Annotated in this window: 55 protein-coding genes (2 of these 55 cut by a window edge); 11 read left to right on the top strand and 44 right to left on the bottom strand. The window is 47.4% G+C overall.

Annotation, left to right across the window (positions count from 1 at the left end):
• Together RUW00_RS11255 and RUW00_RS11250 are read left to right on the top strand one after the other, a co-directional pair.
• A protein-coding gene (locus RUW00_RS11255; RefSeq protein WP_012118532.1) for a 2-hydroxyacid dehydrogenase crosses the window boundary here: on the top strand, positions 1–773 show its 3' portion. The gene continues 193 nt to the left of window position 1, outside the view; only the last 773 of its 966 coding nucleotides appear in the window; its start codon lies off the left edge, out of view; it ends in the stop codon at positions 771–773.
• 204 nt (positions 774–977) lie between these two features.
• Entirely contained in the window at positions 978–1,367 is a 390-nt protein-coding gene (locus tag RUW00_RS11250) for a ribonuclease (protein ID WP_223204413.1), read from the top strand.
• Between the two features lie 60 nt (positions 1,368–1,427).
• On the opposite strand, the gene RUW00_RS11245 is transcribed toward RUW00_RS11250, so the two are convergent.
• From RUW00_RS11245 to RUW00_RS11150, 20 genes are all read right to left on the bottom strand, one after another.
• The gene (locus tag RUW00_RS11245) at positions 1,428–2,174 is read right to left on the bottom strand and encodes an arylamine N-acetyltransferase family protein (protein ID WP_007407420.1); all 747 of its coding nucleotides are present in this window, start codon (positions 2,172–2,174) and stop codon (positions 1,428–1,430) included.
• Positions 2,175–2,198: 24 nt separating this feature from the next.
• Complete coding sequence (locus RUW00_RS11240; protein ID WP_012118534.1) at positions 2,199–2,456, bottom strand: HPr family phosphocarrier protein; 258 nt, start codon at positions 2,454–2,456, stop codon at positions 2,199–2,201.
• Positions 2,457–2,479: 23 nt separating this feature from the next.
• The gene (whiA, locus tag RUW00_RS11235; protein WP_007407421.1) at positions 2,480–3,430 is read right to left on the bottom strand and encodes a DNA-binding protein WhiA; all 951 of its coding nucleotides are present in this window, start codon (positions 3,428–3,430) and stop codon (positions 2,480–2,482) included.
• A gap of 26 nt (positions 3,431–3,456) precedes the next feature.
• A complete protein-coding gene (locus RUW00_RS11230) occupies positions 3,457–4,410 on the bottom strand; it encodes a gluconeogenesis factor YvcK family protein (RefSeq protein ID WP_014418964.1) in 954 nt (317 codons plus the stop codon).
• Positions 4,407–5,294: an RNase adapter RapZ gene (gene rapZ / locus RUW00_RS11225; RefSeq protein WP_021495252.1), complete on the bottom strand. Its 888-nt coding sequence runs from the start codon at positions 5,292–5,294 to the stop codon at positions 4,407–4,409. The genes RUW00_RS11230 and rapZ overlap by 4 nt, the downstream gene beginning before the upstream one ends.
• 25 nt (positions 5,295–5,319) lie before the next feature.
• Positions 5,320–5,787 (bottom strand): 8-oxo-dGTP diphosphatase, encoded by a 468-nt coding sequence (locus RUW00_RS11220; RefSeq protein WP_003151491.1) that lies wholly within the window; start codon positions 5,785–5,787, stop codon positions 5,320–5,322.
• A 273-nt stretch (positions 5,788–6,060) separates the two neighbouring features.
• Positions 6,061–7,011: a thioredoxin-disulfide reductase gene (trxB, locus tag RUW00_RS11215; protein ID WP_103527225.1), complete on the bottom strand. Its 951-nt coding sequence runs from the start codon at positions 7,009–7,011 to the stop codon at positions 6,061–6,063.
• Between the two features lie 206 nt (positions 7,012–7,217).
• A complete protein-coding gene (gene cwlO, locus RUW00_RS11210; protein ID WP_007407424.1) occupies positions 7,218–8,630 on the bottom strand; it encodes a peptidoglycan DL-endopeptidase CwlO in 1,413 nt (470 codons plus the stop codon).
• A 397-nt stretch (positions 8,631–9,027) separates the two neighbouring features.
• On the bottom strand, positions 9,028–10,482 hold the full coding sequence (locus RUW00_RS11205; RefSeq protein ID WP_103526604.1) for a tetratricopeptide repeat protein: 1,455 nt from the start codon (positions 10,480–10,482) through the stop codon (positions 9,028–9,030).
• 115 nt (positions 10,483–10,597) lie between these two features.
• Complete coding sequence (locus RUW00_RS11200; RefSeq protein ID WP_280144653.1) at positions 10,598–11,659, bottom strand: sensor histidine kinase; 1,062 nt, start codon at positions 11,657–11,659, stop codon at positions 10,598–10,600.
• Positions 11,656–12,333 (bottom strand): response regulator transcription factor, encoded by a 678-nt coding sequence (locus RUW00_RS11195; RefSeq protein ID WP_012118540.1) that lies wholly within the window; start codon positions 12,331–12,333, stop codon positions 11,656–11,658. Before RUW00_RS11195 ends, RUW00_RS11200 begins: the two co-directional genes overlap by 4 nt.
• A gap of 201 nt (positions 12,334–12,534) precedes the next feature.
• Positions 12,535–14,304: an ABC transporter ATP-binding protein gene (locus RUW00_RS11190; RefSeq protein WP_014418969.1), complete on the bottom strand. Its 1,770-nt coding sequence runs from the start codon at positions 14,302–14,304 to the stop codon at positions 12,535–12,537.
• A 211-nt stretch (positions 14,305–14,515) separates the two neighbouring features.
• Positions 14,516–15,136, bottom strand: coding sequence for a bifunctional phosphoribosyl-AMP cyclohydrolase/phosphoribosyl-ATP diphosphatase HisIE (gene hisIE, locus RUW00_RS11185; RefSeq protein ID WP_280144654.1), 621 nt, complete (start codon positions 15,134–15,136; stop codon positions 14,516–14,518).
• On the bottom strand, positions 15,133–15,891 hold the full coding sequence (gene hisF, locus RUW00_RS11180; protein WP_014418971.1) for an imidazole glycerol phosphate synthase subunit HisF: 759 nt from the start codon (positions 15,889–15,891) through the stop codon (positions 15,133–15,135). The genes hisIE and hisF overlap by 4 nt, the downstream gene beginning before the upstream one ends.
• Positions 15,888–16,625, bottom strand: a complete 738-nt coding sequence (hisA, locus tag RUW00_RS11175) for a 1-(5-phosphoribosyl)-5-[(5-phosphoribosylamino)methylideneamino]imidazole-4-carboxamide isomerase (RefSeq protein ID WP_025649334.1) — start codon at positions 16,623–16,625, stop codon at positions 15,888–15,890. Before hisA ends, hisF begins: the two co-directional genes overlap by 4 nt.
• Positions 16,622–17,260: an imidazole glycerol phosphate synthase subunit HisH gene (hisH, locus tag RUW00_RS11170; protein ID WP_017418839.1), complete on the bottom strand. Its 639-nt coding sequence runs from the start codon at positions 17,258–17,260 to the stop codon at positions 16,622–16,624. Before hisH ends, hisA begins: the two co-directional genes overlap by 4 nt.
• Complete coding sequence (gene hisB, locus RUW00_RS11165) at positions 17,261–17,845, bottom strand: imidazoleglycerol-phosphate dehydratase HisB (protein ID WP_115941091.1); 585 nt, start codon at positions 17,843–17,845, stop codon at positions 17,261–17,263.
• The gene (hisD, locus tag RUW00_RS11160; protein ID WP_280144655.1) at positions 17,811–19,124 is read right to left on the bottom strand and encodes a histidinol dehydrogenase; all 1,314 of its coding nucleotides are present in this window, start codon (positions 19,122–19,124) and stop codon (positions 17,811–17,813) included. The genes hisB and hisD overlap by 35 nt, the downstream gene beginning before the upstream one ends.
• Entirely contained in the window at positions 19,121–19,762 is a 642-nt protein-coding gene (hisG, locus tag RUW00_RS11155; protein ID WP_021495260.1) for an ATP phosphoribosyltransferase, read from the bottom strand. The genes hisD and hisG overlap by 4 nt, the downstream gene beginning before the upstream one ends.
• Entirely contained in the window at positions 19,755–20,927 is a 1,173-nt protein-coding gene (locus RUW00_RS11150; RefSeq protein WP_007407436.1) for an ATP phosphoribosyltransferase regulatory subunit, read from the bottom strand. The genes hisG and RUW00_RS11150 overlap by 8 nt, the downstream gene beginning before the upstream one ends.
• A 237-nt stretch (positions 20,928–21,164) precedes the next feature.
• On the opposite strand from RUW00_RS11150, the gene RUW00_RS11145 reads away from it, so the two are divergent.
• Complete coding sequence (locus RUW00_RS11145) at positions 21,165–21,890, top strand: C39 family peptidase (protein ID WP_007614029.1); 726 nt, start codon at positions 21,165–21,167, stop codon at positions 21,888–21,890.
• Positions 21,891–21,910: 20 nt separating this feature from the next.
• Here the strand turns inward: RUW00_RS11145 and RUW00_RS11140 are convergent, their stop codons facing one another.
• Genes RUW00_RS11140 through hprK form a run of 4 tightly spaced genes read right to left on the bottom strand, consistent with a single transcriptional unit; the run spans position 21,911 to position 24,868 of the window.
• Positions 21,911–22,426 carry an acyltransferase gene (locus tag RUW00_RS11140; RefSeq protein ID WP_280144656.1) on the bottom strand — a complete coding sequence of 172 codons (516 nt, stop codon included), beginning with the start codon at positions 22,424–22,426 and terminating at the stop codon, positions 21,911–21,913.
• A gap of 3 nt (positions 22,427–22,429) precedes the next feature.
• The gene (ppaX, locus tag RUW00_RS11135) at positions 22,430–23,080 is read right to left on the bottom strand and encodes a pyrophosphatase PpaX (RefSeq protein WP_280144657.1); all 651 of its coding nucleotides are present in this window, start codon (positions 23,078–23,080) and stop codon (positions 22,430–22,432) included.
• A 25-nt stretch (positions 23,081–23,105) separates the two neighbouring features.
• Complete coding sequence (gene lgt / locus RUW00_RS11130) at positions 23,106–23,921, bottom strand: prolipoprotein diacylglyceryl transferase (protein WP_280144658.1); 816 nt, start codon at positions 23,919–23,921, stop codon at positions 23,106–23,108.
• A gap of 14 nt (positions 23,922–23,935) precedes the next feature.
• Positions 23,936–24,868 carry an HPr(Ser) kinase/phosphatase gene (gene hprK / locus RUW00_RS11125; protein WP_003151456.1) on the bottom strand — a complete coding sequence of 311 codons (933 nt, stop codon included), beginning with the start codon at positions 24,866–24,868 and terminating at the stop codon, positions 23,936–23,938.
• Positions 24,869–25,037: 169 nt separating this feature from the next.
• On the opposite strand from hprK, the gene nagA reads away from it, so the two are divergent.
• Genes nagA through RUW00_RS11110 form a run of 3 tightly spaced genes read left to right on the top strand, consistent with a single transcriptional unit; the run spans position 25,038 to position 27,695 of the window.
• Entirely contained in the window at positions 25,038–26,228 is a 1,191-nt protein-coding gene (gene nagA, locus RUW00_RS11120; protein WP_280144659.1) for an N-acetylglucosamine-6-phosphate deacetylase, read from the top strand.
• Positions 26,225–26,950, top strand: coding sequence for a glucosamine-6-phosphate deaminase (gene nagB / locus RUW00_RS11115; RefSeq protein ID WP_014418981.1), 726 nt, complete (start codon positions 26,225–26,227; stop codon positions 26,948–26,950). Before nagA ends, nagB begins: the two co-directional genes overlap by 4 nt.
• A 13-nt stretch (positions 26,951–26,963) precedes the next feature.
• Positions 26,964–27,695, top strand: a complete 732-nt coding sequence (locus RUW00_RS11110; RefSeq protein ID WP_280144660.1) for a GntR family transcriptional regulator — start codon at positions 26,964–26,966, stop codon at positions 27,693–27,695.
• Positions 27,696–27,839: 144 nt separating this feature from the next.
• On the opposite strand, the gene RUW00_RS11105 is transcribed toward RUW00_RS11110, so the two are convergent.
• The 6 genes from RUW00_RS11105 to RUW00_RS11080 all read right to left on the bottom strand — a co-directional run bounded on the left by RUW00_RS11105 (position 27,840) and on the right by RUW00_RS11080 (position 34,525).
• On the bottom strand, positions 27,840–28,415 hold the full coding sequence (locus tag RUW00_RS11105; protein WP_280144661.1) for a TetR/AcrR family transcriptional regulator: 576 nt from the start codon (positions 28,413–28,415) through the stop codon (positions 27,840–27,842).
• Between the two features lie 139 nt (positions 28,416–28,554).
• On the bottom strand, positions 28,555–32,424 hold the full coding sequence (locus RUW00_RS11100) for a metallophosphoesterase (RefSeq protein WP_280144662.1): 3,870 nt from the start codon (positions 32,422–32,424) through the stop codon (positions 28,555–28,557).
• Between the two features lie 93 nt (positions 32,425–32,517).
• Positions 32,518–32,877 carry a phage holin family protein gene (locus RUW00_RS11095; protein ID WP_014418984.1) on the bottom strand — a complete coding sequence of 120 codons (360 nt, stop codon included), beginning with the start codon at positions 32,875–32,877 and terminating at the stop codon, positions 32,518–32,520.
• Positions 32,878–33,072: a PspC domain-containing protein gene (locus RUW00_RS11090; protein WP_014418985.1), complete on the bottom strand. Its 195-nt coding sequence runs from the start codon at positions 33,070–33,072 to the stop codon at positions 32,878–32,880.
• 4 nt (positions 33,073–33,076) lie between these two features.
• Entirely contained in the window at positions 33,077–34,174 is a 1,098-nt protein-coding gene (locus RUW00_RS11085; protein ID WP_007407448.1) for a DUF4097 family beta strand repeat-containing protein, read from the bottom strand.
• Between the two features lie 24 nt (positions 34,175–34,198).
• Complete coding sequence (locus RUW00_RS11080; RefSeq protein ID WP_003151444.1) at positions 34,199–34,525, bottom strand: hypothetical protein; 327 nt, start codon at positions 34,523–34,525, stop codon at positions 34,199–34,201.
• A gap of 197 nt (positions 34,526–34,722) precedes the next feature.
• Between RUW00_RS11080 and RUW00_RS11075 the strand changes: the two genes are divergently transcribed.
• Entirely contained in the window at positions 34,723–34,962 is a 240-nt protein-coding gene (locus RUW00_RS11075; RefSeq protein ID WP_003151443.1) for a hypothetical protein, read from the top strand.
• Positions 34,963–35,010: 48 nt separating this feature from the next.
• On the opposite strand, the gene uvrA is transcribed toward RUW00_RS11075, so the two are convergent.
• The 3 genes from uvrA to RUW00_RS11060 all read right to left on the bottom strand — a co-directional run bounded on the left by uvrA (position 35,011) and on the right by RUW00_RS11060 (position 40,289).
• Entirely contained in the window at positions 35,011–37,884 is a 2,874-nt protein-coding gene (gene uvrA / locus RUW00_RS11070) for an excinuclease ABC subunit UvrA (protein ID WP_315956618.1), read from the bottom strand.
• Positions 37,885–37,891: 7 nt separating this feature from the next.
• The gene (gene uvrB / locus RUW00_RS11065; RefSeq protein WP_003151439.1) at positions 37,892–39,877 is read right to left on the bottom strand and encodes an excinuclease ABC subunit UvrB; all 1,986 of its coding nucleotides are present in this window, start codon (positions 39,875–39,877) and stop codon (positions 37,892–37,894) included.
• 175 nt (positions 39,878–40,052) lie between these two features.
• Positions 40,053–40,289 (bottom strand): CsbA family protein, encoded by a 237-nt coding sequence (locus RUW00_RS11060; protein ID WP_003151438.1) that lies wholly within the window; start codon positions 40,287–40,289, stop codon positions 40,053–40,055.
• 301 nt (positions 40,290–40,590) lie between these two features.
• Between RUW00_RS11060 and RUW00_RS11055 the strand changes: the two genes are divergently transcribed.
• The 3 genes from RUW00_RS11055 (at position 40,591) to RUW00_RS11045 (ending at position 45,097) form a co-directional block, all read left to right on the top strand.
• Complete coding sequence (locus RUW00_RS11055; RefSeq protein ID WP_280144665.1) at positions 40,591–43,092, top strand: PEP/pyruvate-binding domain-containing protein; 2,502 nt, start codon at positions 40,591–40,593, stop codon at positions 43,090–43,092.
• A 71-nt stretch (positions 43,093–43,163) separates the two neighbouring features.
• On the top strand, positions 43,164–43,787 hold the full coding sequence (locus RUW00_RS11050; protein ID WP_015240677.1) for a TetR/AcrR family transcriptional regulator: 624 nt from the start codon (positions 43,164–43,166) through the stop codon (positions 43,785–43,787).
• Positions 43,760–45,097 carry an MFS transporter gene (locus tag RUW00_RS11045; protein WP_280144666.1) on the top strand — a complete coding sequence of 446 codons (1,338 nt, stop codon included), beginning with the start codon at positions 43,760–43,762 and terminating at the stop codon, positions 45,095–45,097. Before RUW00_RS11050 ends, RUW00_RS11045 begins: the two co-directional genes overlap by 28 nt.
• A 611-nt stretch (positions 45,098–45,708) precedes the next feature.
• On the opposite strand, the gene RUW00_RS11040 is transcribed toward RUW00_RS11045, so the two are convergent.
• The 5 genes from RUW00_RS11040 to ctpB all read right to left on the bottom strand — a co-directional run bounded on the left by RUW00_RS11040 (position 45,709) and on the right by ctpB (position 51,326).
• On the bottom strand, positions 45,709–46,446 hold the full coding sequence (locus tag RUW00_RS11040) for a thioesterase II family protein (protein ID WP_014418991.1): 738 nt from the start codon (positions 46,444–46,446) through the stop codon (positions 45,709–45,711).
• 50 nt (positions 46,447–46,496) lie between these two features.
• On the bottom strand, positions 46,497–47,564 hold the full coding sequence (locus RUW00_RS11035) for a DUF3810 domain-containing protein (RefSeq protein WP_315956617.1): 1,068 nt from the start codon (positions 47,562–47,564) through the stop codon (positions 46,497–46,499).
• 413 nt (positions 47,565–47,977) lie between these two features.
• Entirely contained in the window at positions 47,978–49,168 is a 1,191-nt protein-coding gene (gene minJ / locus RUW00_RS11030; RefSeq protein ID WP_095270806.1) for a cell division topological determinant MinJ, read from the bottom strand.
• Positions 49,169–49,242: 74 nt separating this feature from the next.
• Entirely contained in the window at positions 49,243–49,596 is a 354-nt protein-coding gene (swrA, locus tag RUW00_RS11025; protein WP_014305920.1) for a swarming motility protein SwrAA, read from the bottom strand.
• Between the two features lie 371 nt (positions 49,597–49,967).
• Positions 49,968–51,326 (bottom strand): carboxy-terminal processing protease CtpB, encoded by a 1,359-nt coding sequence (ctpB, locus tag RUW00_RS11020; RefSeq protein ID WP_370531144.1) that lies wholly within the window; start codon positions 51,324–51,326, stop codon positions 49,968–49,970.
• Positions 51,327–51,535: 209 nt separating this feature from the next.
• On the opposite strand from ctpB, the gene RUW00_RS11015 reads away from it, so the two are divergent.
• Positions 51,536–52,942 carry a right-handed parallel beta-helix repeat-containing protein gene (locus RUW00_RS11015; protein ID WP_128496912.1) on the top strand — a complete coding sequence of 469 codons (1,407 nt, stop codon included), beginning with the start codon at positions 51,536–51,538 and terminating at the stop codon, positions 52,940–52,942.
• Between the two features lie 44 nt (positions 52,943–52,986).
• On the opposite strand, the gene ftsX is transcribed toward RUW00_RS11015, so the two are convergent.
• From ftsX to secA, 6 genes are all read right to left on the bottom strand, one after another.
• Positions 52,987–53,877, bottom strand: coding sequence for a permease-like cell division protein FtsX (ftsX, locus tag RUW00_RS11010; RefSeq protein WP_007407464.1), 891 nt, complete (start codon positions 53,875–53,877; stop codon positions 52,987–52,989).
• Complete coding sequence (gene ftsE, locus RUW00_RS11005; protein ID WP_007407465.1) at positions 53,870–54,556, bottom strand: cell division ATP-binding protein FtsE; 687 nt, start codon at positions 54,554–54,556, stop codon at positions 53,870–53,872. The genes ftsX and ftsE overlap by 8 nt, the downstream gene beginning before the upstream one ends.
• A 218-nt stretch (positions 54,557–54,774) precedes the next feature.
• Positions 54,775–55,116 (bottom strand): cytochrome c551, encoded by a 342-nt coding sequence (cccB, locus tag RUW00_RS11000; RefSeq protein WP_003151417.1) that lies wholly within the window; start codon positions 55,114–55,116, stop codon positions 54,775–54,777.
• A 35-nt stretch (positions 55,117–55,151) separates the two neighbouring features.
• Positions 55,152–56,000, bottom strand: a complete 849-nt coding sequence (locus RUW00_RS10995; protein WP_007614078.1) for a YitT family protein — start codon at positions 55,998–56,000, stop codon at positions 55,152–55,154.
• A 169-nt stretch (positions 56,001–56,169) separates the two neighbouring features.
• Positions 56,170–57,271, bottom strand: a protein-coding gene (gene prfB / locus RUW00_RS10990; protein ID WP_096034905.1) for a peptide chain release factor 2 whose coding sequence is annotated in 2 segments (ribosomal slippage) — positions 56,170–57,198 and positions 57,200–57,271 — 1,101 coding nt in all. Because the reading frame shifts where the segments join, the coding sequence is not laid out codon by codon here.
• 74 nt (positions 57,272–57,345) lie between these two features.
• Positions 57,346–57,671 carry the final stretch of a preprotein translocase subunit SecA gene (secA, locus tag RUW00_RS10985; RefSeq protein WP_007407469.1) on the bottom strand. The gene runs 2,200 nt beyond the window's last position, so 326 of the gene's 2,526 nt are visible here — the last part of the coding sequence; its start codon lies beyond the right edge, outside the window — the gene reads right to left on this strand; it ends in the stop codon at positions 57,346–57,348.

Below are 57,671 nucleotides of genomic sequence, written 5' to 3'. Positions count from 1 at the left end.
AGCTGAAGGTCGTCAGCAATAATTCAGTCGGCTATGATAATTTTAATATTGAAGAAATGAAAAGACGCGGGGTTGTCGGCACTCATACACCGTACACGTTAGATGACACTGTCGCTGATCTGGCTTTTTCATTAATTCTGTCTTCCGCCAGACGGGTTGCCGAATTGGATCGATTCGTCCGCGCCGGCAAATGGGGAACCGTTGAGGAAGAATCTCTTTTCGGTATGGATGTCCACCATCAGACATTAGGAATTATCGGCATGGGCAGAATCGGTGAACAAGCTGCCAAACGGGCAAAATTCGGCTTCGACATGGACGTGCTGTATTATAACCGCAGCAGAAAACCGGACGCTGAGAAGGAACTCGGGGTTACATATGCCGACTTAGATACACTGCTGAAAACATCAGACTTTGTGCTGTTAATTACGCCGCTTACTGACGAAACGTATCATATGATGGGAGAGCGGGAATTTAAATTGATGAAAGATACGGCATGTTTCGTCAATATTTCCCGGGGAAAGACGGTTGATGAGAAAGCGCTCATCCGCGCATTGCAGGAGGGCTGGATAAAAGGCGCCGGTTTAGATGTGTTTGAAAAAGAGCCGATCGCCGAAGACAATCCGCTCCTGCAGCTGGAAAACGTCACATTGCTTCCGCATATCGGGTCAGCAACGGCAAAAATCCGCTTGAATATGTTCAAGCAAGCCGCACAAAACATGATTGACGCCGTATACGGAAAAACGCCGAAAAACCTCACGAAGGAATTTCAATGAGATGAAAAATCCCGGCCGTTCAGCCGGGGTTTATTTTTTTGCTAGATCAAAAGTACTATTTTTAAATTCTTTCTATTCCTTTCTCTCGATGCTGATACAATGAAAAGGAATCAGCTTCACATGATAAAAATGGGAGGTATTGCTTTGAAAAAACGATTATCGTGGATTTCCGTTTGTTTGCTGGTGCTGTTCTCCGCGGCGGGGATGCTGTTTTCCACGGCTGCCAAGACGGATACATCTTCTCACAAGGCGCACACTGAAGCACAGGTTATCAACACGTTTGACGGGGTTGCGGATTATCTTCAGACCTATCATAAGCTTCCTGATAATTACATTACAAAGTCAGAAGCACAGGCCCTCGGCTGGGTTGCATCAAAGGGGAATCTGGCAGACGTCGCTCCGGGGAAAAGCATCGGCGGAGACATCTTCTCAAACAGGGAAGGCAAACTCCCTGCCAAAAGCGGACGGACGTGGCGTGAAGCGGATATTAACTATACATCAGGCTTCAGAAATTCAGACCGGATTCTTTACTCAAGCGACTGGCTGATTTATAAGACGACAGATCATTATAAAACCTTTACAAAAATGAGATAAACACATACAAAAAACGGCTTCCCTGCGGAGGCCGTTTTTTTTGCAGAGAACCTGCGAGCTTCATATAAAATGAGCAGTAAATTTTTCTTCAAACTCTGACCGGTCTATTCTGCTGTTTTCCGCCGTGCCATCGTGTTTTTTTATTGTTATATTGCGTTCAGACAGAACCATGTGCCCTTCCGGTGTCCGCTTAGAAGCAAGCAGGCGTTTGTTGAAAGGAGAGCGTTCATGTTCAAAGATTGTTTGTTTCATAGACTTGAGGTCCTTTTCATCGATTTCTTCAAGCGAAAATGCGTAACCTGTCTGCCAGCCGTCCCCTTTGTTCATTTCAAGCAGGTATGTCCCGAATTCCGTCTCTTCTATCCTCACGCGGAACGCTCCGGCCGCTGATACCGTCTCGTCTCCCGACATCGGCACAGGCTGCATGGCGAGATTGAGGCCGAAGCCTGCATCAGCGATGTACTCATTCCCTCCGGCGGAAAGAAGTACGGCCGCATGTGTGCCGGGCAGCGCCCAGCCGTTTTTCCAGACCGTTCCGCGGATCAATTTGACATCAAATCCGGCATCTTTCAGGATGAAATAAAGCAGTCCGTTCAAGTCATAACAAAGGCCGCCATGAGGTTCCTTCACCATGTGCCGCCACAGTCCTTCTTTCGTGACGTCATATTCTTTTTTGGACAAAACCGCGCGATTTTCAAACGGAAACCGATACGCGAGCGCCTTTAAAAACTCTGGCAGGTTGCTGAAATCGAGGGAATCCTTTTCCCAGCCTATCGTTTGATAACAATCTTTCAGAAACTCATTCATCGTTCCGTCCCCCTTACAAAGTGTTTACACTTCTTCCTGCACATAAGCGGACAACTTTTCCAGCGCTTCCTTTTCATCGTCGCCTTCAGCGATCAGAGTGACTTCCGTCCCTGTGCTGACCGCCAGACTCATTAATCCCATAATGCTTTTGGCATTCACTTTCTTGCCGTTTTTCTCAAGAAACACATCTGATGCAAAGCGATTTGCCTCCTGTACAAACAATGCAGCGGGACGCGCCTGCAAACCCGTCTTTAAACGCACTTCCACTTTCTCCTGAACCATAAGATCTCCCCTTTTCTGTACGGTTATTTCAAAGTGATGCTTTGTCCTGTACGCAGCTGTTCTGCGATTTCATCGAGCTTTCTCAGCCTGTGATTGATGCCGGATTTGCTGATTTTCCCGCTTGCAACCATTTCCCCCAGTTCTTTCAGCGTGACCTCCTGATAATCAATCCGCAGCTGCGCAATTTCGCGAAGCTTTTCCGGCAGCGCTTCAAGACCGATCCGTTCATCAATGTATTTAATATTTTCCACCTGTCTGAGCGAAGCACCGATGGTTTTGTTTAAGTTTGCTGTTTCACAATTGACGAGGCGGTTCACTGAGTTTCTCATATCTCTGACAATCCGCACATCTTCAAAGCGCAGCAGTGAATTGTGAGCGCCGATGACATTCAGAAATTCAGTGATTTTTTCCGCCTCTTTTAAATACGTAATATAGCCTTTTTTCCGTTCAAGCGTTTTGCTGTTCAGATGAAATTCATTCAGCAGCGCGCATAATGAATCGTTATGTTCCTTATAAAGCGAGAAGATTTCCAAGTGGTACGACGATGTTTCGGGATTATTCACAGATCCCCCCGCCAAAAACGCCCCTCTCATATAAGAACGTTTGCAGCACCGTTTCGCCACCAGTTCCTCAGAAATATTCCGTTCAAATACAAAGTTCTCTCCGAGGATTTTCAATTCCTCTAAAATCAGCTTTGCATTTTCAGAAAAGCGCACAATATAAACATTATTTTTTTTCAGCCGCATTTTTTTTCTGACTAACAGTTCGACCGATACATCATATTGTTTCTTCAGCAATGTATAAATGCGGCGGGCAATCGCCGCATTTTCGGTTTGAACGTCAAGCACGAGATGGCGGTTTGAAAATGACAGGGAACCGTTCATCCGAATCAGCGCGGACAGCTCCGCCTTGGCGCAGCAGTCCTTCACTTCCAGATTCGTCAGTTCTTTTTTTGTTTCCGATGCAAATGACATATTAGCCACCTCATTTCAAAAGGCCTCTAGTCCCTTAATAAATCGACAAGAAGAGAAGCCACTTTATGTGTATCGTGACGGATTACGCCATTTTTATACGTGATAATCTGATCCCTGATGACCTCAAGCCCCATGGATTTCAGCTTTTCAATATTGAAGTCGACGGGCCGGGCCAGCTCTTTCGCATATTTGCTTTTGATTTCGTCAGGGATCTCCTCATTGTTGATTAAGATCGTGTCGATAAACGGCTGCTCCATATGATCGTTCAGCGCCTTGACATGGTCGGCCGCGCTGTATTGCAGCGTCTCGCCGGGCTGTGTCATGACGTTGCATATATATACTTTTTTGGCCGCAGCCTTGACGACTTCTTCTCCGATTTTCGGCACGAGCAGATTCGGAAGAATACTTGTGTACAGGCTTCCCGGACCGATAATGATTAAATCGGCCTGACGGATGACGTCAATCGTTTCCGGGAGCGGATCAATTTTTTCAGGCGTAAGAAACACCCGTTTAATCCGCTGGCCGTAAGAAGGGATTGTCGATTCTCCGGAGACGACCTGCCCGTCCTCCATTTCAGCGTGAAGAACGACACTGGTGTTGGCAGCCGGCAGCACTCTGCCGCGCACATTCAGCACCTTGCTCATTTCGGTGACAGCGTGAAAGAAATCACCGGTTATATTTGTCATCGCTGCCAAAATCAAATTGCCGAGCGAATGTCCGGTTAAGTCGCTTCCTTTGTTGAAACGGTGCTGAAACAGATTTTCAACGAGCGGCTCAACATCTGACAAAGCGGCCAGTACGTTACGGATGTCACCCGGCGGCGGAATTTGAAGTTCATCCCGCAGACGGCCTGAACTTCCGCCGTCATCAGCAACTGTCACAATCGCCGTAATATCAACGGGCTTATGCTTTAACCCCCGAAGCAGCACGGACAGACCCGTTCCGCCGCCGAAGATTGCGATTTTCGGCTTCTTATTCATTTCCGGCTTCTCTTTTCAATGTCCCGGTGAGTGACATGAGTATAGAAATCTTTTTTAAAATAGTCAGCCAAATACTCAACGAGCGTGACGGAGCGGTGCTGGCCGCCCGTACAGCCGATCGCGATGACAAGCTGGCTTTTACCTTCCCGCTTATAAGACGGAAGCATAAAGCCGAGCAGATCAACAAGCTTTTCAATAAACTTTTGTGTTTCGTTCCACTTCATCACATAGGACGACACTTCCTCATCTTTCCCCGTAAGCGGCCTCATGCTTTCAATGTAGAACGGATTCGGCAGAAACCTTACATCAAACACGAGGTCGGCATCTATCGGAAGCCCGTATTTGAACCCGAATGACATTACGTTCACTGTAAATGTTTCACCTTGGTTCGTGGCGAAATGCGCCACGATTTTTTCACGCAGATCACGCGGTTTCATATCCGATGTGTCATAGATCAGCTGAGAGCGCCCTTTCAATTCTTCAAGCAGCTGGCGTTCCAGCGCGATTCCTTCGAGAGGAAGCCCGGTAGCGGCCAGCGGGTGAGAACGCCTCGTTTCTTTGTATCTCGTCACAAGAATGGAATCCTTAGCGTCTAAAAAGAGAATACGCGGTGTAATCCACGGATTTTCCGCCATTTCATCCAGCGCCTCAATCAGCCTGTCAAAAAATTCACGTCCCCGCAGATCCATGACAAGCGCGACCTTGCTCATTTTTGAACTTGATTCTTTCATCAGCTCCAAAAATTTCGGCAGCAAGGAAGGCGGCAGATTGTCGACGCAAAAATAGCCGAGATCCTCAAAGCTTTGAATGGCGACGGTTTTCCCCGCTCCAGACATTCCCGTAATGATGACGAGCTGAATATCATGGTTTTCATTCATACTCATCTTTCTCCCCCCTGCGGTCTTACTTTTATTTGATAAGCTGCGGATCTAAACGATAGCTGAGCAGCTCGAAGTCCGGCGTATACGTAAAGGTGCCGTGCAAAAGCCCTTGGCCCTTGATCATAAAATCAAGGATATGCCCGTCTCCGGGGGCCATCGGAAGGCTGTGGATATCTTTTACGTCATGCCACTTCAGAACGCCTTCCTCTGATTCAGCGACATTCCGCCCCGTGTAGGAATCGGCGACGAAAGTAAACATCATCCACTCTGACACGATTTGTTCCTGTTCCTTAATAATAAAGGTAAACACGCCTTTTAACTGCGGATTTAGTATATAAATGCCCGTCTCTTCTCTGTACTCTCTGATGACGGAATCTCTGACGGATTCGCCGCTTTCCATCTTCCCGCCGGGCGCGACCCACCAGCCCCGTCTCGGCTTTTGGAGAAGGAGAACCTGATCATCTGTCTGCAGCACACAATTTGTCACTCTTTGCACAAGTACGTCACCTAACCTTCTCAACAAATCATCGTCTCTTCATTATACCGTTTCGGCATGTCTCTCACAATGCAGAGACACCGACATCCTTTTCTTTTATTTGACAGAAAACAGAAAATCGCAAAAAAAGGGCACGGATACTGGAATCCGTGCCAAAGTGTATTCATTAAAAAGGGGGTCAATTACTACATTCATCTTAAAACATCAGTATTTCACCCGTGTTACAGCGTAATTAAAACACAGTAACGATTCAAAAACTGAACATTACAGTGATTATTTAACGGTTTTGAGCGTTTCCTCAAGCTCTTCCACATAATGCTGAACGCTTTGAGCCGCAATACTTCCGTCGCCTGTCGCCGTTACGATCTGGCGGAGCGTTTTTTCACGGATGTCTCCCGCGGCGAAAATGCCTGGAACTTTTGTCTCCATTTGAGCATTTGTTTCAATGTAGCCTTCTTCATTTGTGATGCCCAAGTTTTCGAACGGTTTAGAAAGCGGAAGCATACCGATATAAATAAAGACGCCGTCAGCTTTGAATTCTTCCTCTTCTCCCGTCACGGTATCCACAAGAGTAAGTCTGCCGACTTTTCCGTTTTCCTCATGGATTTCTTTTACGGTTTTGTTCCATTTGAAGTCAATTTTCTCATTGTCAAAAGCACGCGCCTGAAGAATGCTTTGCGCCCGCAATTTGTCACGTCTGTGAACGATGGTGACTTTTGAAGCGAAGCGTGTCAGATAGACGCCTTCTTCAACGGCGGAGTCTCCGCCGCCGACAACGACAAGCTCTTTATTCTTAAAGAACGCGCCGTCACAAACCGCGCAGTACGATACGCCGCGGCCGCCCAGTTCTTTTTCGCCGGGAACGCCGATCTTTTTGTATTCCGCTCCGGCAGAAATGACGATGGCGCGCGCTTTATATTCTTTTGAACCGGCTTTGAGCGTTTTATATTCTTTGCCGTCAACGATTTCTTTAATATCGCCGTACGCATATTCCGCACCGAATTTTTTCGCATGTTCAAACATTTTATTAGAAAGTTCAGGGCCGAGAATGCTTTCAAAACCCGGATAGTTTTCAACATCCTCCGTGTTGGCCATCTGGCCGCCCGGAATTCCTCTTTCGATCATTAATGTGGATAAGTTCGCTCGTGATGTGTAAACAGCAGCGGTCATCCCCGCCGGACCCGCGCCGATAATGATCACATCATAAATTTTTTCTTCTGACACCATGATTCACTCCTTTTCGAAATGGGGCGCACCCTATATGGATAAGAATCCCCATCAATCGTATTCCTTACCCATATCCTATTAAATCTGAGGGCAATTCGCTATTTTTTTGCTCATTTTTCTGAGAAACCATGATTAGTCGGCTCCTGAGCGGGTATACAAATAAAGAAAGAGCCTTCCGGGATAGAAGGCCCTTGTCTTATTCATTATTGCACGACACGTCTTACATTGCCGTTGAATGCTTTCTTCCAGTAAGGGTTGCTCATAGAATCAATGGATACACCGTGTGATGTATTATCGTTCAGGAACGTTCCGTTACCTAAGTAGATGCCGACGTGGCCGTTTGTTTTATACGTATTGAAGAATACTAAGTCTCCGCGTTTCATGTCAGACGCGCTTACTGCTTTACCTCTTCCGATTAATGTATCTGTGTTTGTGCCGCTTGCAGGTCCGAGGTTAACGCCTGCGTTAGCATAAGCCCAGCGTACGAATGAAGAGCAGTCAAAAATACGGTTGTTAATATCAGATTGAGTGCGTCCGCCGCCGAATTTGTACGGGGATTGACCCACAAGGCTTGAACCTACGCTGATCGCGCCTTCAATACCGCCTGAATTTGAAATAACAGATCCGCCGTCAGAATCATCTGAACCGCCGCTGTTATGAGATGATCCGCCTGAAGTGCTCTTCGGTTTGCTTGAGCTGTCAGATGAATCAGATGATGTTGAAACAGCCGCTTTTTTCACAGTTTTAACCGCCGGTGCCGGCTGGCTGTCATCTTTTTGGTTTTGGTCTTCAGAAGCTTTTTGCGCTTCTTCCTGTTTTTTGATCAGGGCAGCCGCTGCAGCCTGCTCAGCTTTAATGCGCTTCTGTTCTTTTTCAGTGTCAGCTTTTTCGTTTGCAAGCTTTGATGCTTCTTTTTTCAGATCAGAGATAGCGGAAGCCGCTTTTTTCTGACCGTTTTTCGCTTCGTCGAAAAGCTTGTCTTTCTGATCAAGCTGTTTATTCAGGTCTTTTTGCATAGACTCGAGTTTCGCAAGATCATCTTGAACTTTTTTCAGCTTCACGTTAAGTTCAGCTTCTGCGTCTTCGAGTTTCGCTTTATCCTGCTCCTGCTGTTTGATCAGCTCTTTATCCGCATCAACGATAGAAGATACCGCAGTCGCACGGGAAATGAAGTCTCCGAAGCTTGTCGCCCCTAAAAGAACATCTATGTATCCTTGAGAACCGCCGTTTTCCTGTAAAGAACGAACGCGTTTTTTCAGGATTTCATTGCGTTTTTCAATACGCGCTTCTGTTTCTTTGATTTCTTTTTTCAAATCAGCGATCTGCTTTTTCGTTTTTTCGTTTTCAGCTTTTTTATCTTCGATTTTATTGCTTGTATCCAACGCTTTAGCGTTAATGTCTTTCAGTTCTTTTTCAATCTTAGCCTGCTTGTCCTGAAGCTTAGACAATTCTCTTTCTTTTGCTTCAAGGCTTGAAGCCACCTCAGATTGCTTGCTTTCAATTTTCGCTTTTTTGCTGTCTAATGTTTCCGCCGATGCAGTTTTTGTAAACGGGATCAAAAAACTGCTTGTCCCGATGACGGAAGCCAAACCAAGTGTTAATAAACTCTTTTTCACTTTTTCTTTCCTCCCTTTTACTTTAAACCTGTTCTCATTTGGAATTCTATTATGAACATCAAAGTTACGCTCCCTCACATACCCGTGAGGCTGATGATTTTTATGTATGAATCTTTAAATCTTTTAAATTGGTATAGATTATACAGCACATGTAAAATAAACTAATCTCTTATGTACGAAACTCATTATACCATCATGTTTCGACAATTTTTATTACAGTTATATTTCAATGTGATTGCAAATCTCATATTTTGCAAAATAAACGGTGATTACAGCCCGATTTCGATTCAAAAAGCAAAAAAATACGTATGAATACCTCTTTTTTCGGCGGTAAAGTTCTGTTTTGCCCCTTTCTGATAAAAAAAAGAACCGACTCTTTATATAGAAAGAATCGGTTTTATTCTAATATATCATCTATTTGTCTGATGTATTTCGAAAGTGTTGCCGGCGTTATACCGTAAACGGCGGCCGTTTCTTTTTTCGTCGTTTTTTCGCCGTTTGCTTCTTTCCATACATATGCGATGGCTGCGGCCCATGCCCGCTCATTCTGTACGGCAGCGGCGGCGCGGATGTGCTGAATGACGTGAAAAACCCAGCAGCTCATGACGTCAGTTTTTAAACTGTCGGCTTCCGCTTTCTCCAGAAGCTTGACCGTCCGATACGTGAACAGCGCATCACCGGAAACGCCTGAAGCGCCTTTTTCACCGGAAAGCAGCAGTCTGACGAAATCTTGTTCAAACGGTGAAACGGCGCGTTTTGCCGTCAGAACTTTTTCAAGCTGGTCCCGCTCTCCTTCAGCGCTGCTGATATAATAGGCGGCAAGCCGCTGTTCAAGTGAAGCAGGCAGCGGTTCCTGCCGCTCCGCCCAAGGCGCGGGCCGGTCTGATTCGGGAAATTCGGCTTCTGCCTTTTTCCAAATGGTTTCCGCAAATTCTGTGCGGCCTGTCCCGTAGGCTGAGGCGGCAAGCCAGTAATAAAACGTGTCGTCGCCTTCGAACCCGCTTTTGTAAAGAGAACGGAGCCATTTATAACCGAGATCATGTCTGCCGACAAGCGCAAGCGTCGCCCCCAGCTTATAGCGCTGTTCGAATAAAATCGGATACACATTAGCGAGCCTTTCGCTCAATTCTCCGACTTTTTCATCTTCCCTCTCGTAATAGCAGAATACAAGGAGGTTGCACAGGGCATGGAGATTGCCTTCATTTTTCTCAAGCACTTCGAATACCGTTTGTTTCGCTTTTGTGACATTGCCTGAGTAAAAGTAAGCGAGCGCCAGGTTGTTGTATGCAGACCAAAGCTCGGGATAATCGGCCGTAATCTCTTCAAGCATGACAACCGCTTCATGAAGCTGGCCGCTCTCAAGAAGCGTTTTTGCCCGGTCCTGCCTGATCAGCAGCTCATCCTGGTCATAGAGCGATTCGTTTTCACCCGCTTCGCCGAAATCCAAAAGCTCCATCAGATTTTCAATCTCTTCGCTGAATTCCCCGTCCGGATCGGCATCTGAATAAGCCGCCGCTTCTTTGTATGCTTCCTGAAAGAGCCCCAAATGCGCGAAATTATTCGCTTTAAAGTAATGACACTCGGGCATTTCTTCTTTCAGGTTCACCAAAATAAAGTCGAACAGCTCATTTGACTGCTGGTAGTGGCCCATTTCAGAATAAATGACGGCCAGCCGGGACAGCATTTCGGAATCATTCGGCTCGAGGTGGACGGCCCGCTGAATCAGTTTGCTGGCCCGTTTTAAATTCCGCTCTTTATATGCTTTTAAGCCTTTATGAAAAAAATATTGTCCATCCTGAAGCAGCTGGACAATTTGCGCGTGCTTTTTCTGTTCAGAAGTGTGTTTTCCCACAAATATCCTCCGTTTTATACGTATTACCGTCAGTAGTATACCATAAAACGGTTCCGCCTCAATAGTTCAAAAGACAGGATCGGCTTCGTTTTTTACTGGCTGGTTCGACCAGATTTTAGCTGTTTTTTTCACGAGGCTCGGCTGGAAGAATGACGCGGAAAAGGGTTCCTTCGCCGCGCTTGCTCTCAACCTCTATCGAACCGCCGTGCAGATCTGCGATTTTTTGGGCGATGGACAGACCGAGCCCGCTTCCCCCTGCGTTTCTCGCCTTGTCCGCTTTATAAAACCGTTCAAATACACGCTCCGTCTGTTCAGGCTCCATTCCGATTCCGTCGTCGGCGATTTCGACAGCCGCCGCTCCCGGCAGATCTGTAATTTTAACGGAAATGCGGCCGCCCTCACCGGTAAATTTCACGGCATTGTGAATCAGATTCATCCACACTTGGCTGAGCAGCGCCTCATCTCCGTACACATACGACTCCTGTAAATCAATGAGAAACTCAATCTGTTTGGCGGACCACTCAGGCTCACAGGTCAATATGGTGCGCCGCAGCTGTTTGTCAATGCGGAACGGTTTTTTTTGTATCGGTTCGGTTTGGCGTTCGAGCGCAGTGAGCTTCAGCAGATTTTCACTGATTTTTGATAATCGTTCTGTTTCTGTTTCGATGATGTGTAAGTAGCGCCCCCGCTCCTCATATGATAAATCCGGTTTTTTCAGAAGATGCGCGTAGCCCTTTAATGAAGTGAGCGGGGTTTGGATTTCATGGGAAACGTTCGAAATAAATTCTTGTTTCAGTTTTTCCATTTCACTCAGTTCCGCGGCGAGTGTCGACAGTTCATCAGCCAATTTCGTCACGGGGTGGTTCCGCTCAATCTTCTCCATTTTCCGGGAAGCGGCCGCTGTGAAGTTGCCGCTCGACATTTGCTTGATCGTGGCGGTCAGCGAATCCCAGATCGCATGATGTCTTTCACGTGCTGACTTTGAAAAAATAAACATCGTTACAAACAGCAGGCCGAAAACAAGCCAAAGCGTCAGAATCTGCTCGGCGTACGGCACAAGCAAAATCGGCCATATGAGACCGAATCCCTGAACGATCAGGTGAGCCGCCAGCCATAAGAATGCGGTGACGGTGAGAAGGATGATGATTTTCCCAGCCGTTCTGAAGATCCGTTTCATCCTGTCACCACAAACCGATACCCGAGCCCCCGCACCGTATGGATGGCAAACGGATAGTCTTTTTCCGGAAACCGTTCTCTCAGCCTTTTAATATGCACATCAACGGTCCGTTCGTCACCTTCATAATCAAAGCCCCAAATATCTTCTATTAATTGTTCTCTTGAAAACGTCTTATTCGGATAACCGGCGAGCTTAAATAAAAGCTCAAATTCACGCCGGGGCAGTGTCAATCCCGCTCCGCCGCCGCGCGTTACGGTGCGGGATTGCTTATCTAATGTGACCGTTCCGATGGTCAGCAGTTTTTCAGCGGTGATGCGGTACCGTTTCAGCAATGCTTTGACCCTTGCTTCCAGCTCAAGCGGCTCAAACGGTTTGACGAGATAATCATCCGCTCCGGAAGTAAAACCTTGCACTTTGTCCAGCGTTTCGCCTTTTGCCGTCAGCATCAAAATCGGAATGTCCGTAAAGCTGCGGACGGCTTCACTGACTTCAAACCCGTCCATTTTCGGCATCATCACATCCAGTATGATGAGATCTATAGGTGCTGATTCGATCAGCCGCACCGCCGCTTCCCCGTCTTCCGCTTCTGCGACGTCAAAACCGCTCTGCTCCATCATAAGGCGGACAAGCTCACGGATATGGCGGTCGTCATCCGCAACCAATATGACAGCCATGAAAATCCCTCCTTCTGCTTTTTTCTTTTCATGAATCGACATGATGTCTATAAACGAAATTTTTTCATTGTCTCCTGTACCGGCATACACGCTTATGGCTTGGCTCTTCATCGTTACCGACCGTACACCCGTATGAACAGGACTCCGGCTGCAAAATAAAAAGCAGCTTTTTCAGCTGCTTTTTATTCATAAAGTCTTGCTTTACACAGCTTTGTTTTCTAAGTCGGCATTCAGCTTCAGCTGCTGCTCCGCAAAATCGCGGTACAGCGAATGGGATGCCATTAATTCATGGTGTGTGCCCCGTCCGGTGATTTCACCCTGTTCGACAAAGAGAAGCTGATCTGCATCCACAACCGTGGATAAACGGTGGGCGATCACAATCGTGGTGCGCCCTTCCATTAAGACTTCCAGCGCCTGCTGCACCCATTTTTCAGATTGGCTGTCCAGACTTGATGTCGCTTCATCAAGCATCAGAATGCTCGGGTTGCGAAGGAGCGCTCTGGCAATAGCTATGCGCTGGCGCTGTCCGCCTGACAGCATAATTCCCCGTTCACCGACCTCGGTTTCAAATTTCTTCGGTAAGTCTTCAATAAATTGCAGGGCGTAGGCCATGTCAGCCGCTTGCCTCAGTTCCTCATCAGTCACCTCGCGTTTTAATCCGTAGCAGATATTGTCGCGGATGGTGCCTGACATTAACGGGCTTTCTTGCGACACGTAGCCGATATGCTCCCGCCATGACTCAAGGGAATACGTATCAATCGGTTCATTTCCGAGCAGGATGCTGCCCGCAGTCGGATTGTAGAATCGTTCAAGCAGCTTAAATAACGTTGTTTTTCCGCCGCCGCTCGGTCCGACGATCGCGGTGACTTTGCCGGCCTCAATCGTAGCCGTAATGTCTTTTAAGATGGTTTGATCTGTTTTGTAGCCGAATGAGACTTGTTCAAGCTTAATCGGCTGATCCGCGTTTTCAATGGCTTTTCCGGTTTGGATATCTTCTTCTTTTTCTGCAAGAATATGAATCATCCGTTCCGTTGCGCCGACGGATTTTTGAAGCTGTGTGAAAAATGAAGTGATCTGGCCCATCGGCATAATGATCTGAAACAAATACAGGATAAAGGCAACGAGTGCGCCGGCTGTCAATTCACCGGATGACACCTGCATCCCGCCGTATCCGATGACAGCGACCAGCGCCGCCATTAATACAAGTGTAATAAGCGGGCCTACGAGCGACTGCACCTTCGCTTCACGCAGCCCGAGTTTAAAGAGCGCCATGATGCCTGCTTTTCCGCGTCCGTATTCCGCTTCTTCAGCGTTTGACGCTTTTACAAGCCTGATTTCCGGGAGGATGTGGTTTAATAATCCGGTGAATCTCGCCGTTTCATCCTGTGTTTCCCGAGAAATTTTAAACATTTTCCGGCCGATCGGCACTAAAATCACCGCAGCCAGCGGCACGACGATCAGCACGAGCAATGTGAGCTTCCAGTTCATGAAAAATAAGATCGTCAGTGACCCGATAACGGAAATGATTCCGGTAATAAATCCGCTGATATTGTTTGTGATCAGCTCTTTTACCACCATTGTGTCATTGGTGACACGGCTGATCGTTTCTCCCGTGGCGTTTTTGTCAAAATAAGAGACGGGCAGTTTAATTAATTTCTGCCACAACAAATCACGCAGTCCCGAGATGATTTTCTGGCCGCTGTAGTTCAGGGCGTAGGTGGCGTAGGCGCTTAATGCGGCCTGTACGATAAACACGGCTGCGATGATTCCGATTTGCACGCCTGACAGCGACGACATGGAAAAGCCGTCAACGAGCTGCTTTGTCAATAGCGGAATCAGCAGGCTGACGAGCGTTGTCACAATACTGAGAGACAGCGCGAAGGCCAGCATACCGTATGATGGTTTTGTTTTTTTGACTAATGAAAAAAATGAGCTGAATTTCCCTTTAGGTTTTGGTTGTTTATTCGGCATATGTTTTCCTCCTATATCACTGTTTATACTATAACGGATGTGCATGAACGGAATATGAACAAAACGTACATTTTTGATAAAAACCAAAATAAACTCTATTAGTCAATATTATCAAATTCATCAGCCTCCGGTTGCGGAAATAAGGAATATTTAATTGAATGTTTAAGTTTGACAGATTAAAAACCTCACGGATCTCTCCGTGAGGTTTGTTTTACTCAGATGCTGAATGGCGTTTCGCAAGGACGTCAAGCACGTCGTCCAAAGGAAGCGACTGCTCACGCAGAAGAACGAGCAAATGATACAGCAAATCCGCCGCTTCCCATTTTAATTCTTCATGGTCGCGGTTTTTCGCGGCGATAATAACCTCTGCGGCTTCTTCTCCGACTTTTTTGAGGATTTTATCGACGCCTTCCCGAAACAGATACGTTGTGTAGGCTCCGTCAGGCATCTCCGCCTGCCGTTTGGCGATTACGCTTTCCAGTTCGTTTAAGATGCCGAAACGATCCTGCACGTCCGCTTTTTCCGGAGAAAAGCAGCTGTAACTTCCCTTATGGCATGCGGGTCCTGAGGGCTCCGCAAGCACGATGAGGGTATCTTGATCGCAGTCATAACGAATGGCTTTCACCTTTTGGGTATTCCCCGACGTCGCTCCTTTATGCCACAGCTCCTGCCGTGAACGGCTGTAAAACCAGGTTTCTTTCGTTTCTATCGTTTTTTCATAGGATTCACGATTCATATAAGCCAGTGTCAGCACTTCTTTGCTTGCCGCATCCTGTACGATGGCGGGAATCAGTCCGGCCTCGTCAAACCGCAGTTCATCTGCCCGTTTCATCTCACATTCACCCCGTGTTTCTTCATATAATCTTTCACTTCTTTTATAGATGTCTCTTTGTAATGGAAAATGGAAGCTGCAAGCGCGGCGTCCGCTTCACCGATCGTGAAGGCTTCAAGCATATGGCGCGCGCTGCCGGCTCCCCCTGACGCAATGACGGGCACCGGGACGGCACGTGTGACAAGCTGTGTGAGCGTATGATTAAAGCCTGTTTTCTCACCGTCTGCGTCCATGCTTGTCAGCAGGATTTCGCCCGCTCCCCGGCTGACGGCTTCTTTTGCCCAGGCCGTGACTTCCCAGTCGGTTTTCTGTCTTCCGCCGTGTGTGTACACTTTATAGCAATCCGAATCTTCATCATACTTTGCGTCAATCGCCGCTACGATGCATTGCGAGCCGAAAAAATCCGCTCCTTCCGTAATCAGCTCGGGGCGGAGGACGGCCGCTGTATTAACGGATACTTTATCAGCGCCGGCGCGAAGCATTCGTTTCATATCGCTTAATTGATTAATTCCGCCGCCGACCGTAAACGGAATCGCCAGTTTTGCCGCAACCTGTTCTACGACGTCTGTCATCGTCTTGCGGCCTTCGTGAGAGGCGGAAATGTCGAGAAAAACAAGTTCGTCAGCGCCCTCCCTGTCGTAAGCTTCGGCCAGCTCGACAGGATCGCCCGCATCTTTCAGCCCGAGAAATTGAATGCCTTTGACGACGCGTCCTTCTTTCACATCGAGACACGGAATGATTCGTTTCGTGATCATGCGTCCTTCACCCCGCTGAGCGCTTCAGCCAATGTAAATTGTTTTGTATACAGCGCTTTTCCGATAATCGCTCCCGATACGCCGGCGTCTTTGAAGCGGGCCAGTGCTTTGAGGTCGGCGACTGAGCTGACTCCGCCTGAAGCGATGACGGTTTTTCCCGTTGCTTTTGCGAGCTGAACGGTGCTTTCGATGTTCGGTCCTGACAGCATGCCGTCAGTTGCAATATCCGTAAAAATGAAGGTTTCCGCTCCTTCGGCCGCCAATTCACGGCCCAGATCGGCCGCTCTTACCGAGGATGTTTCCAGCCAGCCTTCCGTCGAGACATATCCGTTCCTTGCATCAAGGCCGATCGCGATTTTGCCGCCGTATTGTTTCAGCATGCTCTTCACAAATGCCGGATCGGAAACGGCCGCGCTGCCGAGAATGACGCGATCAACGCCTTGTGATAAATAACCGTACACATCCGCTTCAGAACGGATCCCGCCGCCGATCTCGACTTTGACATCAAGCTGCCGCGCAATGTCAAGAACATGCCTGTCGTTTACTTTCCTGCCTGCTTTCGCGCCGTCAAGATCCACGAGATGAATCCATTCGGCACCTTCTTGTGCAAATTGCGCCGCCATATCTAAAGGAGAGTCACCGTATATCGTTTCCTTGCCGTAATCGCCTTGGATGAGACGGACGCATTTGCCGTTTCTCATATCGATTGCCGGATATAATGTAAAAGCGTTCATTTCTTCACCTTCTGTTCCGCTGCCATTTTTGTAAATTGCGTTAAGATCGCCATTCCGGCCGTACCGCTTTTTTCCGGGTGAAACTGGGCACCGAAGACATTGCGTTTCCCGACGATGGCCGGAACACGAACGCCGTACTCAGCGCTTGCCAGAAGATCGCCGTCTTCCATCCCGTCTATATAATAGGAATGGACAAAGTAAACGAAGCCTTCTTCCGCTTCCGAAAGCAAAGGAGACGTTTGGTGAAACGTCAGCCGGTTCCAGCCCATATGCGGCACCTTCAGCTTTTTTCCTTCGGCATCTCTGTCTTTGAGTCTCACAGCTTTTCCGGCTAATAAACCAAGTCCTTTTGCAGAGCCGTTTTCGGTGCTTTCTTCGAAAATGAGCTGCATGCCGAGGCAGATGCCGAGGAGCAGCTTCCCCTCGTCAACCATACGGTGTATGAATTGATCAAGCTTCGTGCTGCGTAAATTGTCCATGGCGTCACTGAATGATCCGACACCTGGAAGAATAAAAGCATCCGCTTTTTCAAGCTCTTCCGGCCGGTCTGATACGACATACGGGACGCCGACTCGTTCCAGCGCCTTCGACACGCTGAATAAATTGCCCATACCGTAATCAATTACACCGATCATTTACAGCATTCCTTTCGTAGACGGCACACCCTTGACGCGCGGATCAATGGATGACGCTTCATCAAGCGCTCTGCCAAGCGCCTTAAACACGGCTTCTATCATATGATGGGTATTCGTGCCGTAATGAACGATGACGTGCAGATTCATTCTCGCTTCCAGCGCCAGTTTCCATAGGAATTCATGTACCAGCTCGGTATCAAACGTTCCGACTTTCGCTTGCGGAAATGCAGCGCGCATCTCAAGGTGCGGCCGGTTGCTCAGGTCTACGGCGACTTGGGCGAGCGCTTCGTCCATCGGCACAAGCGCTGATCCGTACCGTTTGATCCCTTTTTTATCACCGAGCGCCTCCAAAAAAGCCTGCCCTAAACAGATGCCGATATCTTCAGTCGTATGGTGATCATCTATCTCCGTATCGCCTTTTGCGTCAACAGTTAAATCGAATTGCCCGTGCTTTGTGAACAAATCAAGCATATGAGTCATAAACGGCACATCCGTGCTGATGTCGGCGTTTCCTTCTCCGTCTATTTCGAAAGCCAGCTTAATATCGGTCTCATTTGTTGTTCTGGCGCGTTCCGCTTTTCTCATCGGTCATTCCTCCGTTTCTCGCTTCAATCGATCTTGCGTGCGCTTCAAGCCCTTCCAGTCTCGCGAAGGCGGAAATGCTGTCTGCGTGCGTTTCAAATGCCTTCCGGCTGTAAGAGATGATGCTCGATTTCTTTTGAAAATCTGTTACATTCAACGGGCTTGAAAACCGCGCCGTTCCGTTTGTCGGCAAAACGTGATTCGGTCCGGCAAAATAATCGCCGACCGGTTCAGCGCTGTATCGTCCTAAGAAAATCGCTCCCGCGTGTCTGATGCTTCCAAGCAAAGCCTCCGGCGAATGCGTCATAATTTCTAAATGCTCGGGCGCCAGCGCATTCACCGTGTCCACCGCATCTTCCATCGATTCCGTAATATAAATGCAGCCGTGATCCTTGATCGACCCTTCGGCGATTTCTTTACGCGGCAGTGTCTGAAGCTGTTTATTCACCTCATCTGATACGGCTTCGGCAAGCTTCCGTGAGTCGGTGACAAGCACGCTTGAGCTGAGCGTATCGTGTTCGGCCTGTGAAAGCAGGTCAGCAGCGACTTCTTTGGGCACCGCCGTATCGTCTGCCAGAACCACGATTTCACTGGGTCCGGCAATCATGTCAATATCCACAACGCCGAAGACTTCGCGCTTTGCGAGCGCCACAAATATATTTCCGGGGCCCGTGATCTTATCAACAGGCTGTATCGTTTCGGTTCCGTAAGCGAGCGCGGCAATCGCCTGCGCGCCTCCCGCTTTGTAAATTTCCTTTATGCCGAGCTCAGACGCCGCCGCCAGAACGCCCGGCGAAAGGCGGCCGTCTTTTCCCGGAGGACTGACGAGAACGATCCGTTCCACTCCCGCAGCGAGAGCGGGGATGACATTCATTAAAACGGAAGACGGATAAGCGGCCGTCCCGCCCGGCACGTATACGCCCGCGGAATCGAGCGCCGTTATTTTCTGCCCGAGCATCGTGCCGTCATTGCGATGGTAAAACCAAGAAGATTGCAGCTGGCGTTCGTGATATTCTTTCATATTGGCAATCGCCTGTCTGATCACTTCCAGCAGCTGATCATCAAGCAGACGGTACGCCTCGGTGATTTCCTCTGCGCTCACGGCCATTTGGTTCAGGCTGATGCCGTCAAATATTTTTGTATAGGCCAAAACGGCTTTGTCACCGTTTTGTCTGATGTCTTCAATAATCCCCCTGACGGTTTTCCGCTGCTCTTCGGTTCCGCTGTCGATGGAACGCTTCAGTGAGAACCGCTCGCTTCTTTTTACTGCGGTTATTTTCATTGTGCCGTTTCTCCTTCCACAACCCTGGCCAGCCTGGCCGCCATTTCGTCGATTACATCATCCTTCATGCGGTAGCTGACCGGATTGACGATAAAACGCGATGTGATGTCACAAATATGTTCTGATTCAACGAGACCGTTTTCCTTTAATGTCCGCCCGGTTGATACGATATCTACGATTCTGTCAGCAAGGCCGATTAAAGGCGCCAATTCAATCGAACCGTTCAGCTTAATGATTTCCACCTGCTCGCCCTGCTCTCTGAAATAACTTGACGCAACATTCGGATATTTCGTCGCAATCCTCGGGGCGACCCCGTTCCAATCCACTCCGGGAAGCCCCGCAACGGCGAGATGGCATTTGCTGATTTTCAGATCGAGCACCTCATACACGTCACGCTCTTCCTCAAGCATGACATCCTTTCCGGCAATACCGGCATCAGCGACCCCATGCTCGACATAAGTCGTAACATCGGTCGGCTTTGCCAGAATAAAGCGGAGATTTTCTTCAGGAACGTCAATGATCAGCTTTCTCGATTCTTCAAACTCCTCGGGCAGCCTGTATCCGGCCTGCCGCAGCAACCCGGCCGCTTCTTCGAATATCCGTCCTTTTGGCATTGCCATTGTGAGTACCTTACCCATTCTGCTCTTCCTTTCTGGCACCGATAAAGTATGTGACGTTTGCGAATGATTTTGTCATATGATCGATATTTTCAATGCCCGCTAAATCCTGCAGGACGACTTTTCTGCCTCTCGCCCTTTCTTCCTCCGCGAATAAAATGGCCTGCGCCCGCTGCTCCTTGCTGAAAATCACGGCGTCCGCTTCACTAGTTTCTTCCTGGATGCCGAGCGCTTCAATCAGCCTGTCGATACGGAGCCCGAAACCCGTGGCGGGAGCGGGACTGCCGAAATGGCCGAGAAGATTGTTATAGCGTCCGCCGCTTCCGATGACGAAACCGACATTTGCCGCGTACACTTCGAATAAAATTCCCGTGTAATAACTCATATGGCTGACCATATTCAGATCAAGGCGAATATGCTCGGCACACCCGTAATCCTCAAGAATGTCCCACAGGTCTTCCAGCTCCTGAATCAAGCTTTGTCCGGAGATGCCGATGATCTCCTCCGCCTTGGCGCAGATCTCTTTCCCGCCTCGCAATTCCAGAAGTGCGAGCAGCCGGCTTTTGTCTATTGAAGAGAGCGGAAGCGATTTGACATGTTCCCTGTATCCCACGTAATTCTTTTCAAAGAGAAAGCGCCGCAGAACATCCGCCCGCTCAGCATTGCCCAGAACCTCGACAAACAGCTCATCAGCGAGTCCGGCATGGCCGATCGCGATTTTAAACCGGTGCAATCCCGCGTTTTTCAAAGCGCCTGCCGCCAGCGCAATCACCTCGGCGTCCGCGCTTGTTGATCCGTCGCCGATCAGCTCCGCGCCGACCTGTTCGAATTCGGCCGGACGTCCGCCTTCCCGCTCCTGAGCGCGATAGACGCTTGCCGCGTACCCCGCTCTGAGCGGATGATTGTGTTTGTGCAGCTTAGACGCCGCCACCCTGGCAATCGGTCCTGTCATGTCAGGCCGAAGCACAAGCGTTTTTCCGTCCTGATCGAGAAGCTTAAACAGCTGCTGTTCTTCAATAGCTGACTGGACGCCTACTGTTTCATAAAATTCAAGGGTCGGCGTCTCCATAAACTGATAACCCCATTTATCAATTAAATCCGTCAGTGTGGAACGGACTTTTTTCTTGGCTTCGTATAAACCAGGCAGCGTATCTCTCATGCCATGCGGTTTCTCAAACATAAACATTTGCCTTTTGCACCTCCGCTTTGTCTGAAGGAAAATTCCGAATCCTTTAGTTCGCTAATATGATAATATGTTAGCAGATAAAAGAATGAATTGCAACGCCCAATGTCCGCCTATTCTTTTCCATAAACATGGCTAAAGAATGAACAAACCTGTAAACATACCGGAACGATCGAATCATATTGAGCAGAAGTGCTATAATACATAGAATAGCTTCATCAGAAACAAGGGAGAGTAATAATGAAGACGCTTGGAACATTATGTGTGCTGATTCTGACAGCCATCCTTGTCTATCTCGGGTATAACATCTATACAAACGATATTCATTTGAATTTTTTTAATCAGCAGTCCGACGAGCCTGATGAGAAAACACCGTTAAAAGGGAGCGCGTCACCGCTGAATGTCGTTCTGTACAGACAGATGGATTCTCCCAGACTGTACAATGGCTGTGAGGTGACAAGCCTTGCCATGATTTTGAACAATGCCGGATATCATGTGTCAAAAAATACATTGGCGGATAAAATCAATAAAGTTCCGCTCACATACAGCAGCGGGCTGAAGGGAGATCCGAATGAAGGATTTGCAGGAGACATGGAAAACGGCCCGGGTTTAGGCGTTTATCATGAGCCGATTGATAAACTTGCCAAAGAGTATGCGGGAAACAAAGTATACGACCTGACGGGAAAAGACATTTCTTCAGTGTACCGCCAGCTTGAAAAAGGGCGGCCGGTCTGGGTGATTACCACCACATCCTTTAAGCCGGTTGATAATATGCAGACTTGGAATACGCCGAACGGAAAGATCGACATTACGTTCAGCATGCATAGCGTAGCCGTCACCGGTTATGATCACGATTATGTATACGTTAATGATCCTTACGGCTATAAAAACAGAAAAACAGACCGGTCTGACTTTGAAAAAGCCTGGAAGCAGATGGGCAGCCAGGCCATTGTGATCAAGTCATAAAAAAACCCCGCTGACGTTAATCAGCGGGGTTTTCCTATTCGTTCTTTCATTTCTTCGTCCGTATAGATCACCTGCATCGGATTTCCTCCGACAAACGCCCCGGCCGGGACATCTTTGTGCACCAGCGTGCCGGCTGATACAACGGCTCCGCTCCCGATGGTGACGCCGGGCAGAATGGTTGTGTTTGCCCCGATCATCACCTCGTCACCGATTGTGACAAAACCGGTCCGGTACTCATGTATTAAGTATTCATGAGCCAAAATCGTCGTATTGTAGCCGATGATGCTGTTTTTTCCGACAGTGATTTTTTCGGGAAACATGATATCCGGCATCACCATCAGCGCGAATGACGTCTGTTTTCCGACATTCATTTTCAAAAAGGTTCGGTACAGCCAGTTTTTCACGCTTAAAAACGGCGTATACCTTGCGATCTGAATGATGATGAAATTTTTCATCACCTTCAGAAAGGGAACCGTCTGATAAACATGCCACAATGAATTTGCACCTGCAACCGGATGGCGGTCTGTTTTTCTCACGGATTACTTCACTCCGGTGATGTGCAATAAATCACTCATTTTCTCGAGCATATAATCGGGTTCATAGGCGGAAAGCGCCTGTGCGCCTTTAATCGTCCACGCGACGCCGGCTGATTTCGTGCCGGCGTTTTTGCCCGCCATGACATCGTGATAATTATCACCGACCATTATGGCTTCCGACGGATCGCACCCCAGCCGGCTGAGAGCAAGCCGCACAGGCTCGGGGTCAGGCTTCGGATGCTTAACATCATCAAGCGTGACGACAGTATCGAAAAACGCCCCGATGCCTGTCAGCTTCAATCCCATATTCACTGTATCCCTCAGCTTTGTGGTGACAATCCCGAGCTGATAGCCCGCTTTTTTCAATTCATCAAGCGTTTCATAAACCGTTTCGTACTCTGTGACGAGCTCATCGTGCTTTTCATGGTTGAATGCTCTGTACATGCTGATCATCTCATCGCACTTTTCAGCATTAATGCCTGAAAACGTTTCATACAGAGGCGGGCCGATAAACGGAAGCACATCTTCCCTTTTGAACTGCCCCGAGCAATAATGATCAAGCGTATGAAGGTAAGAAGCGATAATCAGTTCATTCGTGTCAATCAGCGTGCCGTCGAGATCGAATAAAATGGCGGTTACACGTTTATCAGTCATCTTATGTCCTTTCCGATTTCAGGCGTCAGTCCGTGTCGGCATACCGCTTATCGGCATACCCCTTCATGCGTCTGAAAATCATTAAAATAATCGCAAGTACAATCAGCACAATGGAAATGACCTGCGCGATCCGAAGCTGGCTCGTAAGCATCAGGCTGTCCGTCCGCATTCCCTCAATAAAGTATCTGCCGATTGAATACCAGATCACATACGTCAAAAACAGATTGCCCCTGCGCAGGTTCACGCGGCGGAGCAGAAGCAGAATCACGACGCCCGCAAAACTCCACAGCGATTCATACAAAAACGTCGGGTGATAATATTGTCCGTCTATGTACATCTGATTAATGATGAAATCCGGAAGATGCAGACCTTCCAAAAATGACCGGCTGACCGCTTCACCGTGAGCCTCCTGGTTGATAAAGTTCCCCCAGCGTCCGATGGCCTGGCCGAGCAGAATACTCGGCGCGGCAATATCCGCCAGCTTCCAGAATGAGATGCCTCTTACTTTTGAAAAGACGATTCCCGTTGCGATCGCGCCGATTAATCCGCCGTGAATCGCAATGCCGCCTTTCCAAATTTTAATGATTTCCCCGGGGTGTTCCGAGTAATAGCTCCACTCGAAAAGCACATAATATGCCCTTGCGCAAATGATTGCGATCGGGATGGCGAAAAGAACAAGATCAATAAAAATGTCCTTTTTCAGCCCCCGCTTTTCACTCTCCCTCATGGCCATCCAAAGCCCTAATAACGCGCCCGCGCCGATAATGATTCCGTACCAGTGCACGGATAACGGCCCGAGCTGAAAGGCAATCGGATTGATTGGTGTTCCTGCTTCATTCATATCATTGCCAACTCCTATTCGTCTTGTTCGCCGTCCTCAATGACATCCGCCAGCTTATTCGTGAATTGCTCGGCAGCATTTAAGCCCATCCGCTTCAATCTGAAGTTCATCGCCGCAACTTCGATAATAACGGCGAGATTCCGCCCCGGGCGAACGGGAATGGTCAGTTTTGTAATTTCCGTATCAATGATTTTCATTTTTTCTTCTTCAAGTCCGAGACGGTCGTATTGTTTCCCTTGCTCCCAAAGCTCAAGGTCCATGACGATTGTAATTCTTTTATTGCTTCTGACGGCGCCCGCTCCGAACAGCGTCATGACATTTATAATGCCGAGCCCCCTGATTTCGAGCAGATGCTCAATCAGATCAGGCGCGTTCCCGACAAGGGTATCCTGATCCTCCTGCCGGATTTCAACGCAGTCATCCGCGACAAGACGATGGCCTCGTTTGACAAGCTCCAGCGCCGTTTCACTTTTACCGACTCCGCTTTTTCCCGTAATGAGCACGCCGACGCCGTATATATCCACAAGCACGCCGTGAATGGCCGTTGTCGGCGCGAGACGGCTCTCAAGAAAATTCGTCAGCCGGCTTGACAGCCTGGTTGTTTTCAGAGGGGATCTGAGCACAGGCACGCCGTTTTGCTCGGAAGCTTCTACAAGCTCCGGCGGGATCGGCATATCTCTGGAAAGTATGATAGCCGGCGTCACATCGGTGCACAGCGATTTCATCCGCTGTTTCTTATCTTCCTCGGGAAGCTGATCGAAAAATGACAGCTCCGTTTTTCCTAAAAGCTGCACCCGTTCTCTCGGGTAATATGTAAAATAACCGGCGATTTCAATACCGGGCCGTGATAAATCACTCATCGTAATCGGGCGGTTAATCCCTTCTTCTCCGCTGATCAATTCTAAATGGAACTGCTCCATTACGTCTTTGGTCCGAACCTTTGCCAAGATATGTTCCTCCTGTTCTGGGATGTTCCGAGCTTTGAACAGTTATATTTTATCACTTTACTGTCTGAACCAAAACAGATTTATACAATTCCGGCATAACTGGTCTAGATAACTAGTCTGAAAAGGAGTAAAATAAAACTAACAACTAACCAGAAAGGCGTGTTTTAAAGTGGCTGAAAGCTTGTTAATCAGCGGTGCGGACATCGTAACAGAAGAAGAAATCATCCGAAACGGATTTCTCGGTATAAAGAACGGCATCATTGCTTACGCGGGGAAAACAAGACCGCAAGAAACGTATGAGAAGGAATGGAAGGCGCCCGCGGGCTCGTATGCGCTTCCCGGAATGATTGATATTCATATTCACGGCGGATACGGCGCAGATACGATGGATGCTGATGTTGCAGCTCTTGATACAATGTCCGCCCGGCTGCCCGAAGAAGGAACAACCTCTTTTCTAGCGACAACGATCACACAGCAGCACGAAAACATTGAAAAAGCGCTCGTCAACGCCAAAAAATGGGCGTCTTCCTCACCGCAGGCCCAAAAAGGCGCTGAGTTGATCGGCATTCATTTAGAAGGACCGTTTGTCTCTCCGAAAAAGGCGGGAGCACAGCCGAAACAATGGATTACTCCTGCTGATGCCGGGCTCTTTCAGAAATGGGAACGGCTCTCGGGAGGGATGATCAAAATCGTGACGCTTGCGCCGGAAGAAGATCCTGATTTCAGCCTGATCCGTTATTTAAAAAACCAAAACATCATCCCGTCAATGGGACACACAGACGCAGGAGCCGAGCTTTTACAAAAAGCGGCGGATGCCGGGGCGGTGCATATGACGCACCTCTTCAATGCCATGAGCTCCTTTCATCACCGTGAGCCGGGGGGCATCGGTACGGCTCTCGCCTGCGGCCGCATCACGGCGGAGCTGATCACTGACGGCATTCATTCCCATCCTCTGGCTGTAAAGCTTGCCTATTTGGCGAAAGGAAGCCAAAACCTGATCATGATTACAGACTCCATGCGGGCAAAAGGGCTTAAGGACGGAGAATACGAGTTCGGCGGACAAAAAGTCACCGTTCGCGGGGACACGGCGCTTCTCTCTGACGGGACGCTGGCCGGTTCCATTTTAAAAATGAATGAAGGCGCAGCGCTCATGCGCAGGTTTACAAACTGCTCATGGCTGGATATAGCAAATATGACATCGGCAAATGCGGCCCGCCGCCTCGGCATATTCGACCGTAAAGGAAGCATCGCCGAAGGAAAAGACGCCGACGTTGTTCTGACGGACGGACAGTGCGGCGTGCTAGCCACGATTTGCCGCGGAAACACCGCATATATCTCAAGGGAGGCTGATTGGACATGAACGTTATCACATGCAGACATTATGAAGAATTAAGTGAAAAAGCCGCAGCGATTATCGCTGAAACAGTGAAACAAAAGCCGGATGCCGTTCTCGGCCTTGCGACGGGGGGCACTCCTGAAGGCGTATACAAAGAACTTGTGCGGATGCACCGCTCAGAGGGCTTGTCATTCCGAAATGTCACGACGATCAACCTTGATGAATACGCCGGGCTTTCTCCCGAGGACAAAAACAGCTATCATTATTATATGAATACACATTTTTTTGCACATATCGACAGCCGAAAGGACCGCCACTTTCTCCCTGACGGACGGGCAGACGATCTTGATGCCGAATGCGGACGCTATGACCGATTGATTCAAACACTCGGCGGAGCGGATATACAGCTTTTAGGCATCGGACACAACGGCCATATCGGCTTTAATGAACCCGGGACGCCATTTGAATCCCGAACCCATGTTGTTGAGCTGAATGAAGAGACAAGACAGGCGAATGCGCGGTACTTTCCGTCAATTGATCAAGTCCCTGTAAAAGCCCTGACAATGGGGATCGGGACGATTTTGTCCGGCAAACGGATTTTGATCATGGCATCCGGAAAAAGCAAGGCCCACGCGGTGAAGCAGCTTCTGGACGGGCGCATCAGCGAAGCATTCCCCGCCTCCGCCCTGCACGCGCATCCGGATGTGACGGTCTTGATTGATGAAAAGGCTGCGGGCGGCGATTGAAAGGATTTGACCTATGCAGATTGATAAACAATCTCCGATTCCGATTTACTTTCAGATTATGGAACAATTAAAAACACAAATCAAAAACGGCGAGCTGAAAGCGGATGCGCTGCTTCCGTCGGAGCGGGAATACGCCGAACAATTCGGCATCAGCCGAATGACGGTGCGCCAAGCGCTTTCCAATCTGGTGAATGAAGGATTTTTATATAGGCAGAAAGGCCGGGGAACGTTCGTCAGCAAACTGAAGATGGAACAGCCGCTTCAAGGGCTGACAAGCTTTACGGAAGATATGAGAAGCCGGGGCATGAAGCCGGGGAGCAGACTTGCCGAATACCAGCTGATTCAGGCGACGGAAGAATTATCTTCTATCCTGGGATGCGGCTATCCGGCAACGCTTCATAAAATCATCCGCGTCCGGCTGGCGAATGATATCCCGATGGCGATTGAAGCCTCGTACATCCCGTTTGACAAGGCGGGAAAACTGGACGCCTCCCATTTTCAATCATCCATGTATGAGCATATTGAAGCGTACAATCAGATGCCGATCTCACGGGCAAAACAAGAGCTTGAACCGGGAGTCGCTTCCGAGGAAGAAGCTGAGCTGCTCGGTATCCAGCCCGGCGCCCCCGTCCTCTATATCAAGCGGACCACTTATCTGGCGGACGGCACTGCCTTTGAGCACGTCAAATCCGCCTACAGAGGCGACCGCTACACATTCGTGCATTATATGGACAGGGTGAAATGAAACATCTCCAACCGTTACGGGTTGGAGATGTTTTTTTGATCTGCCATTTTCAAATCAAGCCGGTGAATGTTCTCTATGACTCTGTCAAAACAAAGAGGCCGGGGTTCTGGTAGCTATTTTTATAAAGAAAAGAGTCATAAAATGCTACCCTCTGTTTTGGACAATATACGGAACCTGTTTTGAAATCAGCAGCAGCGGTTCTTTGTTTTTATGAGCCAGTGAAAACATGATTGCGCCTTCAATCATCGAGTTGATTGTCACCCCGAGCTTCTCCGCTTCCTCTTGTTCAAACCCATGCTCAAGAAATTTTGCCGCAAACACATCCGTCCACTTCTTGAACACCTCAACACATGTGCATCTTAACGTTTCATTGATCAGAGCGGTCTCACCCGCCAGCAATCCAACCGGCACGCCCTCAATATTCTGCGGATCATTAAACTGTTCAGCAGTTACATGAATAAAGTGCTGAATCGCTTCTATAGGGTCCGCGAATTGAGACATACTATTCTGTATTTGCTTTTCAACGCATCTTCCCGTATATTTGATCGCCGCAATGGCGAGTTCTACTTTTCCGTTTGGAAAGTGATGATACACAGACCCCCTGGGTGCTCCGCTCTCTTTTATAATTTGGTTCAAACCAGTCGCATGGTATCCCTGAATCTGAAAAAGATATGCAGAGGTTTGAATAATTCTTTCTTTTGTCCCGGTTTTACTGTTCATTATGTTTCCTCCTGCATATTACGAAAACCAATCGATTTTAGTATAGAAAAGGGACATAAAAAAGTCAAAAGCACTTATCGTACAGAAAAAATCCTGCTGACCGTCAGATTTTCTTCTGAGTGATCAGCAGGCTGTATTTTTATGGGGTTGAGGCATGCCTGAAATCAAACTGATCCGGAGCCGGGCGATACGGCGTATTTCCCGTTTTGAACATCCACAGCGGTGATATTGTTTTGCCGTTGTACGGGTCCTTAACGACGGTGTACCAGTAATAAACGGAATCAGGCTGCAGGCCGTCCCAGATCCAATTTGCGGTTTTTCCGCTTTTTACGTGTTTTTTATGACCGAGCAGTTCGTTCGTATAAACGTTGCATTCAAAATAATCGGTCGCCACCCTTTTCCTCTTCGGCTGTAAATCCATTTCTGCTGAGAATTCGTCTTTATCAGCGAACAGATCGGTGTCATAGTAATTGATGTCATCCGTGTACGGCGAGTAGGAGAACATGTGAACCTGATTGGCGGCCTGATCGAATTGCATCATGCGCATAAAGCCCTGTCCTCCTTCCGGACCGTCCTGGTAGTCGGTCAGAATTTGGTGGACGAGGCGGTCCGGTTTTCCGTCCCCGTCATCGTCAAGCGCATCGGTTTTTTTCATGGCGTTATGGTAATGGCCGCTTAATACCATCGCCACATTGCGATTCGGCTTGACGACTTTTCGATAGATCGTTTCCCCGATCGGACTTCGATTTCCGCTCACAAGCAAGTACTCATGAAAGCATAAGATGGCGGTTCGGTCCGGATACCTCTTTAGCACTTGATTGATCCAGTCAATCTCTTGTTCCCCAATGCCCCAGCCCATATAAATCATAATAAAATCGTTCCCGCTTGCCGACAGCAGGTCATAATGCCCGCGGTTATTTTTGTATGATCCGCCGTAATGCATGTTCTGTTCAAACCGTCGGCTCCCGAAGAAATCCCCGAAGGTTCGGTATGTGCCGTCTTTATGGCCGACGTCGTGATTGCCGGCAAGCACTCCGTACGGAATCCCCGCCTTGTCAAGCGTCCGCATGGAGTGATCGGCGTTTTTCCACTGTTTCATCACCATTGAATCATCGACGATATCACCGGTATGAAAGACATATTTAATATTGTGCTTTTCCTTATTTTCTTTGATCCACTCCGTCATTTTGTCAAAAATGTGCGGGTGCCCTTGTGCGTAATACTGTGTATCCGACATCCAGACAAACGTGTAATTGCCTTTCGCCGGTATTTGATCCTGCACGATGACATTCATTTTTGAGTTCTTCACCACATCCGCTGCGGAAACGGCGGCTTTTAATGTAAACGGCTTTTTATCTTTGGCAAGGACGCTGTCCGCCTCCTGCCAGCGGCTTGTCCGGTAATTCCAAATATACATAGTTACCTTTCGGCCGGGCAGAGAGCTTCCTTTCCAGACCGCCTCGGCCAGATCCGTTTCGTCGATAGACGGGTCAACGGAGACTTCGAATCGGTGATAAGGAAAACGCTCCATACTTTCCGTCGAAACGGTTTTTCCGTCATTTGCCGAGATGCGGTTCATTTCAGGCAGGGTAAACGGCATTTCATTTTCTTTTATGCCCCTCGGCGGTTCCGTTAATGAGGCGTGTTTATACACTTTCACGCTGCCCGGATTCCGCGCGGTATAACGGAAGCCCCGGTAAAATGATACATTCATGTCATCCTTCGTCGGGTCTTTTACCCGGACGGACAGCTTTGCTTTGTGGGCGCCGATTTTTTGATCGGCAAGCTCCGGCTGGTTCGGCTCCTCCCGTTTGATATGGAAGGTGCGGACGGAGGTTGTTTCATTTCCGGCAAGGTCTGCCGCAATGATAGTAAGGGTATGCTTTCCGGGCTTAAGATCGGCTGATGACGTGTGATGCGGGAGCGTAATGCTTTCTCCGTCCAAAAACGCTTTGACCTCTTCCACTTTGCTCCATTTGTCACGGATGTCCGCATTCAGCTCAACATTACCTTTCAGCGCCGCGCCTTCTTTAATATTCGGGACAATCTTCGGCCCCGTATTGTCCACCCGCACAGACTGGCTCAGCTGCTCCTCACCGTCGCTAACAAAAATATGGTGATAGCCTTCAGAAAGCTTCGCCGTGTTCCACGGCAGCAGCCGTGACGTAAACAAATGATCCGGCAGGCGGAATGAGAAGGTCTTCTGCTGATTCGCCCGCCTGCCGTCACCGATAAACAGCTGCTCAGCCGGGTCCGTCTTCCCATCTTTGATCACCGTTCCGTCCGAAAGCACCAGACGGGCATGTTTCACGACAAAATCATCCCGATTCTCTCCCGTGTCATACGGAGAAACCTTTGAGCCCGAACGGATGGATACTTTCTGTGTTTTGCCCCCTTTTTGCAGCAGACGTTCCGGAAGGAGAACCGAGTGTGTTCTGTAGCGGTGAGACGGATCGTCAAAAATGTGCAGCACCTCGTTTTCCATCATGACGGTGTTTTGAAAATAAAGATTCGTTTTCCGGGCATCGAAGGCGAAATAGACTTCTTTTTCCAAGGCCGGCCGGGTCTCCTGCCGTTTGCCGTCAATCCACAGCTTGATCTTATCGGGGCTGACGTCGGAAGTCGCTTTGAGCAGATAGGTGCCGGATATCGTATCTTCGGGTTCAACATTCATTCTGAGTCCGTGTGATTTGCTCGTCTGTTCAATGTCAATCATCTTGACGGGCGTTTTTGCTTCATTTTCTCCATCACTGGCTGCGATATAATACTCAAGCTGATCCTGGCCGAGCAGTTCCGGGGAATAAAGAATGTGATGGTATAAGCTGTCGTTACGGTCTTTTTCGGCCAGAATTCGTTTGAATGGTTTTTTCTCATTGGTCCGGTAATAAAACGCGGCTGTTTTGACAAGGTTTTTGTCTTTTATGTCAGCCTTTAATTCAATGCTTTCAGCGGGCCGGACGGGCTTTCTGTCTGTAAGGTCTTCGATGACCGGTTTTTCCTTGTCAGGTTTTATCACCCTTTTCTGCTGCGGGATCTGCGCCTGAAAAACGGAGCCCGGTGACGGCTTATGCTCGCTCGTGGAGATCTTCAGCAATTCTCCCGTTCCGTTCAGCGGATATTTGTACAGCAAAGAAGTCAGCCGGCGGAAAGCGTGTTTACGGTAATGCGCTGAGGCGATACCCTTTCCGGTATTTGCCGACAGCACCACCGTACGCGGGCGGCCGTTGGACATTCCGTCCGTCCCTTCGATGACGGCGAGATGTTTTCCCTCCTTCAGGCGTGTCCCGTAATAGCGGTTGAAATCATCTATCGTCAGTTCTGATGCGGCGCGTCTCAGCCAAAACACGTAAGTCCCGCCTGACGGAATGACGGTATCTTCTTTCGGCCTCCATATCATGTCTGATTCCGGCCCTTCCTTCGGATAGCGGTAGCGGATATGATAGTCTTTAAAATGAATGGGCCTGTCCGTCGTGTTATACACCTCGATAAATTCATAGGCATCAGCGCCGTCTTCATTTTTCGTATCAACCGCAAGTTCCGTAATCATCAGCTCGGGAATATGATTCAAATCGGCTTGATAGCCGTCCAGCTTCAGCCGCTTTTTCTCCGATTCCGCCCGCTGTCTGCCATTGGTGAAAACGAGGTAATATTCCAATTCTCCATTCCAGATATCCCGTTTTGAAACCTGGGCCGTAAACAGCCGGATTGCGCCTGGCGCGGGCTCCATCGGCACCATTTTAAACCCCAGCTCATTGCTTTGTTTATAAAAAAGAAACGCCGAAAACGCTTGATAGTCAGCATTCCGTACATGAGCCTGTATGAACAGGTTTCTTTTCATTTCCGCCTTTACTTCGATTTGGGGAGGGTTCTCCAGAAGCGGTATGTAATGAGGCGGCTGTCCGAATTCCTGCTGATTCACGGGGATTGCCGATTCTTTGCGCGCCGCATCCGCAGAAGGACTCACACAAAGCAAACCAATCAGAAAAAAGAGCGTCATCACAAGTTTCATCTCATTACCTCCCTATGCATTATGTTGCGTCAGGAGGCCGCCGCTTATGTAAAACGCACATAAAAAAGCTGCCCTCTCGGGACAGCTCGTTTTTTACCCTTTTCTAAGCGGCTCCAATATGCCTTTTTGGATCAGCAAGTGGAAAACGGACAGCACGACGGATGCCCAAATGGCGGTGCCGAACCCATCAATCTGAAAGCTGTCTCCCATCAAGGCTGCGGTCATCATTAACGTAATGGCGTTGATGACAAACAGAAAGAGGCCGAGGGTCACAACCGTGACAGGCAATGTCAATATGACGATGATCGGTTTGATCAGCACATTTAACACAGAAAGAATCACACTGGCGATGACAGCCGCTCCGATACTGCTGATATGGACGGAATCAAAATATCCCGCGATAACGATTAATAATAACGCATTTACTAAAATGCTGACTGCCCATTTGATCATTTATTTCAAATCTCCTTCTAAAGGTACAACAAAACACCAGATAATATATACAATCGGCACGATTCCCGGCATGACAAGCGCTAATACAACGGTGATAATGCGCAAAAGCGACGCATCCATATTGATGTACTCCGCCAAACCGCCGACGACGCCGGCAATTTTACGATTTTTTTCTGAACGGTAAAGTCTTTTCATCCAATCACCTCTGAGTATGCTTGAGCTTAATGGCTCCTGTTAACGATTCTGAGAAAATCGAGAGATGCTGATCATGGCCTTGATTTGATGCCAGCATCAGTTCTTTTTGAATGGTATCATTCTTTTCCTTTAAAATTTCCGCATCAATCAGCTCATGGCTGAGAGAGCCGAGATTGCTTTTCAGCTCCGCTTTCACCGCCGAATCATCAGGCAGAGCGATCTCCACGTTTCCGGTCGTCGTTTTCGTGTAGATGGAGCGGCAGTGCGGCGCTGTCACGGTAAGCATGATATTGCCGTTAAAGCTTTGAACGTCAATGGATTCACTCGATCCGCGCAAATCAATCAAGCCGTTGATCGTTTCCGCTTCAATCGCTCCGCATTGATGTCCGGCCAGTTTGATTTGTCCGTTAGCTGTTTCCGCCGACGCTTTATCAGCCGTCAAATGAGAAAATGACAGAACGCCGTTTGTCGTTTTCGCCGAGAATTCTTTTACATGTAAATGTTCCCCTCTGATCGGTCCGTTAAACAGCTTCACTCTTATCTTATCGTACTCTTTCTGGGGAACATAAAGCGTGACATTGGTTTTCATCGTTTTCTTTTCCGTGCGGACAAAAAACTTATTGCCCTTCACTTCACACTCAATGTGCTGAAGAAATGCGGTGCGCGCCGCCTCCTGACTGTCCGCCCGGTACACTTTCGCCTGGCACTCCGCTCTGATATCTTCATCCGCCCACGGCACGATATTGACGCTGCCGTTTGCGATCTGCATATCAATGGCCGAGAATTCACTGTCTTTAAATTGAAAAATATGCTGCACTTCGTGTGCGTGGCCGAAATTCAGATCAAGATCCGCTTCCTTCACTTTTTTGACGGCAGAATCAATCCAGTCGAACAGCTTCGCCCCGAGCGACGGCTTTTGACTTCCTTTTGCCCCGCTTTCGAAATCTTCCGCAGGTTCCTGGACCTCCGCAGATAATGCGGTGATCTGCTCTTCTTTTTCTTTATATTCATGATCCAGTTTTTCAATGAGCGTCAGTGCTTCCTGCGCCGTCAGCATGCCGTCTTCCACAAGCTTTAAAATCCGTTCTTTCTCCTGTTTCATACAAAACTCCTCCCCCGACTTTTCTTACACCTGGCGTAACACCTTAATTCCCTGCACGATATTCCAAATGACCATTCCGATGAGGATCAGAAAATAAACAGCTGCTCCTGTTATCATAACAAAAACGGGCACCATACTCTCCCCTTGAGCCGTAATCAATCCGCCGACAACACCCGCGGTCACAATCAGCAATCCCGCAAACGGAATGATATGGGAAATCAGAGCGCGCATGGCATGCCGCTTCGTCTCTTTTTCATCGACGACAAAGTAAGCCACAATCGGAAGAATGAGCGGCGCGAGAAACACGCTGAAATAACAGATTGATGCGATAATCGCTTGATTTCGGTTCAATAAAAACACTCCCTGTGCCGTAATGTAAAAACCCTTCCTTATACATACGTATGACGAATGGGCGGGTTTCATTTTCATGCTAAGGACATGCTTCGTTATACGTAATTTTTGATTTCAGAGATTTCACTATAGAATCTTTTCCCCGAACCGATTACAATATGTAACAAAGCCTGACCGTATGCAAGGAGGACATACAAATGGAGAAAGATCCCGAAAACGCCCAAGTAACGGAAGAGAGTCTTCGAAATTTAATTCGCGAACAGAAAAGAATGAACAGCGAAATGCTGGCTGAATTGGAACAGATCAAAGCAGCCCCTCTTCCCATTTCCCATGATATCCAATATATAAAAGTGCTGCTGGACAGCAGCAGCACCCATATTCTGCAGGACTTAATGCATTTAAGCAGACAGCTTCCCCAACAGAAAAAAAGCCTGTAACAACAACAGCCCAAAACCGATGAGTTTTGGGCTGTTTTTATTGATCTATTACGTGGCTGCCGTTTCTTTTTCGGCCAGCAATGTTTTCATCCGTTTTTTATCACGTTCTATTACCGGTTTCAGATAGCGGCCCGTATATGATTCTTTCACTTCGACAACTTCTTCAGGCGTCCCGGAGGCTACGATCATGCCGCCGCCCGCTCCGCCTTCAGGTCCCAGATCGACGATGTAGTCCGCCGTTTTAATGATATCGAGATTGTGTTCAATGACCAAAACGGTATCTCCGTTATCGACGAGTCTTTGAAGCACAACCAAAAGCCTTGCGATATCATCAACGTGGAGGCCTGTCGTCGGTTCGTCCAAAATATACAGCGTCCGGCCGGTGGAACGCTTATGCAGTTCGGAAGCAAGCTTGACGCGCTGCGCTTCTCCGCCTGACAGCGTCGTCGCCGGCTGGCCGAGCGTCACATACCCGAGTCCGACATCGGCAAGCGTTTGAAGCTTGCGTTTGATTTTCGGGATATTTTCAAAGAAAGACAGAGCATCTTCCACCGTCATATCCAGAACGTCAGAAATGCTTTTTCCTTTGTATGTGACCTCAAGCGTTTCCCGGTTGTAACGTTTGCCGTGGCACACTTCACACGGAACGTACACGTCAGGAAGGAAGTGCATCTCAATTTTGATGATGCCGTCGCCGCGGCAGGCCTCACAGCGCCCCCCTTTTACATTAAAACTGAACCGGCCTTTTTTATAGCCGCGCACCTTTGCTTCATTTGTCTGCGCGAATACATCGCGGATATCATCAAACACACCCGTGTAAGTTGCCGGGTTTGATCTCGGTGTCCGGCCGATCGGTGCCTGGTCGATGTCGATCACCTTATCAAGGTGGTCAAGGCCTTTGATTTCTTTATGGCTTCCCGGTTTCGCTTTGGCTTTATGAAGCTTTTGCGCAAGCGCCTTATGCAGAATTTCATTCACAAGCGTGCTTTTTCCGGAACCGGACACACCTGTCACCGCCGTAAAAGTGCCGAGCGGAAATTTGGCGTTCGCTTTTTTCAGGTTGTTTTCTGAAGCGCCCTTAATTTCAATGAACCGGCCGTCAGGCTTTCTTCTCTCCGGAGGCATAGGGATGAATTGAGCCCCTGACAAATAACGTCCGGTCAGAGAGTCCGCATCATTCATCACTTCTTCAGGCGTCCCCGCCGATATGACGCGGCCGCCGTGAATGCCGGCGCCCGGACCGATATCTATCAAATAATCGGCAGCCATCATCGTATCTTCATCATGCTCAACGACAATCAGTGTGTTGCCGAGATCCCTCATGTTTTTCAGCGCACTGATCAGACGGTCATTGTCACGCTGGTGAAGGCCGATGGACGGCTCATCAAGAATGTACAGGACGCCTGACAAACGGGAGCCGATCTGCGTCGCAAGCCTGATGCGCTGGGCTTCTCCGCCTGACAGCGTTCCCGCCGCCCGGCTCAGCGTCAGGTAATCAAGACCGACTTTATCTAAGAAGCTGAGCCGCTCAACAATCTCTCTTAAAATTAAATCGGCAATCTGCATATCTTTCTCAGACAGCGTCAGGTTTTTGAAAAATTCCAGCGCATCGCCGACGGAAAGCTCGGTAATGGTGCCGATATGGCGCCCGTTAACCAAAACGGCAAGCGCTTCTTTCTTCAGCCGGTAGCCTTTGCACGTCGGGCACGGCTTCTGTGACATGTACTGCTCCATCTGTTCACGGATATAATCGGAGCTTGTCTCTTTATACCGTCTCTCGATATTGCGCAGCACACCTTCAAATTCAATTTCATTTTCGCGCACTTGTCCGAAATCATTCTCGTATTTAAAGTAGATCCGTTCATCGCCGCTGCCGTACAGCACTTTATCAAGCTGATGCTTCGGCAGGTCTTTGACCGGAGTCTCCATATCAATGCCGTAATGGCGGCAGACCGCCTGAAGCAGCTGCGGATAATATTGTGAACTGATCGGCGTCCACGGCGCGATGGCGTGTTCTTTTAATGACAGCTCAGGATTGGGAATGACGAGCTCAGGGTCCACTTCCAGCTTCAAGCCGAGACCGTCACAAGTCGGGCAGGCGCCGAACGGGCTGTTAAACGAAAACAGCCGGGGTTCAAGCTCTCCGATAGAAAAACCGCACAGCGGACAGGCGTGATGCTCGCTGAACATCAGCTCCTCCTGACCGATGATATCTATCATGACACGGCCTTCCCCTAAGCGGAGCGCGGTTTCCAGTGAGTCGGAAAGCCGGGCGGCAACCCCTTCCTTGACGACAATCCGGTCAATGACTACTTCAATAGAATGCTTTTTGTTTTTTTCAAGTTCAATCTCGTCGGAAAGCTCGGCCATTTCTCCGTCAATCCGCACCCTTACGTAACCTTGCTTTCTGATTTGGTCAAGCACTTTGACATGGGCGCCTTTTCTGCCTGAGATGATCGGCGCAAGCACTTGAAGCTTCGTCCGCTCCGGATATTCAAGAATCCGGTCAACCATCTGTTCAATCGTTTGCGACGTAATTTCAATGCCGTGCTCCGGGCAGTGCGGCTTCCCGACTCTCGCGTACAGCAGCCGGAGATAATCATAAATCTCCGTTACCGTTCCGACGGTTGACCGCGGATTGCGGCTTGTTGTTTTCTGGTCAATGCTGATCGCCGGAGAAAGCCCTTCGATCGCATCAACGTCCGGCTTATCCATCTGCCCTAAAAATTGGCGCGCATAGGCAGAAAGCGATTCAACATACCGCCTCTGTCCTTCCGCGTAAATGGTGTCAAAGGCAAGGGATGATTTTCCCGATCCGGACAGCCCCGTCACGACGACGAGCTGATCCCGCGGAATCGTTACATCAATGTTTTTTAAATTGTGCGCCCTTGCGCCTTTCACCTCGATCCGGTCAATTGCCATGTGTTCATCATCCTTCCGCTTTAAGCTCTAACAGTAAATCACGAAGCTCTGCCGCCCGCTCGAAATCAAGCGCTCTGGCCGCTTCTTTCATTTCGTGCTCCATTTGCTCAACGACTTTCTGGCGTTCTTTCTTCGTCATCTTCGCCAGTTTAGGCGCGGCTTTTGTTTTATATTCTTCTTTATCCTCAGCGGCCTGCGTCGCGCGGATCACATCGCGGATTTCCTTATTGATCGTTTGCGGCGTAATGCCGTGAATTTCGTTAAAGCGCTCCTGCTGTTCCCGGCGGCGCTTCGTTTCATTAATCGCGATTTCCATCGAATTCGTGATTTTATCGGCATACATGATGACGCGGCCTTCCGCGTTTCGTGCCGCCCGTCCGATCGTCTGAATCAGCGAACGCTCAGAACGGAGAAAGCCTTCTTTATCCGCATCGAGAATGGCGACAAGTGACACTTCCGGAATATCAAGCCCTTCCCTCAGCAGGTTGATGCCGATTAACACATCATGTTTTCCGAGGCGGAGGTCACGGATGATTTCAATCCGTTCAAGCGTCTTAATCTCGGAATGCAGATAATTGACCTTGATGCCGATTTCCTTGAGATAATCGGTCAGATCCTCTGACATTTTTTTCGTTAAAGTCGTCACGAGAACGCGTTCATTCCGTTCAATCCTCGCCTGTATCTCGCCGATCAGATCATCAATCTGTCCTTCGATCGGCCGGACGTCAATGAGGGGATCGAGGAGTCCCGTCGGTCTGATGATCTGCTCGATCATTTCCGGCGTATGCTCAATTTCATACGGTCCCGGAGTCGCCGACACGTACACGATATTGTGCATGTGTTTCTCAAATTCCTCGAATCGGAGCGGACGGTTGTCAAGCGCTGACGGCAGGCGGAACCCGTGATCGACAAGCACCTGTTTTCTCGCCTGGTCACCGTTGAACATGCCGCGCACCTGCGGAATCGTCACATGTGATTCATCAACGACAATCATAAAATCATCCGGAAAATAATCAAGCAGCGTATACGGCGTAGAGCCCGGCGGTCGGAGCGTCAAATGTCTTGAATAGTTCTCGATCCCTGAGCAAAAACCCATTTCCCGCATCATTTCAAGATCATATCTCGTCCGCTGCTCAAGCCGCTGCGCTTCAAGGAGCTTGCCGTTTTCGTGCATCACTTTCAAGCGCTCCTCAAGCTCCTGTTCAATATTCAGAATCGCTTTTTCCATCTTTTCCGCCCGGGTGACGAAGTGGGAAGCCGGGAAAATCGCGACATGGTCACGGTCGCCGAGAATTTCTCCGGTCAAAGCGTCGACCTCTCTGATCCGCTCAATTTCATCTCCGAAAAATTCCACTCTGATACAATGTTCGTCACGGGAAGCCGGGAAGATTTCCACAACGTCTCCGCGCACGCGGAACGTCCCGCGCTGAAAGTCGATATCATTGCGGGCATACTGGATATCCACAAGCTTTCTCAGCAGCTCGTTCCGCTCAATCTCCATTTCCGGTCTGAGCGACACAACCATTTCCCGGTATTCTTCAGGCGAACCGAGACCGTATATGCATGACACACTCGCAATAATAATGACATCTCTCCGTTCAAACAGAGAGGATGTCGCGGAGTGTCTCAGTTTATCAATTTCATCATTAATGCTTGCGTCTTTCTCTATAAAAGTATCCGTTTGAGGCACGTACGCCTCCGGCTGATAGTAATCGTAATAGCTGACAAAATATTCGACAGCATTGTTCGGGAAAAACTCCTTAAACTCGCTGTACAGCTGTCCGGCAAGGGTTTTGTTATGGGCAATGACCAGTGTCGGTTTATTCACTTCTTTAATCAGATTGGACACGGTAAAGGTTTTGCCCGTCCCTGTCGCACCCAGGAGAGTCTGGTGTTTTCTGCCTTCCTGTATGCCTTTGACAAGCTTCTCAATCGCTTGCGGCTGATCTCCCTGGGGCTGATATTTCGAGACTAACTCAAAACGATCTTTCACAAAAAAGCCTCCGTTTCTTTACGAAATCTTCCTATTGATATAGTAACACAATGACGGGCAAAATCACTAAAAATACGAACTAAAGTTCGATGGTTTGTTTTTACCAAGTCAATTTTTGTATAAAAAACCTGCTTTTATGGCGTAAAAGCAGGCATTCTATTTCATATTCACCATGTCAGGCATTGTCTTTCTTTTTGTCTGCTTCTTTTTTGGCCATGTACAGCCCTCCGGCCACCAGCGATACGACATCCAATCCAACGATAAAATACGTTTCGGTGTAACCCTTTAAATAGGATGCGAAAAGCAGTGCGGCTGTGAGAGCGATCGCCACATAGTGGTTAAACGTGACGCGCGTAAAAAGGACGACCAGCATAAAAGGGAAACATAATGCAAAAACGGCTTTTGTAATCACAAAAACCCTCCTCGGGAATTCTTCATCTCATCTGATTATAGTAAAAAATGAAGAATCGGACAATCGTTCCCCTGCTATCACAATACCCTTTTTCAGCAGTCTTCAATCATCTGTCAAAAAAATTGTGAATATAAATCCATTGAACCATTAACCAGATGAATCGAATTACCTTTCTTCAGCCGAAAGGATGAGAAGGTTTAGGTCTTTGTATCTTTGACAGTTTCTTCCTCCCTCTTTACAATGTAATGATAGTGTTTACTATCATTTTCTTGGATGAGGAAAAAAAAGGGGGTCATACCGCATGTATTCAGTGCGATTTCAAAAAGCGGAAGAATCGAGCCGCTCTGCAGGAGCAAAAGGAATGAACCTGATTAAACTGACGAAAAACGGGCTGCCCGTTCCCGGCGGTTTTATCATTCAGACGAATGCCCTGACACGTTTTATGGAAGACAACGGGCTTCAAGCAGATCAGGAACAGATGGAGCGCGCCATTATGAACGGCACGTTTTCAAAAGAGCTTCGGGAGGAACTGACCGCGTCGTTTTATGAATTGAGAGAATCATACGCCTCTGTCGCCGTACGTTCCTCCTCCGCGTCCGAAGATCTTGAAGGCGCTTCTTTCGCTGGTCAGTACGAAACCTATTTAAATATCAAAACAGAAGAAGAGTTTCTCGGAAAAGTGAAAGAATGCTGGGCTTCCTTCTTCTCGGCGCGGGTCAGCGGTTATAAAGAGAAAATGAACAATGACACCGCAGAACCGTTAATGGGTGTTGTCGTGCAAGGTCTCATCAATTCCGAGGTTTCAGGAGTCATTTTCAGCCGCAACCCCGTCACACATGATGACGGAGAGCTGATGATCAGCGCGAGCTACGGTCTCGGAGAAGCAATCGTCTCCGGCAGCGTGACGCCCGACACATTTATCGTCAATAAAGACACATTTCAGATTGAAAAAGAAATCGGCTTAAAAGAAATGTATATCGTTTCTAAAGACGAAGGCGTGACGGAAAAAGAGACGACCGCTGACATGAGAAACCGCTTCTGCCTTGATGACGAGAGCATCAAAGAGCTTGCCATGCTGACGATAAAGACGGAAGAACTGTACGGTTATCCCGTGGATCTCGAATTCGGATTTGCCGAAAATAAGCTGTATCTGCTTCAGGCTAGGCCGATTACAACGATCGTGCAGGATCAGAAGGCGGCAGACGAAGAACGGGAATTTATCATGACGCCCCGGGATCAGAAAGATTTTTGGCTCAATATGGAGGCCAATATTGAAGGCCCCGTCAGCCCGTTATTCGCCTCACTCATTGTGCCGGCTTTGGAATACGGCCTCAAAGAGAGCACGAAGGCATTCCCTGTAATGGGCATCGAAATCGAGCGTGTCAAACTTCATCAGGGCCGTGTTTTTTCCAGACAGCATAAGACGGACGACAAGCTGCCCGCAGAACAGTTAGAAGCGCTTTTCCCCGTCTTGGCTGACCGCATGTACGATATTATTCAGGAAACCTTTCTGCCTTTTTATCAAAAGCTGGACGAACTGGCGCATACAGACCATACGCCGGAGACTGCCCTTGATGCGTTCCGAAACCTGCAAGACTTCTATTTAAAAGGATACGCAGAACATTTCAATATTGTCTTTCCGCAGGTTGCGTTAAACATGATACTGGAATCCATGTACGGACAGGTTGAGAAAGAAAACACATCCCTTCTGTACGAAATGCTGGCTGGCGTCATGAATAAGTCATTGGAGACCGACAGACAGCTCTGGCTGCTTTCCGGACAAGTAAAAGACAGCCCTGAGCTGCGGCGCGTCTTTACGGTTTCTCATGCCGATGAGCTGCATCAGACGCTTCTGCAATCAAATGAGGGAAAACGCTTTCTCGAACAAGTCGGTCAATTTTTACAGGAATACGGCTGGAGATCCGTGAAAAGTCATGATCTGATTGAAGAAACTTGGGCGGAAAACCCTTATTTCGCTTTGGCCAACATTCAGAACTATGTCCGGAACGGATACGATTTTGACAGTGAGTTTCATAAAACGATAGAAAAACGAAAACAGCTCTACGCCGACTTTATGGATAGAATTGAAGGTGACGGCTTTCGGGAGACGTTTGACCGCTATTATCAGTGGACATTGTCTTCATCCGTCATCAAAGATGATCACCATTTTTATATTGATGCGATGCTGGACGCCAAAGCGCGCCTTTGCCTTCTGAAAATCGGCGAGCTGCTTCAAAAACAAGGCGTAATCGATGATCGGGAGGATATGTGGTACTTATACAGCGATGAAGTCGAGAAAGCGCTCGTGTCGCCGGTTCCGATGCAGGAAAAAGCCGCTGAACGAAAACAGCTCTTCCAGCAATATCAATTGCTTGAAGCCCCCGCTTATCTCGGGACTCCGACTTCGGAACAGCTGAAAACGGCTGAACAGATTACCGGCTCCATCACAGAAGATGAAAAAAACACTGAACATCAAATTTACGGACTTGCGGCGTCAAGCGGAATCGCAAGCGGCCCGGTGAAAGTCATTCGTGACGCAAGTGAATTTTCCCGTTTTTCAACAGGAGACGTGCTTGTCTGCAAAATGACGACACCGCTGTGGACCAGTCTGTTCCAGGATGCAAAGGCCGTCATTACGGACACGGGCGGCATCCTGTCACATGCAGCGATCATCGCGAGAGAATACGGGCTCCCGGCCGTTCTCGGCACACGTGCCGCGACTGACAGGCTCAACGACGGAGATATCGTCACGGTGGACGGGACAAACGGCAAGATTACGATTGTCAAACGCGCTTCATGCTAGGTTTCCCTCTTTATTGACGGGCAGGGCGGGTGTATACTTGTCCTGCCAGTATTTACGCGAGGTGAAACATGTTGAGAACGACGAACAAGAGAATTATTGACGCCGCGATGAATCTGATCATCCAAAAAGGATACCGCGCAGCGACAACAAAAGAAATCGCAGAAAAAGCAAAAGTAAGTGAAGCAACGATTTTCCGTAATTTTAAAAACAAACAAGGATTAATGAAAGCCATGATTGAACAGCAGACACCGGTTCCGGAAAGCATGATCACCAAGGCGGAAGGCGATCTGTATGAGGATCTTCTTCATTTCGCCGCGACCCTTCTGCAGCAATTGGAACAAAAAAAAGAAGTGTTCCGCATCTGCCTGCGCGAACCGGAACTGTTCGAAGACGTCCTGCAGGATATTGTCGTATATCCGCAATCCGTGAAAAAGCATTTAATCGTTTACTTTAAGGAGCTGACAAAGAAAAATATGATAAGCCCCGGCAGCGAAGAAGCTAATGCAGACGTCTTTATGACGATGATTTTCGGTTATTTTATACACCGGCTGCAGCTGGGGAAAAGAGTCATTACTCTCTCTGAGGAAACGATGCTGAAACACAGCACTGAGATTTTCATGAAAGGCATTACCGGCCGGTCATTTTCCGGCTCCAAGGAGGATGAAGGATGGGTTCAAAGAAAGAATGGGCGCTGATCGTTTCGCTTTTGCTGGGAGCCATACTCGTTCCCATCAATTCTACGATGATCGCAGTCGCCCTTTCATCCATTTCCCGCTCATTCAGCGAATCAATTGCCAGCATCACATGGGTAGTGACCGTGTATTTAATCGTGATGGCCGTGACACAACCCATTGCCGGCAAACTCGGTGATATGTACGGAAACAAAAAAATGTATTTATGGGGCGTCGGCCTTTTTCTCATCGCATCATTGGGGTGCGCCCTCTCGCCAAGTCTTTTCTTATTGATTTTCTTCCGGGCGCTTCAGGCTGCCGGCGGCGCTTTGCTTACGCCAAACAGCATCGCCATCATCCGCCATGTCGTGTCTGAAAAACGGCTTCCGAAAGTATTCGGCTTTTTCGGCCTCGGTGCCGGGCTGGGCGCGGCTCTCGGTCCGTTTATCGGCTCTCTTTTAATTGAGAGCTTCAGCTGGCATTCGATCTTTTGGGTCAACATTCCGTTTCTTGCGATCGCACTCGTGACGGCATTAGTGATGTTTCCTAAATATAAAGAAGAAACGTCTGACGCTCCGCTTGATATCATCGGGTCCGTTTTGCTTGCCGGAAGCATTGTATCTATAATTCTTCTGACGAAAAATGAAAGCTCTTTGGGCTATTGGGTGTACGCGCTGCTCATTCTCATATTTGTTCCGCTATTTTTCAGGCGGGAGCTGCGCACGAAACATCCGATTATTGATTTTGATCTGTTTAAAAACACGACCTTTACGAGCGCCAATCTGTCGGTTCTGTTAAGCAATTTAATGATGTACGCCGTGTTATTGATTATGCCGCTCTTTATGACCGGCCACTTCAGCATGAATACGTCGCACAGCGGCATGGCGCTGTCAGTCTTTTCTGTTTTCATGTCCGCCAGCAACTGGGGCGGAGCTCAGCTGCATCAGAAATGGGGCGCGCGAAGAATGATTTTTCTGTCCTTCGGGCTGATGGCCGTAGCCAATCTCTTATTTCTGTTTTTGGTTTATTCCCATTCCGTTCCGTTTCTTATGGCATCGCTTATTGTCGGAGGCATCGCGTCAGGTGCGGGGCTGACGAGCATGCAGGTATCTTCTCTTGCGACGGTAGAACCGGGCATGTCCGGCATCGCATCCGGGATTTTCTCCACCTTCCGTTATTTCGGAAGCATTATTTCTTCAGCACTGATCGGTTTAATCTCCGGATTTCACATTCTGTTTATGATATTGATCGGCGTATCTGTGATCGGCTTGTTCGTATCACTTGGTATCAAGTCCAGGGAAACCGTTCAGACGAAAAAAAGCCATTCGGCATAACGAAAAAGGTTCCGTAAGCATCTGCTTTCCGGAACCTTTTCTAGTTTTCCTTCTTATTTTTCTCTCTCAAAGTGTCACCGCAATGCCGTTTGCTCTATGAGAATCTTTTGATTTACAAGAGAAAAGGGGAATGTAAATGGCTGAGAGTTCCGATCAAGTTCGGCGCTGACATCGTAATCCGGCCGTGAAAAAAGCCCGGCCGCCGTGTTGTTAGCGGCACCGGGCTTAAAACTGAAAGCTTATTATTTCCAATGTTTTTTCTTAATTTTTTTCATAATTCTCCTTACTAAAACCTACCTAAAACAATTATTGAATATTACTTTTATAATTAAGCAAAATTAAGTAACAATCATTGAAGGATTCTCAGACTGATAAAATTTATTTTAAATATAATATTTCAAAACACATTCAAACTGTACAAAGAAAAGAAAGTCTAAATTTTTATTTTTGGAACTTGATTGGGACAAGAAAGTCTAAACCAAAATCTTTTTAGATTTATATAATAACACGTCTGTCGATTATCTAAATTCTACCAAAAAATGAATGCGAAAGAGAGATTCCTCTTGTACAATGTAAGTTACCACACCAACATTGACGAAACGAGGAATCTCTCATGAACAAGAATAAGTCTCTGTATCTTTAACAATAGTATTTACAATATCATTAGGATACCGATTCAAAAAAAAATGTTCTCCTTTAAACTTATGAAATTTCACATTCCCTTCAACAACTTCACTCCATTTATGCATTTCATTGATATGAGTCGAAAAATCGCTATCCGCATAAAAAACGCTTACTCCACAACTTATTTTTTCTGCTTTGGGCTGAAACTTATAATTGTCCAAAATTATAAAATCTGCTCGCAAAATCGGAAGAAACATATCCATAATCTCTTTTGTATAAAACTCCTCTGGTATTCCCCCATATTGTTCCACCTTTGTCAAGAAAGTTTCATTAGTCATATTTTCAATGTCTTCTCTCTTTTCAAAAATATGTGGAGCATCTCGCCCAGAAAAAAACAGATGCCTTGGTTCCTTAGTTCCCATTTGCTTAAGTTTATAATATATCTCATAAGTCAATAAGGCTCCCATGCTGTGTCCAAATATAACATATTCATCGTCATATTCTAATTGTTCACTTATTCTTTTGGCGATATCTTCACTTGCTTCACCAACAGACTGGTAACAAGGCTCTGTGAATCGAGTTCCTCTTCCAGCCAATTCACATATACACAATTCATATCTATCCGGCAGTAGTTTTTTCCATTCATAATATGCATTTACCGACGCTCCAGCATATGGAATAGGAAATACTTTTATTTTATTGATTTCACTCACTCCTATGTTCAACTTGAGCCCACTATCATTACTATATAAACCTATAAGTATTCAAGATACATTTAATTGTACTTCTCTATCTCTCGCTGCTCTGCCAGCAACAAATTCACCATATCACTATAGCTATTCAAACCGTCTGTCTGATTATTTGCCTTCAGATATACATCATTTACATTTCTTGAAATACTTGAAATAACACCCTCATACTTATCCCGGTACTGCTCATTTTGTTCTATATCATGCTGCACCGCCTTGGACAGACTGGACATTATATCAGACGCCTTATCTGGATCCACTTTCTTTAGCTCAGATATAGAATAATCAAATGCCAGAAATAAACCACTGTATAGTATCATTGGATCATCCTGCTGCTTACATGCCAGATAAGCTATAAAATTAGCCTCATCCTCATGCATGAAACCACTCTGATGTGCCAATTCATGCGCCATAGTAGCAGGCACCAAAAAAACTGGCACATTAACATTGATATTGGATTCATAAGTAAAAGGGACAAAAATACCATGTATCCCTGCATGCGACATTAGTTTTGACATCACCACTGGTTTTGGTGTTGAATATGAATGCTCCAAAACAGGATATTTCTTTGATAACATTTGCATCGAGAACACTGCGTGTTGTGCATAATAATCAAAAACCTCTGGTACATGAGCCAAAAGATCAGTATCCGCTAACTTTTCCCTTGCCAATTCCATTTCAACGGCAAGTGACTTACTCAATTTGACCAGTTCCTCCTTGCTGTAGTTCTCTTCTTTATATTCGGTATAAGACAAAAAAGAATATCTGTAATAGTTTATTCCACCCAAAATAGTATAACAAAAATATATCACGCTACAGATCGTAACGATTCCTAGAGCACCACGATAAACTACCATCCTACGTGCACCTTTACTCATGATGACCTTGCGCACATAATAAACGATATAAAATAGAAATAGTAACACAACCAACACGACGAGCCATTCACTAACAGAAAATGTGACCCAAGAAGGTACAAGTCCTACTGTTTTTGACAATAACGGATATACAGACCTACTGTATTTCTCCGCCCAATCCTGATGGTTCTGCGCGTATTTTGTCAGTATGTAAGCTATAACTCCAAGTGAGATCAACGGCAATCTCTTAAGTAAAAGCTTTTTAATAATGTACTCCTCCTATCCAATAAATATCAGATGTACGCCATGTAACCTAGTCATATCATTTCTTTATTTCAACATACTTTTCCTCATAAAAATCATGCTTATTAGAAAAAACATATTGATTCATAAAATCTATAGGAAGCACTTCATAAGCCCAGTAGGTACCATTAGGTCTATTACTCGAAACAGCTTGTCGGGCGATTAAGGTTTTGGAGTTAGCAATAACCTTTCCAATAAGCCATACCTCTCCTTCATTTATTTTTTTATTATTTCAAAATAAAACAGCTAAGAAAATATAATTTTCTTAGCTGTTTTACTTTCTAGCTGATTTTGAAATCTAGTTTAGGAGTTCTTGAAACTATTCCGAATAATTATGAAAAATCACATTATAATGCTGTCATTTCTTCGTGCTCGTGTTCATCCTGCACGAATAAAATACCTAATTCATGATGTTCGCCTTCATAGGACGCGCGCTGATCAAACCGGATCTCACCGTTCAGGCCGATGATCTCCATTTTTACAAATGCGCGGTTTTTTTGAAGTGCTTCATAAAAATCCGATACATGCTTTACGGGAATGCCGTTTACTTTCGTTATAATCTCACCGATCTTCAGCTCAAGATCGTCCGCGGGTGTATTCGGAATGATGCCGAGCACCATTAAACCCTGATCCCGCTTAGAGAAATAAAACGGAGCCGCGTTATCGTTCAGCCGCTGTCTCAATGATAAAAACAGGCGTCCGAGCACCGCAATACAAGCGGCAGCTCCGGCAAGCGGAGTCCACCAAAGGGCAGCTGCCCCGAATGCGGTCACGATAACCCCGAGAATCATGACACGTTTCGCCGTTATCCTTATGCTGACTTCCGGAAGTGACCCCTGCACACGCTGTCCGAAGCCGGCGATATAAGGAATCCAGATCAAATGGAAAGAGCCGCCCGGCACAGTAAAGACAGGCCACCAGGAAAGGTGTGATTCAAGCCCGCTGCCCGGCACCAATAAGAAAAGCGGAAGCAGCCATGCGCGATTCGCCAATTGTCGGCCGATGGGCAGGCCTCTGCTGCTGACGACAAGCGCCGGAGATGTTTTCAGATGCGCTGAACGGCAGGCAGCCGCTCCCTCCGTGATAATCAAAAGGCCCATAAACACGGCCGCCGATGCCCAATTCACGCCGAATGCCTGCGGAAACCGATCCGCAAACGGCACTGTGTGGGTATACTGAAGGATAAACGCAATGAACATGCCGGCGCTGACAACATAAGCTGAGGACAGCCAATTCATACGGAACGTCAGCGAAAGCAAAGCAGTCACAGCCGCGATTATGCCGAGAAGACCGAATGGAATCGAAATTCCCAGTCCAAAAAATAATATGGAGAGAAGAATACCCGGTATAAGTCCTTTTATGTATGTAAAGATAAGCTCGTCATACATATCCGCGATTTTTGTATGAAACGTATGGCGTTCACGTTTGATCCGCAAATATCCGCATGCGAGACTTATGATGATAAAAAACCAGAACATCGGGTGTAAAAAAAACAGACCGATACTTTTCAGAAGTTCAATTCCCCATTGAACAGACACTGCTTTCACCGCCTCAAGCCAAACATTTTAATTCTATTCTACCAAATAATCATTGGCTTGAATATCTCAAACGTCTATCTCTCTTCCGTCATCCACAGCGTTACATTTGAGAGAGAGAAATCTTTCAGATAGTGGTCAACCTCCACCTCGATCACGCCGCTGATCAGAAGCATGGACCGCTTAATATCCGTCAGATTGATTCCTAAACGTTTATGGTTTTTCATTAAGTAAGTGAAATAATGCTTCGCACACTCTTCATTGATTTCGTGAACGCATTCAACATTTGTGTAATTGACCAGGTATCTGCTGAACAGCATAAGAAGACTTAGTGCTTTTGTTGATGAAAATGTGACGTCTTTTGTTCTGTCTTTTAGTTGTTCCACTAATTCATAATATTTTTTTTCACGCACAATACTTGCCCTCTTCAATTGTGAACCCCCATTTTTTTATCCAGATAAGCACGGGTGATTACAGCTGCCGTGCTGAAGCGCCGCAAACACTTCTGCTTTCGATACTGAAATGCAGCTGCCAAACTAAAACTGTTCTCTATTAGAACCTTCTTTTATTGTAAGAACTAAAACTGACTGAGGCAACTTTCAAAAGTTTCATTTTGAATACATATTAACTCGGCATAAAGTCTCTCTTCTCTATAAATATCGGGTAATGTTTGTCCTTTATAAATGTTTAAATGTGAAAATTTTTTTAATATCTTGTCAAAACCGACATAATTATATGTCTTTTCGTTCATTTTTAGGGTATGACAAAAGAAACAGGAGACGAAAAAACGCCTCCTTTTCATTTATTTTACAAATAATGATTTTAACGCCATTTGCAGCTGTAAATCATTTTTTTCGTCAGATTTCTTTTCATTCATCAGCTGATTCATTTTTTCCGCTGTCTTTTTATCAATGACCGCTGTTTTATCAAGCTTGTACCGGTCTTGAAACGCCAGAACGGCTTTTTTCATTGTTTTGCTGAAATAGCCGTCTGCTCTGCCCGGGTCGAAGCCTAGGCCTTTCAGCAGGATTTGGGCGTGCTTGACATCCGCGCTGTTCATATCAGGCTGAAGCGGCTGTTTCAGCTGAAGCGGTCCCGCCGCAAAATAATCCGGCTGGCTCACAGCGATTGTCGGAGCAATGCCTTTTTTGTGAATCCAATTGCCTTTCGGTGTCAGCCATTTGTAAAGCGTCAATTTAATGTTGCTCCCGTCTCCCATAGGCACGGCCTGCTGAACCGTTCCTTTACCGAAAGAAGTGTCACCGACAACGTCATAATGTCCCGCTTCTTTTAACGCACCCGCAAGAATTTCTGAAGCGGAGGCGCTTCCTTTATCCGTAATGACATTGACGGGATACGGCTTCTTATGTTTTAAGGTTGAGAAATATTGTTTTTTATCGCCGTTACGCTCCGCAATTTGGATATACGGCATGTCTTTTGTGATGAAATGCTTTAAAATTTGTTCGACGCTTTGAAGGTAGCCGCCGGGATTCCCTCTTACATCAAGGACGAGACCGTCAATCCCTTGTTTTTCAAGCTTTTTCAGCGCCGCGGCGAAGTCCTGGGCGGTATGCTCGGAAAATGTCGATATTCCGATGTAGCCGACATGATGACCGCCTGATTCTTTGCGGGAAGCAAATACGGTTTCAAGCGGGATTTCCGCTCTTTTAATCCGGAATGACAGCTGTTTATCAGTACCCGGACGCTGTATTTTAATAGAAACCTTCGATCCTTTTTTTCCTCTGATTTTCAGCACGGCTTCGTTTAAACCTTTCCCGTTCATTGACTCGCCGTTTATGCTGATGATTTCATCATTCGGCTTGAGGCCCGCTTTTTCCGCCGGAGATTGCTTAAACGGTGATACGATAATGATTTTATTGTCTTTCATACCGACTTCAGCGCCGATCCCTTCGAAAGAAGAATCAAGAGAATCGGAAAACTGCTTGGCGGTCTGCTTGTCCATATAAACGGAATAAGGGTCGTTTAATGTAGACAGCATCCCCTGAATCGCTCCTTCAAGAAGCTTTTCTTTATCTACATTTTCCACGTATTCGTTCGAGATCAGCTCATATGCTTTTTCGATTTTTTCCATTGCCCGGCTTCTTTCTGCGTCTGATGAATTCGGCTGTGCCGCCCCGGCAATATGGGCTCCGCCGCACATGATGCTGACGGCAGCTATCACTGCGATCATTTTCTGCTTCATCGTTTACCTCCTCTTAGTCCTTTTACGAAAACCTGGAGATAGTATGTGTAAATTGCAAAGAATTCATGTAACGGCAACAAAAAAATGAAAAAGCGAGATTGTTACATATATATGGGTAACGTATAATATTTTGTATGCAATTCATTAAATATACAGGAGAATGCGATATGAAAATAAAATTATCGATTTTATCCGCGGCGGTTCTGGCCGCAGGCATTACCGCCTTTGTCTGGCCAAAAACAGAGGCCAATGAAAAAACGCAGACGGACGCCCTGTATGTTTCTCCGGCAGGCAGCGACCAAAATGAAGGAACGAAAGAAAAGCCGTTCCGCACATTAAAACATGCGGCTGAAAAGGCAGAGGCCGGGACAACCGTATTGATTCGGGAAGGGACGTACGATGAAACGTTTGAAGTAAAGCACAGCGGCACGGCCGAAAAGCCGATTACATTTCGGAACTATCAGAATGAGCATGTCTCAATCAGCGGCAAATCTGCGCCAAAAAGCGATTCTGAAACTCCGTTAATTCAAATCCGCAATAAACAGTACATTACCATTCACGGCGTTACGCTTGAGAATCTCTCCGTATCATCAGAAGATGCAACGGCCATGGGAATCTTCGTCACCGGATCAAGCAGTCATATCAACATTGACGGCAACCATATCCGAAACATTAAAACCACGGCTGATGAGGGAAATGCACACGGCATTGCGTTTTACGGCACAGGCGCCATGAAGGATGTCAGCATCACAAATAATACGGTTGAAAAACTGACGCTCGGCGCAAGCGAAGCGGTCGTGCTGAACGGGAATGTTGACGGATTTAAGATTGCCGGCAATACCATCCGGGACAATAACAATATCGGGATTGACGTGATCGGATACGAAGGAACGTCCAAGCAAAACGACTATGCGCGAAACGGCGTCATTGAAAACAATACGGTGAGCCATAACTCTTCTTACGGAAATCCCGCTTACGGAGATGAATATTCAGCGGGCGGTATTTACGTTGACGGCGCAGAACATGTGGACATTAAGAATAACACCGTTTACAACAATGACCTCGGCATTGAAGCCACTTCCGAACATAAAGGGAAATACGCACGAGATATCCGGATTACGGATAACAAGGTGTACGGCAATGCTTACACCGGTATTTCAATCGGAGGCTATGACACGAAACGCGGCGGCACCATCAATTCGGTGATCGCTCATAACATTATGTATCGAAATGACACGAAGGACCTTGACGGCGGCCAGCTGCTGCTGCAGTACGGCACAAAAGGGAACACGATCGAAAAAAACATCATGACGGCAAGCGGTTCACGGATTTTTATCGCAAATGATTATACGAAAAACGAAGGCAATACCGTTAATCATAACGTCTATCACAAAGAAGCGGGAAAAGACGGCATTTGGAATTGGAAGAACAGAGAATATGATTCATTCACAGCGTACCAAAAAGGAACGGCAAACGATTCGGATTCCATTTATGCGGACCCGATGTACCGTGACGAATCGTCTTATGACTTTACATTAAAGCCCGGATCACCGGCCCTGCCCGTCATTCAGTAACGAAACCATAAAAAAGCCAGTCTATATCAGACTGGCTTTTTTATTTATACACGAAGGAATTTCCGGATGGAAGTCAGACTTCCCCATACTCCGATAACCGCGCCGATCAGAATGAGCACAAGTGATACTTGGAACACAAACGGGCTGTACGGCAGAAGTGAAACAAATGAGCCCTGAACTTTCGGGGCCACCCAAGCGACCATCGACTGGTACGTACTCAGCACGAGAGCGATCGGTATGATAGAACCGAATACCCCCAGCAGCAGCCCTTCCAGGAAGAACGGCCAGCGGATAAACCAGTTTGTCGCGCCGACAAGCTTCATGATTTCAATCTCTTTTCTTCTGGCGAAAATCGTGATTTTAATCGTATTTGAAATTAAGAACATCGCCGTGAACAGAAGGCCGATGATTAACGCAATCCCGATGTTGCGTGACACCCCGACGATCTTAAACAGACGGCTGACTTCTTCTTTCCCGTATGTCACTTTATACACATGATCAAGCTTCTCAATTTTTTTCGCGACTTTCGGCGTATCATGCGGATCTGTCGTTTTGACGATAAACGCGTTGTTCAGCGGGTTTTCCTGATCTTGCATTTTCATGGCCTTTCCGCTGTCGCCGAAGCTTTTGACCAATTGATCAAGCTCTTTATCTTTAGATGAAAACTCTACGCTTTGGATTCCCGAGATGTCTTTAATCTCATTCTGCAGCGTATCCTGCGTTTTCTTATTAGACGTCAGATCGATTAATACTTTAATTTCCACTTCTTTTTCAGCATTTTTAGCCATGTTGTTTAAATTCAGCATAATGACTAAAAACACGCCGACCAAAATCAATGTAACGGTAACGGCACTGATGGATGCAAATGTCATCCATGTGTTTCTTCCGAGAGATTTAAAACTCTCACGCAAATGGCGCCCGAGAATTTTAATCATAAGAACCATACTCCCCTCTTGACTCATCACGCACAATAATTCCGTCTTCGATCGCGATGACCCGTTTCTTCATGGTGTTTACTATTTCTTTATTGTGTGTCGCCATCACGACGGTCGTTCCGCGGTTATTAATCTCTTCCAGCGTCTTCATGACTTCCCATGATGTTACCGGATCAAGGTTGCCCGTCGGTTCGTCAGCAATCACGACGTCAGGATTGTTGACGATGGATCTTGCGATGGAAACACGCTGCTGTTCTCCTCCGGAAAGCTGGTCGGGAAACTGCCGCGCTTTATGCTTCAGCTGCACAAGATCGAGCACTTCGAGCACGCGTTTTTTAATGACTGACTGCTGCTCTCCAATAACCTCAAGCGCAAACGCGACGTTTTCAAATACCGTCAGTTTCGGAAGAAGTTTGAAATCTTGGAAAACAACACCTATTTTACGCCGCACGAAAGGAATCTCTTTTTCTTTCACAGACGCGAGATCTTTATGATTAATCAATATTTGCCCTTTTGTCGGTTTTTCTTCTCTGTAAATCATTTTAATAAAAGTAGATTTACCGGCTCCGCTCGGTCCTACGACATATACAAATTCTCCGGGATGAATCATGACTGACAGCCCGTTAATCGCTTTTACACCGTTCGGATAGGATTTATATACTTCTTTCATCTCTATCATGAAATCACCTAATCTTTTAATTATGTCTTGCAGCCATAGAGTTCGCAAACGTACAGCGGTTTATGGCCGATTTACCAGGAAACAGATGAAAAATCTGAAAGTTCCTTTTCCTCAGTACACTTCATTATACGTCAAATTTAGACATATTACTATTACAGTTTCTTTTCATTCCCAGACCGTGAAAAAACCTTGCCCCTATAACAGGCAAGGTTTTTCTGTTATTTTTTCTGTGACAGCCATTTTGCGATCTTCGCGGCTTCCTCATCATTTACAAGATGGCTCGGCATATTGCCGCGTCCGTTTTTAATGATGCTTTCAATTTTAGCTTCATCATACTTCCCGCCGACTTCCTGTAAATTCGGACCTCCGCCGCCTTCTAAGTCTTTACCGTGACAGCCGATACAGCTTTGCTGATAAAGCTCTTCTCCCGCTGACGCAGATGCTTTTGACCCGCCTGAGCTGTCAGAGCTTTCTTTTTTCGATTCATTGGAACCGCCGCATGCCGCCAGCAGGACGGACATGGTCAGAACCAGCGCCAGCAGCGCCCATTTTGATTTCATATGTAAGATGCACCCCTTCGCTATTATAACCCCGTTTACGCGCGTTTGAAACCCTCGCCGAGCACCTCGCTTGCGTCTGCGACAATCACAAAGGCTGATTCATCAATTTGTTTGACGATTTGTTTCAGTTTTGTGAATTCGGTCTGGCCGACGACACACATTAAAATCGGCCGGTCATGTTCCGTATACCCGCCGACTGCGGAAATCTTCGTCACACCCCTGTCGATTTCTTTAAACACAGCCGACCTGACGGCTTCTTCATGCTGTGTAATGATTAAAGCCATTTTGGAGCGGTTGAACCCGACCTGCACGACATCAATCGTTTTGCTTGAAATAAATACCCCGAGCATCGCATACAGTCCCTGCTCCACTCCGAAAACGAGCATCGCGCTCAGCACAATTAATCCGTCCATGATGGCAAGGCACGTTCCCAGCGACAGCCCCGTGTATTTGTGAATGATCTGCCCCGCCAGAGCCGTTCCCCCCGTGGAGCCTTTGCCGAGATACACGATGCCGATTCCCGTTCCGATCCCGACGCCTCCGAAAATCGCCGCCAGCAGTTCATGGGTCGTCGCGGCAGGCAGATCTCTTGTTAAATAGACGGCGAGCGGCAGAACGATGGAACCGACCAGTGTCTTCATACCGAACTTCCCGCCGAGAATAATCACTCCGGCGATAAACAAAGGGATGTTAATAATCCACTGCACGTAAGCCGGTTCAAAACCAAACGTTTCTAAAATGGTGCTGATCCCGCTTACTCCCCCCGCTGCTATACGGTTCGGCAGCAAAAATACGTTAAACACGACCCCCGTAATCGCCGCCCCGATCATGATGTATATATAATCTTTGATCAGACGGAGCGGCTTATTGTGATTCACATCCATGCAAAATCCTCCGTTCTCCGATTTTCTCTCGATAGCATTTTAAGTCTTCCCGGCTTAGAAGTAAATAACAGCCAAATACCGTATTAATTTGCTAAAGCGCTGTTGTGAAAAATGGAAAAAGAGAACGGATAAAAAAACACACCTTGCCAAAGGCAGGTGTGTTCCCGGATTACGACAATTTAGAACGTAAATAGGCGTCAATGAAGATATCGATATCTCCGTCCATAACCGCCTGCACGTTCCCCATTTCCGTATTGGTACGGTGGTCTTTCACCATGGAGTACGGATGGAAGACGTACGAGCGGATTTGGCTGCCCCAGCCGATTTCTTTCTGTTCACCGCGGATTTCGTCAAGCTCCGCCTGCTGTTCTTCAATTCTGCGCTGATACAGCTTCGCTTTGAGCATTTTCATCGCCCGGTCGCGGTTTTTGATTTGTGAACGTTCCGTCTGGCACGTGACGACTACATTTGTCGGCAGGTGGGTGATCCGAACGGCTGAATCAGTCGTATTGACGTGCTGTCCGCCGGCACCGCTCGCCCGGTACGTATCAACTTTAATATCTTCGGTACGAATATCAATGTCGATTTCTTCATTGAATTCAGGCATGACTTCACATGACACGAATGACGTGTGGCGGCGGCCTGATGAATCAAATGGAGAAATCCGCACGAGGCGGTGTACGCCTTTTTCCGCTTTTAAATAGCCGTATGCATTGTGGCCTTTAATAAGCAGTGTGACTGACTTAATTCCCGCTTCATCTCCCGGGAGATAATCAAGCGTTTCAACTTTGAAACCGCGTCTTTCCGCCCAGCGGGTATACATTCTGAGCAGCATGGAACCCCAGTCCTGGGATTCCGTACCGCCGGCGCCCGGGTGAAGTTCTAAAATCGCGTTATTTTTGTCATATGGTTCACTGAGCAGCAGCTGAAGCTCAAATTCATTCAATTCCTTCGTTAATGACTTCAGCTCTTTCTCGAGCTCTTGCTGAAGGTCCTGGTCAGGTTCTTCTTTTAAAAGATCATGTGTCATTTGCAGCTCTTCGTGAGACTCGCTCAGCTGATGATAGGAGTTCACGTATTCTTTCAGACCGTTCGCTTCGTTAATGACGGTTTGGGCCTTCTGCTGGTCATTCCAGAATTCCGGTTCCGCCATCTTTTCATCTAATTCTGCAATGCGGGCTTCCTTTGATTCGAGGTCAAAGAGACCCCCTGAAGTCCGCTAAACGAGAAGCCATATTTTCGAGCTCTGCCCTGATTTCTGATAATTCCATTCCATTCACCTCATTAAAAGATCCGGGGCGCCATAAGACGCAGACCCGGTCATGTTCGCTTCATACAGTCGAGACTATTCTGTCCGGCCGCAGCAATTTTTATATTTTTTTCCGCTGCCGCAATGGCAAGGCGCGTTGCGTCCGATATCCACAACTTTGCGCACCGGCGCTTTTTTCGCTTGTTTGGCCTCATCGCCGTCCTGCGGCTGATGAGCCGTCGTTTGGCCCTGAACAACTTCTTCGCGCTCCAGATTGCTTTCAATCTCGGCCTTCATAACGAATTTCGCAACTTCGTCCTCAATGGACTCAATCATGTGCTCAAACATTGCGAAGCCTTCCATTTGATATTCACGCAGCGGATTTGTCTGCGCATAAGCGCGGAGGTGAATCCCTTGACGCA

This window comes from Bacillus sp. IS1 (genome assembly GCF_032461585.1).
Classification (GTDB): Bacteria; Bacillota; Bacilli; order Bacillales; family Bacillaceae; genus Bacillus; species Bacillus velezensis.
Note: the sequence above shows the minus strand (reverse complement) of the source record. Positions and strands in the feature narration are given on the sequence as shown.

Bases quoted from the DNA above. Each gene is read 5' to 3' on its own strand.
- rapZ (WP_021495252.1), bottom strand. From the start codon at position 5,294: ATGAGTATGAATGAAAACCATGATATTCAGCTCGTCATCATTACGGGA.
- RUW00_RS11110 (WP_280144660.1), top strand. From the start codon at position 26,964: ATGCAGATTGATAAACAATCTCCGATTCCGATTTACTTTCAGATTATG.
- RUW00_RS11055 (WP_280144665.1), top strand. From the start codon at position 40,591: ATGTATTCAGTGCGATTTCAAAAAGCGGAAGAATCGAGCCGCTCTGCA.
- cccB (WP_003151417.1), bottom strand. From the start codon at position 55,116: ATGAAATCAAAATGGGCGCTGCTGGCGCTGGTTCTGACCATGTCCGTC.
- RUW00_RS11195 (WP_012118540.1), bottom strand. From the start codon at position 12,333: ATGGCTGTCATATTGGTTGCGGATGACGACCGCCATATCCGTGAGCTT.
- ctpB (WP_370531144.1), bottom strand. From the start codon at position 51,326: ATGTGCGGCGGAGCCCATATTGCCGGGGCGGCACAGCCGAATTCATCA.
- RUW00_RS11250 (WP_223204413.1), top strand. From the start codon at position 978: ATGCTGTTTTCCACGGCTGCCAAGACGGATACATCTTCTCACAAGGCG.
- RUW00_RS11085 (WP_007407448.1), bottom strand. From the start codon at position 34,174: ATGAAACAGGAGAAAGAACGGATTTTAAAGCTTGTGGAAGACGGCATG.
- RUW00_RS11145 (WP_007614029.1), top strand. From the start codon at position 21,165: ATGAAGACGCTTGGAACATTATGTGTGCTGATTCTGACAGCCATCCTT.
- ftsE (WP_007407465.1), bottom strand. From the start codon at position 54,556: ATGATAGAGATGAAAGAAGTATATAAATCCTATCCGAACGGTGTAAAA.
- hisG (WP_021495260.1), bottom strand. From the start codon at position 19,762: ATGGGTAAGGTACTCACAATGGCAATGCCAAAAGGACGGATATTCGAA.
- nagB (WP_014418981.1), top strand. From the start codon at position 26,225: ATGAACGTTATCACATGCAGACATTATGAAGAATTAAGTGAAAAAGCC.
- RUW00_RS11090 (WP_014418985.1), bottom strand. From the start codon at position 33,072: ATGAAAAGACTTTACCGTTCAGAAAAAAATCGTAAAATTGCCGGCGTC.
- ppaX (WP_280144657.1), bottom strand. From the start codon at position 23,080: ATGACTGATAAACGTGTAACCGCCATTTTATTCGATCTCGACGGCACG.
- hisF (WP_014418971.1), bottom strand. From the start codon at position 15,891: ATGATCACGAAACGAATCATTCCGTGTCTCGATGTGAAAGAAGGACGC.
- whiA (WP_007407421.1), bottom strand. From the start codon at position 3,430: ATGTCATTTGCATCGGAAACAAAAAAAGAACTGACGAATCTGGAAGTG.
- RUW00_RS10995 (WP_007614078.1), bottom strand. From the start codon at position 56,000: ATGGATGTGAATCACAATAAGCCGCTCCGTCTGATCAAAGATTATATA.
- RUW00_RS11240 (WP_012118534.1), bottom strand. From the start codon at position 2,456: ATGGTTCAGGAGAAAGTGGAAGTGCGTTTAAAGACGGGTTTGCAGGCG.
- lgt (WP_280144658.1), bottom strand. From the start codon at position 23,921: ATGAATGAAGCAGGAACACCAATCAATCCGATTGCCTTTCAGCTCGGG.
- hisH (WP_017418839.1), bottom strand. From the start codon at position 17,260: ATGATCGGTGTAATTGATTACGGTATGGGCAATTTATTCAGCGTGTCG.
- RUW00_RS11245 (WP_007407420.1), bottom strand. From the start codon at position 2,174: ATGAATGAGTTTCTGAAAGATTGTTATCAAACGATAGGCTGGGAAAAG.
- uvrA (WP_315956618.1), bottom strand. From the start codon at position 37,884: ATGGCAATTGACCGGATCGAGGTGAAAGGCGCAAGGGCGCACAATTTA.
- RUW00_RS11015 (WP_128496912.1), top strand. From the start codon at position 51,536: ATGAAAATAAAATTATCGATTTTATCCGCGGCGGTTCTGGCCGCAGGC.
- RUW00_RS11045 (WP_280144666.1), top strand. From the start codon at position 43,760: ATGGGTTCAAAGAAAGAATGGGCGCTGATCGTTTCGCTTTTGCTGGGA.
- RUW00_RS11190 (WP_014418969.1), bottom strand. From the start codon at position 14,304: ATGCCGAATAAACAACCAAAACCTAAAGGGAAATTCAGCTCATTTTTT.
- hisD (WP_280144655.1), bottom strand. From the start codon at position 19,124: ATGAAAATAACCGCAGTAAAAAGAAGCGAGCGGTTCTCACTGAAGCGT.
- RUW00_RS11105 (WP_280144661.1), bottom strand. From the start codon at position 28,415: ATGAACAGTAAAACCGGGACAAAAGAAAGAATTATTCAAACCTCTGCA.
- RUW00_RS11200 (WP_280144653.1), bottom strand. From the start codon at position 11,659: ATGAAACGGATCTTCAGAACGGCTGGGAAAATCATCATCCTTCTCACC.
- RUW00_RS11150 (WP_007407436.1), bottom strand. From the start codon at position 20,927: ATGTTTATGTTTGAGAAACCGCATGGCATGAGAGATACGCTGCCTGGT.
- hisB (WP_115941091.1), bottom strand. From the start codon at position 17,845: ATGAGAAAAGCGGAACGCGCCAGAACAACAAATGAGACCGATATTAAG.
- hisIE (WP_280144654.1), bottom strand. From the start codon at position 15,136: ATGAAACGGGCAGATGAACTGCGGTTTGACGAGGCCGGACTGATTCCC.
- RUW00_RS11095 (WP_014418984.1), bottom strand. From the start codon at position 32,877: ATGATCAAATGGGCAGTCAGCATTTTAGTAAATGCGTTATTATTAATC.
- ftsX (WP_007407464.1), bottom strand. From the start codon at position 53,877: ATGATTAAAATTCTCGGGCGCCATTTGCGTGAGAGTTTTAAATCTCTC.
- RUW00_RS11075 (WP_003151443.1), top strand. From the start codon at position 34,723: ATGGAGAAAGATCCCGAAAACGCCCAAGTAACGGAAGAGAGTCTTCGA.
- RUW00_RS11230 (WP_014418964.1), bottom strand. From the start codon at position 4,410: ATGAATAAGAAGCCGAAAATCGCAATCTTCGGCGGCGGAACGGGTCTG.
- hisA (WP_025649334.1), bottom strand. From the start codon at position 16,625: ATGAACGCTTTTACATTATATCCGGCAATCGATATGAGAAACGGCAAA.
- RUW00_RS11100 (WP_280144662.1), bottom strand. From the start codon at position 32,424: ATGAAACTTGTGATGACGCTCTTTTTTCTGATTGGTTTGCTTTGTGTG.